The organism is Streptomyces sp. NPDC001714, assembly GCF_042892755.1.
Lineage (GTDB): Bacteria > Actinomycetota > Actinomycetes > Streptomycetales > Streptomycetaceae > Streptomyces.
In genome coordinates, this window is sequence record NZ_JBIAUL010000016.1 from 169628 (window position 1) to 227298 (window position 57671).

Consider the following 57671-nt stretch of genomic DNA (forward strand, 5'->3'; position numbering starts at 1 on the left):
CTGACGTTCTCGACATTGACCAGGTTGACGGCCATTTCACTCCTGCGCACGGGGGATGGATCGCCCATCCAGGGTAGTCGCAGGTCGGCCGTCGTCCTTCTGCTGCTCCTTCGGCTCCTCCTCCTTCTGCTCCCCCTGACGCCGCTGGTACCACCACACCGCGGTCAGCGGCAGGGTGTCGGGGTCGATGCCGGGCTCCAGGGGTCCGATGCGGTGCTCGGCCGCCACGCAGCGCGGGTCGTCGCGGACGGCGAGCGCCGCGACCGCCTCCGCGCGCGTGCGCTGCCGCTCGTCGTACGTGAGCTCGACCAGCACGTCCCCGATCTCCGGCTCGGGACCTCGGTAGTGCGACAACCAGAAGCAGGTGCGCTCGCGTACTTCGGGGTCCGGGTCGCGGGCCAGGGTGAGAACGGCGGCCAGGCCCTCCGGGCGCAGCCCGCCCCCGGCGCAGTCCAGCAGGTCGGGCACCAAACCGCGGATCCGGGGATCGGGGTGCGTGACGTGCGCCAGGCCGAGGGCGCCGGTCTCCGGGCCGCTCGTCCACGTCAACGCGTTGAGCAGGACGGAGAGCACGTCCGTGTCCCGCTCCCGCCCGGCCCAGGGAACGAGGGCGAGGGCCCGGTCCTGAAGGGCGGGCTCGCGGCGCTGGGCGTCCGCGATGATCGTGCTCAGCAGCACGTCCGCGGCGAAGAGCCGGTGCAGCGGGTCGGGGTCGTGGCCGAGCCGGGCGGCCTCGGCCCAGGTGTCGTCGTCCAGCCGCGCGCCCAGCACCAACGTCGATTCCGCCCACACCGCGTGGTCGCGGTCCGGGCGGGTCAGGGCGCGCGCGAGCAGTTCGGCGAAGGGCGTGCGCAGCCGCAGCCTCGCCTCCAGGGCGGTGAGGAAGGCCGCGTGCGCGTCGCCCAGCGTCAGCCCGCCGAGCGTGAGCCGCTCGTGCCCGCAGCCGCTCTCGTCCTCCTGCCGGGTCCGCGCGGCGGGGCCCGGCAGGCCGGTGCGGCGCCGCAGTTCGGCCTCCGGGTCGATCACCGCCAGCCGGCGGGCGTGGTCCAGCAGTTCCTCGCGCGGCGGCCCGGGGTGGAGGGCCACCTCGGGGAGGACGGCCCAGGCCAGTGCCGGTGATCCGGCTTCCATCGCGCGCAGCAGCGGGGTGGTGCCGTCGGGCAGCCGCCGCAGCGGGTCGGCTCCGCCCTGCACCAGGGCCTCGGCGACCGGCTGGTCGTGCGCCGAGATCGCCCGGCACAGCACGGGCAGGGCCGTGCTCCCGTCGAGGGCGTCCGGATCGGCGTCGGCGTCCAGCAGTTCCCGGACCTGTTCGACGTCCCCGCGCCGTACGGCCGCGACGAGTCGGGCCGCGTCCGTGTCCCCCGTGCCCATGTGTGCGCTCCCTCGCCGCTCGCCCACGTCGGAAGCGGAGCCTATGCGCTCCGCTGCGAGTGCCGCGATATGCCGTGTGCCGGCTGCTGCGCCGTCGTGACTGGTCGCGCAGTTCCTCCCCCCTAGCCCTCAACCGGGGGGTACCCCCAGCGGCCCTTCGGGGCGCTGCCGAGCCGTAGCTTCGACGGACCGGCCGAGAGTGTCCTCGCCGGGCACGCAGCCCGACTGCGCCGTCGTGGCCATGGCCCTGCGCAGCCCTGTCACGGCGCTGTGGCGGGGCGGGTCACCGTCGCGCCCGGCGCGGGGGCCGTCGCCGTGCGGACCGTGCGGCAGGTGCCGGAGGCCCGCAGGGCGTCGGCGATCTTCGTGGCCGCCTCCGGATCGCGTGCGAGGAAGGCCGTCGTGGGCCCCGAGCCCGAGACGAGCGCGGCGAGCGCTCCGGCCCCGCGCCCCGCGTCCAGCGTGTCGGCGAGCTCCGGGAAGAGCGACAGGGCCGCGGGCTGGAGGTCGTTGGAGACGGCGGCGGCCAGCGCGTCTGCGTCGCCCTTCGCCAGCGCCTGCAGCAGCTCCGCCGAGGCCACCGGCTCCGGAATGTCCCGCCCCTGCGCCAGCCGGTCGAACTCGCGGAAGACGGCCGGCGTCGACAGCCCCCGCTCGGCCATCGCGAACACCCAGTGGAAGGTGCCGCCGGTCTCCAGCACGGTCAGCTGCTCGCCCCGCCCGATACCGAGAGCCGCCCCGCCGACCAGGCTGAACGGCACGTCGCTGCCCAGCTCGGCGCAGATCGCGAGGAGTTCGGCGCGGGAGGCGCCCGCGCGCCAGAGCTCGTTGCACGCGAGCAGCGCGCCCGCACCGTCCGCGCTCCCCCCGGCCATGCCGCCGGCGACCGGGATGTCCTTGGCGATGTGGATGTGCACCGCGGGTTCGATGCCCCGGCGCTCGGCGAGCGCGAGCGCGGCGCGCGCCGCGAGGTTGGTGCGGTCGAGGGGGACCTCGGCGGCGTCCGGACCCTCGCAGGTCACGCTCAGCTCGTCGGCGGGCCTGACCGTGACCTCGTCGTAGAGGCCGACGGCGAGGAAGACGTTGGCCAGGTCGTGGAAGCCGTCGGGGCGCGCGGCGCCCACCGCGAGCTGCACGTTGACCTTGGCGGGGACGCGTACCGTGACGCTCACTTACCGGACTCCTCCGTCGGGGGTGCGGGGGTCGTCCCCCGCATGGACGCGGCTTCGGCGATCCTCGCGAACTCCTCCACGGTCAGCGCCTCGCCGCGGGCCTGCGGGGAGACCCCGGCCGCGACCAGCGCCGCCTCGGCGGCCGCCGCGGACCCGGCCCAGCCGGCGAGCGCCGCCCGCAGGGTCTTGCGGCGCTGCGCGAACGCCGCGTCGACGACCGCGAAGACCTCGCGCCTGGAGGCCGTCGTCTTCAGCGGCTCCGCGCGCCGGACGAGGGAGACGAGTCCGCTGTCGACATTGGGCGCGGGCCAGAAGACGTTGCGCCCGATGGCACCGGCACGCTTTACCTCGGCGTACCAGTTGGCCTTGACGGACGGCACGCCATACACCTTGTTGCCGGGTCCGGCGGCGAGCCGGTCGGCGACCTCGGACTGCACCATCACCAGCGTCCGCTCGATGCTCGGGAAGGTGTCGAGCATGTGGAGGAGGACGGGGACGGCGACGTTGTAGGGGAGGTTCGCGACGAGTGCGGTCGGCGGCGGTCCCGGCAGCTCGGTGACGTGCATCGCGTCGGAGTGGACCAGCGCGAACCGGTCCGCGCGCGCCGGCATGCGCGCCGTGACCGTCGCGGGCAGGGCGCCGGCCAGCACGTCGTCGATCTCGACGGCGGTGACCCGGTCGGCGACCTCCAGGAGCGCGAGCGTGAGGGACCCGAGCCCCGGGCCGACCTCCACGACGACGTCGTCCGGGCGGACCTCGGCGGTGCGGACGATACGGCGGACCGTGTTGGCGTCGATCACGAAGTTCTGGCCGCGCTGCTTGGTGGGGCGTACACCGAGCGCTGCCGCCAGTTCACGGATGTCGGCGGGACCGAGGAGGGAGTCGGGGGTGGGGCTGCTCACGGGACAAGGGTACGGGCCGCCGGGGACGCCTCCGGCCGGTCGCCCGTGCGGCCGCTTCGCCGGTCACTTGTGCAGCCGCGCCCCGCAGTGCGGCCAGGGCGTGGAGCCGCGGCTCACGTAGAGCTTCTTCGCGCGGAACGTCTGTTCCTCGGCGGAGGCGTCCTGCGGGCGCCCGTCGCCGCCGAGGCTGTGCCAGGTGCGGGTGTCGAACTGGTACAGCCCGCCGTACGTCCCGGAGGGGTCCACCGCGTGCGGGCGGCCGCCGGACTCGCAGGCGGCGAGACCGTGCCAGTCCAGGCCGTCGGCGCCGGTCACGGAGTCGGGGTGCGGCTTGGTCCCCACCTTGACGAGCTGGGTGCGCGGTGGGCGGACCACCTCGGAGGTCTCGCGGCGCGGCTTCTGCCGGACCCCGTTGACGGACCGCAGGTAGTACGTCACACGGCGCAACCCCGGCCGCCCGGCCCGCTCCACCACCTCGGTGCCCTTGAACAGGGTCGGGTCCGTCGTCCGCCGCACCTGGAACGGGATGGTCTCCTCGCGCACCTCCTTGCTGCCCGTGACGCGCAGCACGGTCACCGTCTGCCCGTCGCGCGGGAAGCCGGACTGGGACACGGAGGTGGTGTCCTGGCCGTGCAGGGTGATCCCGGCCTCCTCGACGGCCTCGCCGACGGTCGCGGCGTTGGTGCGGATGGTCCGGGTCCGGCCGTCCGCGAGGACCGTGACCGTGCGCTCGGTGCGTACGTCGAGCGCGAGCCCGGCGCGTCCGATGCTCTGGGAGCGCGAGGCCGAGAGGTACGCGCCCTCGGCACGCACCCCGAGTTGTCTGAGCGCCCCGTCCACCGTGCGCGCCGTCGTCCACACCTCGCGCCGTTCGCCGTCCAGCGTGAGCCGCACGGGGCGGCCGTAGCGCACCGCGACCTCGTCGCCGCTGGCCAGGGCCGTGCCGGGGGCGGGCGCGACCACGTCGTGCGCCCCGACCGGCACGCCCTCCTCGGCCAGCAGGCCGGTCACGTCGTCCGCGAACGTGTGCAGGGTGCGCGGCTTGCCGTCCACGGTCAGCTCGATCGCCTTGTCCTTGGCGAGGAACGCGGTGGTGCCGCCCGCGAGGAACGCGACGACGAGCGCCTGCGGCAGCAACCGTCGCACGGCGGACTCGGGGCGCCGGGAGTTCCGCGCCTTGCGCCGGCGCGCGGCGCGGCGCCCGGCCACGGCACGCACACCCGCCTCGCGCGCCTCCTCCGCCGCCCCACGCTCGCCCTGCCGCGGCAGCTCCTGCTCGGTGACCTGCGACCGCGCCGCCTGCGCCGAGGCCTCGTACGCCGGCTGGTAGGTGTCACCCCCGTACGCCGTGCCGTATCCCAGCGTCTCGGCGTCGTGCACGCCGTACGCCTCCTGCGCGCCGTGCACTCCGGGCGCGCCATAGGGGTCGTACGCCCCAGACGTCTCGTATTGCGATGTGCTCACGCCGACACGCTCCAGAGGGCCAGAGGGGTCCGGATCGGGCCCCCAGAACCTAGCGGAGCGGTCGTCACTCTCCAAAGCGGCACGACTACACACGGTCGCGCGCAGACCGAAGCCGCGCCCTCGCGAACGTTATGCGCCAGTTATGATCGATACACCCTCAGTAGTCGAAGGCACGGGCCGTGTTCGCGCCCAGGGCCGTCGCCAGCGCGTCCTCGTCGATGCCGCGCACGGCGGCCATCGCGCGCACCGTGACCGGAATGAGATACGGGGCGTTGGGCCGTCCGCGGTACGGCGCCGGGGTCAGGAAGGGCGCGTCGGTCTCCACGAGGAGCAGTTCCAGGGGAGCCACCGCCACCGCGTCCCGCAGGTTCTGGGCGTTCTTGAAGGTGACGTTGCCGGCGAAGGACATGAAGTAGCCCTCGCGGGCGCACTCCTCGGCCATCTCGGCGTCCCCGGAGTAGCAGTGGAACACGGTCCGCCCGGGGGCGCCCTCCTCCTTGAGGACACGCAGGACGTCGGCGTGGGCGTCGCGGTCGTGGATGACGAGGGCCTTGCCGTGCCGCTTGGCGATCTCGATGTGGGCGCGGAAGGAGCGCTCCTGGGCCGACTTGCCCTCGGGCCCGGTCCGGAAGTAGTCGAGCCCGGTCTCGCCGACGCCCTTCACCTGGGGCAGTCCGGCCAGCCGGTCGATCTCGGCGAGCGCCTCGTCCAGCGCCGCGTCCCCGCCCCCGGCCCGGGCCCCCTGCCTGGACCAGCCTCCCCCAGCCCCAGGGGGCTGGGAGGTGCCCCCAGGATCCCCGTGCACGATGCGCGGGGCCTCGTTGGGGTGCAGGGCGACGGTCGCGTGGACGTTCGCGTGCGCGGCTGCGGTGTCGGCCGCCCACCGCGAGCCCTTGATGTCGCAGCCGACCTGGACGACGGTCGTCACACCCACCGACGCGGCCTTCGCGAGGCCCTCCTCGACCGTGCCGGACTGCATGTCGAGGTGGGTGTGGGAGTCGGCGACGGGCACCCGGAGGGGTTCCGGGAGCGGCGGCGCCGCGTTCTTGTCGGCCGTACGGGAGGCCGTACCGGGGGCGTTCGAAGGCATGCCCCGATCCTACGAAAGGGGCATGCCGGCCGGATCGGCGCCCGGGTCAGCTCGCCTTGCGCTGGAAGGGATGCAGGAGATCCGACAGATGCCAGTGGTGCGGCTCCTTGACCTCTGCGGACGCCTCCGTCACCTCGGCCGGCCCGGCCGGACGGCCCTGCGCCGACGGCTGATGCGACCGCTGCGCCGCGTTCCGCACCGACGAGACCTGTCCCGCGCGCATGATCCGCAGGACCTGGCCGTCGCAGTTCTGGCACGCGGGCCTGCTCAGCGGAGACGGAACGACCCGGCCGTTCGCCACGTACTTGACGAACTCGTGGTTGTCGGCGTCGGTGTGGTGCTCTATCTCGTACGACTGCTCCCAGCCGTGCCCGCATCGCATGCAGGCGAAGGAATACGACTCGTGGACGACGGCTGTGGCCGCACCGCGGAGGCCGGTCTGCCCTGCGATCTCACTCATGCCAGCTCCTCTTGTCCGCTTGGACAAGCACGCACCCCCGGCGCGGGGATTCCCCCCGGAATCCCATGGGGGTGAGGGACGGGTGCGTCCCTGCTGACCAGTGGACGCCTTCACCGACGCGAATGCGACAGGCCTGCCGAGTGTTGGAGGCGATTTGGATTCTGCTTGCCAAATCGGCCTCGCCGCAGAGGGCTGGGCTTTGCGTTTCCCGCCCCCGCTTTACCGTCCCGTGGGGCGCGCGCTCAGAGGAGAAGCACCCCGCTCAGAGGACATATCGCCGCAGGTCAGGGGCGCACGCTCAGAGGAGGAGCGACCCGCTCAAGGATCAAGGAGCGCCCCCTTGGAACCCCGGGACCCGAGCGCCCCTTTCAGGGGCGCGGGGAACTGCGCGACCAGCCTCCACCGCCCCGCACACAACTACACAGAAGCAACCAGGACGGCGCGCCCGAAACCTCCCTCACCCATCCGCACGCTTGGCGGCGACCACGGCGTCGAAAACAACTCGCTTCGCAATCCCCGCCTCCACCGCCACCGCCGCGATCGCCTCCTTGCGGCGCTCGCCGGCCTCCTCCCGCACCCGCACCCGCCGCACCAGTTCCGCCGCGTCGAGTTCCTCCGGCCCTCGCTCGGGCGCGCCCTCGACGACGACGGTGATCTCGCCGCGCACCCCGTCGGCGGCCCACACCGCCAGCTCGGCCAGCGGTCCGCGCCGCACCTCCTCGTACGTCTTGGTCAGCTCACGGCAGACGGCGGCCCGCCGCTCGGCGCCGAAGACCTCGGCCATGGCGGCGAGGGTGTCGTCGAGGCGGTGCGGTGCCTCGAAGTAGACGAGGGTGCGGCGCTCCTCGGCGACCTCCTGGAGGCGGGAGCGGCGCTCGCCCGCCTTGCGGGGCAGGAACCCCTCGAAGCAGAACCGGTCGACGGGCAGCCCGGACAGCGCGAGCGCGGTGAGCACGGCGGACGGCCCCGGGACGGCCGTGACCCTGATCTCCTTCTCCACGGCGGCCGCGACCAGCCGGTAGCCGGGGTCGGAGACGGACGGCATCCCGGCGTCGGTCACGAGCAGCACGCGCGCGCCGCCGACGAGCTCCTCGACCAGCTCCGGTGTGCGGGCGGCCTCGTTGCCCTCGAAGTACGACACCACGCGCCCCTTGGGCGTCACACCGAGCGCCTGGGTGAGCCACCGCAGCCGCCGCGTGTCCTCGGCCGCGATCACGTCGGCGCCGGTCAGTTCCGCGGCGAGCCGGGGCGGCGCGTCCGCGACGTCGCCGATGGGGGTGCCTGCGAGGACAAGGGTTCCAGTCACGCCTCCATCCTCGCAGCCGCCACCGACAGCGCCGTCCCCCCGCGGACGCCCGGGGCGGTGAACGCAAAGGAACCCACCGTGAAGCCCCATTGCACGGGACTCACACAGAACGGTTCCCTACGATGGCGCGGTGACCAGTACCGCGTCCTCCACGGACACCCGGCAGGGCCAGGCAGCGCTCGACGAGCGGCCGACGTGGCAGCAGCGGCTGCGCCGGTTCGGCTACCCGGCGAGCCCGGCGCACACGGCGCAGACCCCCGGTGACAGAGGCGCCACGGGCTCCGGCACGCACACCGACGTCATCGACCGCCTGGTGCCGCCGTACGCGGAGCCCAGCTCCCGGCTGTGGCTCGCCCTGGGAGTGCCGCCGGTGCTCGCCGAGCGGATCACGCGCTGGTCGGGCTGGGTCGGTCCGCTGCTGGTGACGCTGGTGGCGGGCCTGCTGCGGTTCTGGAACCTGGGCAGCCCGAAGGCGGTGATATTCGACGAGACGTACTACGCGAAGGACGCGTGGGCGCTGGTCCACCGCGGTTTCGAGGTCAACTGGGACAAGAACGCCAACGACCTGATCCTGCAGAAGGCCGGTCACGTCGGCATCCCGGTGGACGCCGCGTACGTCGTGCACCCGCCGGTGGGCAAGTACGTCATCGGACTCGGGGAGCTGATCTTCGGCTTCAATCCGTTCGGCTGGCGGTTCATGACGGCGCTGCTCGGCACGCTGAGCGTGCTGCTGCTGTGCCGGATCGGGCGCCGGATGTTCCGGTCCACCTTCCTGGGCTGCCTGGCGGGCGGGCTGATGGCGGTGGACGGACTGCACTTCGTGATGAGCCGCACCTCGCTGCTCGACGGAGTGCTGATGTTCTTCGTGCTGGCCGCGTTCGGCTGCCTGGTCATCGACCGGGACAGGGCGCGGGCGAAGCTGGCGGCCGCGCTGCCGCCGGACGCGGACGGCCGGGTCCGCCCGGACGCGCGCGTGGCCGACGGTTTCCGCTTCGGGTGGCGTCCCTGGCGCTGGGCCGCGGGCCTGCTGCTGGGCCTCGCGCTCGGCACCAAGTGGAACGCCCTCTACATCCTGGCCGCGTTCTGCGTGATGGCCCTGCTGTGGGACGTGGGCGCACGCAAGGTGGGCGGTGCCCGGCACCCGTACAAGGCGGTCCTGGCGCACGACACGGGGATCACGTTCCTGGCGACGGTCCCGGTGGCGATCGCCGTCTACCTGACGTCCTGGATCGGCTGGATCCTCTCCCCCACCGACGGCACCGGCGGCTACTTCCGCAGCTGGGCGGCCACCGACGGCAAGGGCGGAAGCTGGACGTTCCTGCCGGACTGGCTGCGCAGTCTGTGGCACTACGAGCACGAGGTGTACCTCTTCCACGTCGGCCTGTCGTCGCCGCACACGTACATGTCGAACCCGTGGTCCTGGCTGGTGCTGGGCCGCCCGGTGTCGTACTACTACGAGTCGCCGTCCCCGGGTGTGGACGGCTGCCCGTCGGACGCCGGCCAGAAGTGCGCCCGCGAGGTGCTCGCGATCGGCACCCCGCTGCTGTGGTGGGCGGCCTGCTTCGCGATCGCCTACATCCTGTGGCGGTGGGCGTTCCGCCGCGACTGGCGGGCGGGCGCGATCGCGTGCGGCATCGCGGCCGGTTACCTGCCCTGGTTCATGTACCAGGAGCGCACGATCTTCCTCTTCTACGCCGTCGTCTTCGTGCCGTTCCTGTGTCTCGCGGTGGCGATGATGATCGGCGCGATCATCGGCCCGCCGGGCTCCGGCGACACCCGCCGGCTGGTCGGCGCGTCGAGTGCGGGCGTCCTGGTGCTGCTGATCGTCTGGAACTTCATCTACTTCTGGCCGCTGTACACGGGCACGGCGATTCCCATCGACCAGTGGCGGTCGAGGATGTGGCTCGATACCTGGGTGTGAGCCACATCCCTGCTCTCCGTTCGGCCAACAGTTCGGCCAACAATCGGTCAACCCCTGCCACAGGGTCCCCACAACGACCTAGAGTGCGACTCACGACCAGCTTTTGAACGCGTTCACAAAATGCGGCAAAAGCTCACGGGGAGGGATTTTCGCACCATGCGCAAGGGGGTCAAGGGTGCCCTGATCGGCGGCGTCTGCGCAGCCGTACTGGGCGGGGGCGGGTACGGCGCCTACAACGTGCTGTCGGCGCTCCACGGTGACAGCACACCGGCCGTGCGGACCGGGCCGCCGACGCAGGACGAGATCAAGGACACCACGCAGAAGTTCTTCGCGGCCTGGGAGAAGGGCCAGTCGGCCACCGCGGCGTCGTACACGAACGACTCCGCCGACGCCGAACCGGTGCTCACCTCCTTCAGCGACGTGGCGCACATCAAGGACGTGCACATCACGCCCGGCAAGGCGACCGGCGCCACCGTGCCGTACAGCGTGAAGGCGACCGTGTCGTACGGCGGGAAGTCGAAGCCGCTCGCCTACAAGAGCCGTCTGACCGTCGTGCGCGGCGAGACCACGCACCGCGCGCTGGTCGACTGGGCCCCGTCCGTGATCCACCCGGAACTGAAGCGCGGCGACACCCTGTCCACCGGCGAGGCGGCGAGCCCGCCCATCGAGGCCGTGGACCGCAACGGCCAGGTCCTCACCAAGGACAAGTACCCGTCCCTGGGCCCGATCCTGGACGAGCTGCGCAGCCGGTACGGCGACAGGACGGGCGGCACCCCGGGCGTGGAGCTGGTCATCCAGCACGCGTCCGAGGAGTCCGCCGACACCACGCTGCTGACCCTCGCGGAGGGGAAGGCGGGCAAGCTGCGGACGACGCTCGACGCGCGCGTGCAGGCCGCCGCCGAGACCGCGGTGACGAAGTACGCCGAGTCGTCGGTGGTGGCCGTCAAGCCCAGCACCGGCGAGGTGCTGGCGGTCGCCAACCACCGCGAGGACGGCTTCAACGCGGCCTTCCTCGGCGAGCTGGCGCCCGGCTCCACCATGAAGATCATCAGCGCGGCCACCCTCATCGACACCGGCCTGACGACGGCGTACGGCCCGGCGCCCTGTCCGCCGACCGCGACCTGGCAGAGCCAGACCTTCAGCAACCTCAAGGGACTTGAGCCGGACGAGAAGGCCACCCTCTCGGACAGCTTCGCGCGCTCCTGCAACACGGCGTTCGTGAAGTACGCCGACTCGGTCCAGGTCGACTCGCTCACCAAGGAGGCCGAGGACCGGTTCGGGCTCGGGAAGAACAACTGGAAGGTCGGCATCCCGAGCTTCGACGGCCGGGTCCCCGCCTCCGGCGGCCCGGACACCGCGGCCAACCTGATCGGCCAGGGCCAGGTGCAGATGTCCCCGCTGAACATGGCGTCGGTGGCGGCGACCGCGATGACCGGGACCTTCCGGCAGCCGGTGCTCGTCCCGCAGAAGCTGGACGGCCGTGAACTGGCGACCGCCAAGGGTCTGTCGGCCGGCACGGTCGCGCAGCTGCGCGCCATGATGAACCGCACCGCGACCAGCGGCACCGCGGCCGGGGTCATGCGCGGGCTGAGCGGCAGCATCGGCGCCAAGACGGGTTCGGCGGAGGTCGACGGCCAGTCCAAGTCGAACAGCTGGTTCGCCGGCTACCGCAACGACGTGGCGGCCGCGGCCATGACCCAGGACGGCGGCCACGGCATCGACGCGGCCGGTCCGATTGTCGCAAGCGTGCTACGGATCGGTGGCTGACGTCACCCCCACAGGCCGGGACTCTAGGCTGGTGCCGTCGTTGGGGAGCGTGAGGGCTACGGGGCGGCGGGGACCCTGGGGAATGCGCGGAGGAACTGACCAGTGGGCAAGAGAAGGCGCGTCGCCGAGCGACGGAAGCACAGACCCGCCGTCGTCGGCGGGGTGATCGCCGTCGTCGTCGGCGGCGTGGGCTTCGGCCTCTACGCGCTGTACGACGGCGGGGCCGCCGACGCGGCGTCGACGGCGAGGACGGCCGACCACAAGCCCGTCAAGACCGGCCCGCTGTCCGCCACCGAGGTGCAGACGACGGCGCGCACCTTCCTGTCGTCCTGGCAGCAGGGCAAGGTCACCCAGGCCGCCGCCGTCACGGACGACAGCAAGGCCTGCATCAAGCTCCTCACCGGCTACACCAAGGACGCCCACGTCACGGGCGTCACCCTCACCGAGGGCACCCGCACCGACGGCAAGGTCCCGTTCTCCGTGAAGGCGACGGTGTCGTACAAGGGCATCAGCAAGCCGCTGGCGTACGACTCCGCGTTCACCGTCATCCGCCGGACCAGCGACGGCAAGCCGGTGGTGAACTGGCACGCCGCGGTCGTCCACCCGGACCTCTCGGACGGCGACACCCTGGTCACCGGCGAGTCCGGCACCCCGCCCATCAAGGCCCTGGACCGCGACGGCGGGGAGATCACCACCGCCAAGTACCCGTCGCTGGGCTCGGTCCTCGACGGGCTGCGGGAGAAGTTCGGCAAGAAGGCCGGCGGCAAGGCGGGCGTCGAGCTGCGCGTGGTGCGCGGCGCGGCGTCGGAGAAGGCGAAGCTGTCCGACAAGACGCTCCTGGAGCTCAGCAAGGGCACGCCGGGCACCGTGAAGACCACGCTCAGCCCGACCCTGCAGGCGGCCGCCGAGAAGCAGGTCACCACGCAGAAGAACGCCTCGGTCGTGATGATGCGCCCGTCGACCGGCGAGGTCCTCGCCGTCGCCAACTCCAGCCACGGCTTCAACGTGGCCTTCCAGGGCTCGCTGGCGCCCGGCTCCACGATGAAGATCGTCACGTCGACGATGCTGTTCGAGAAGGGGCTCATCACCCCGGACGCGTCGCACCCCTGCCCGAAGACCTACAAGCTCGCCGGGTGGACGTTCCACAACGACGACGACTCCGAGATCAAGCAGGGCACGTTCAAGGTGAGCTTCGGCGCGTCCTGCAACAACGCCTTCATCAACTTCGCCCCCAAGCTCTCCAACAGCGATCTGACCACCGAGGCCCAGCAGGTCTACGGCCTCGGCATGAACAACTGGGCCATCGGCGTCCCGACCTTCGACGGCTCGGTCCCGGTGCAGAGCGGCGCGCAGATGGGCGCCTCGCTGATCGGGCAGGGCGGGGTGCGCATGAACCCGCTGAACATGGCGTCGGTGTCGGCCACGGTGGACACCGGCTCCTTCCACCAGCCCTACCTGGTCGCCCCGAGCGTCGACAACCGGACGATCGCGAAGGCCTCGCGGACGATGTCGTCGAAGACGCAGTCGCAGCTGAAGGAGGTCATGCAGTACACGGCGGCGTACGGTACGGCGGCCAAGGCGATGTCGGGCCTGAGTTCGAGCTGCGGCGCCAAGACGGGCTCGGCCGAGGTCGACGGCCAGAAGAAGCCCAACGGCTGGTTCACCGCCTACTGCGGGGACTTCGCCGCGGCGGGCGTGGTCCAGGCGGGCGGGCACGGCGGCGACACGGCCGGCCCGATCGTGGCGGCACTGCTGAAGCTCGGCTCCTCGCTGTAGCGGGAGGGGCGTCAGCCGGCCACGGGGGTGGCCATGTAGGTCCGCCGCAGGAAGCGCAGCAGCGCCTTCGACTCGAACTGCACCACCGACGTGCCGTGGTCGGAGTGGAACTCCACCACGGCCTGGACCCGCCCGAGCGGCCACACGCGTACGTCGCCGCTCTCGGCGGGCGCCCTGAGGCCTTGCTCCAGCAGCGAGCGCGAGAACGTCCACTCGTCCGTGCCGGGGAGGCCCACCCGCACCGTCCTCGGATCGGCGTCAGGGTCGTAGCGCAGAACGACGGGCACCGCGGGCGGCTCGTCCCGCGCGTCCTCGTCCGTGACGATGTGGGCTCGCGCATACTGCTCGACTACAGACATCGGACTGCCCTTTACGCTCCGTGTTCTGTGCGAAAGCTGTGCATCCGCTTTCTTATCCAATGTCGCACATTTTCCGGAATACGCTTTCGGAAGCCCCGCCCTCGCACCCGATTCCAGATGTGACGACCTTCCCGCTCTTGCAAAATTTCGTCATAGGCCGCTGCCGCGAACTAGCCCGCGCGCTCCCCGGCCGCGCACATCATCGATCAGCATCACCCGTCCGGGTGATCTCTCCCGGCCCGTCACCCTCGCCCGGCCACCGGTCCCTCGACTCCGAGTCGCCGCACCTGCTTGACGTAAGCCCCAGTGCCGTCCCCTCCCGAGACGCCGGCTCGCCCCGGCGGCCATCCGGCTTCCCCTGCCCGGAAAGAAGGGTGGGCAGGCGGCACATGGCGTGCCGACGGTCCGCGAGGACGTGGCGTTCGGACCGGCGGCGGCCGGCCTGAAGGGCGCCGAGCTGGAGGCACGCGTGCGTGCCGGCCTGGAACACGTCGGCATGAGCGACTTCGCCGAACGCCCGCCGCACCACCTGTCCTCCGGGCAGCGCCGCCGGCGGGCCCACCGCCGAACTCCTCGCCGACGAGGACCTGATGCGCGCCCACCGCCTGGAACTGCCCTTCGGGTTCGTCCCGCGTCCGTGACAATGGGCGCGTGACGCATCAAGAGGACGCCGGGCCCCCCACAGGGCCGCCGCGGCTGGACGACCAGCTGTGCTTCGCGCTGTACGCCGCGCAGCGCGCCGTGACCGCCGCCTACCGCCCGCTCCTCGACGAACTCGGGCTCACCTACCCGCAGTACCTCGTCCTGCTCGTTCTGTGGGAGCGGGGCGAGACCACGGTGAAGGAGCTGGCGGAGGCGCTCCGGCTCGACTACGGCACGGTGTCGCCGCTGCTGAAGCGGCTGGAGGGGGCGGGTCTGGTGCGCAGGGAGCGCTCGGAGCGGGACGAGCGCTCGGTGCTCGTCGCGTGCACCGGGCGCGCGGAGGAACTGCGGGAGCGCGCGGCGCGCATCCCCGGCGCCCTGCTCACCACGACCGGGCTCGACGGGGCCGACGTGGCGCGGCTGCGTGAGGAGTTGCGGGAGCTCGCGGACCGGGCGGGCCGGGCGGCGGCGCCCAGGCTCACGTAGCCCTCTTCTGTTACCCACGGTTTCCACCCCCCTGGTAGTCAAAGGGCTTCCTACCGGTCGGTACCTTGTGCACGATGTGCTTGCACACTTCTGTGTTGCCCACCACCGTTTCCGCCCTGGGGGAGGTCCCGCCGTGATCGAAGGCGCCACCGTCGACTCTCGTCCGACGAAGATCATGTACGTCGCCGAGGCGACCGCGCACGGCGGCCGGGACGGGTATGTCAGCAGTCAGGACGGCCAGATCGACCTCAAGGTCGCGATGCCGCCGGAGCTGGGCGGGGACGGCAACGGCACCAACCCGGAGCAGCTGTTCGCGGCGGGCTACAGCGCCTGCTTCCACAACGCGCTGATCCTCGTCGGCAACCGCGCGGGCTACGACCTGACCGGCTCCACGGTCGCCGCGAAGGTCGGCATCGGCCCCAACAAGCAACGCGGCTACGGCCTCGCGGTCGCCCTCAGCGTCTCGCTCCCGGTGCTGGACGCGGACATCGCGGCGAAGCTGGTGGACGCCGCCCACGAGGTGTGCCCGTACTCGAACGCGACGCGCGGGAACATCGAGGTGACGATCGTGCTCGGCTGACCCCGGGCACGTGCCGCAGACCACGTCGTACCGAGGAATCCGGGACCCCGCGGCCATGTTCCACTCACTGTCACCAGCGAGTGGGTGGAGGGATCCGGACGTGGACGTGCACGGCACTGTGGCGGCGGGCTTCGAGCCGGTCAGGGACGCGTTCGCGAGCAACTTCGAGCTGCTCGGGGACCGGGGTGCGGCGGTGGCCGTGTACCGGGACGGGCACCGGGTCGTCGACCTGTGGGGCGGCGCCCGGGACTTCGACGGAGACGCCGGCGACACGCCCTGGGAGCACCGCACCGCCCAGATCGTGCGCTCGGCGACCAAGGGCGTCGCCGCCGCCGTCCTGCTGCTCCTGAACCAGCGCGGCGAGCTGGACCTGGACGCGCCGGTGGGCGACCTCTGGCCGGAGTACAAGGCGGCCGGCAAGGAGCGGACGCTGGTACGGCACCTGCTCGCGCACCGCGCGGGCGTACCGGTGCTGGACCGGCCGCTCACACCCGCGGAGGCCGCCGACCCCGACCTCGGCGCGGCGGCCGTGGCGGCGCAGGCGCCGGTGTGGGAGCCGGGCACCGACCACGGCTACCACGCGCAGACGTACAGCTGGCTGACCTGCGAGCTGGTGCGGCGGGTGACCGGGCGGACCGTCGGCGAGTGGATCGCGGCGGAGATCGCCGGTCCGGCCGGTGCCGAGCTGTGGCTCGGGCTGCCGGAGGCGGAGCAGGCGCGCGTGGGGCGCGTGGGGCCCGTCGAGGGGCCCGCGACCGCGGGCGCGCTGCGGACCCGGCCCAAGCGGGCCGTCTCCGAGGCGTACGCGGACCCCGGCTCGCTGACCCGCCGGGCGTTCGGCGCGATCAGCCCGCTCCCGGACGAGAACGACCCCGCCTACCGCGCGGCCGCCCTCCCCGCCTCCAACGGCGTCGCCACCGCCGACGGCCTGGCCCGCTTCTACGCGTCTCTGATCGGCGAGGTCGACGGCGGCAGGCGGCTGTTCACGCCGGAGACCGTGGAGCTGGCCCGTGCCGAGCAGTCCGCAGGTCCCGACCGGGTGCTGGTCGTCTCCACCCGCTTCGGCCTCGGCTACATGCTGCACGGCAGCGCGTCCCCGCTGCTCTCTCCCGCCTCCTTCGGCCACCCGGGCCGCGGCGGCGCGCTCGCCTTCGCGGACCCCGAGTCGGGGATCGCCTTCGGCTATGTCACCAACGGCTTCCGCAAGAGCGTGACGGCGGACCCGCGGGCGCAGGCGCTGGTGCGCGCGGTGCGCACGGCGCTGTCGTAACCACCGTGCGCGCTCCCGCGCGCGCCTTCGCCTCCGCGTCTCTCACACGTTGATCGGGTGCGAGTGCCGCCCCGACAACGCGTCGATCTCACCGTGCGCCTTGGACAGCAACTGCATGGCCAGTTCGTTCAGGGCGCGGGCGCCGGCGATCTCCTCGCCGACTCTGGGCTGGTTGCTGTCGGACTCGTGCCGGCTCGCGTGGCCGTGCGCCCGTACCTCGGTGCCGTCGGGCAGGCGTACCAGGGCCACCGCGCGCGTGTGCGTGTCGTCCTCCAGGAACTCCATCTCGACATGCCATCCCACAGCGGTTTTCATCATGTTCATCACGGGACCACCTCCGGAATCGCTGCTTCCAGGGTGCTCCTCCGGGGCCCGGCCCGTCACGTCGACCGGGCCCGCTTCACCGCTCTCCCCCGCGCGGCCCCCTACTTGTCGTCGAAGCTGGCGAAGTACGCGGCGGCCATGTCCTCGTCGGCGTGCCCCTGGGCGGCGGCGCGGGCGAAGCGTTCGGCGGCCGCCTGGGCGACGTCGAGGCGCACGCCGTGGCTGGCGCCGGCCGCGACGATCAGCCGGGCGTCCTTCCCGGCAGTGTCCACCGCGAACGACGGCGGGGTCAGCCCTCCGTCCAGGATCAGGCCGGCCTTGGCCCGCAGGTAGCCCATGTCGAGGGGGCCGCCCGCGATCAGGTCGAAGAAGCGCTGCGGGTCCACGCCGAGGCCCTGGGCCAGGGCGAGGACCTCGCCGGTCGCCGCGGTGGCCGCGAGGACCCAGCTGTTGGCGACCAGCTTGAGCCGGGTCGCGGCGGCCGAGGACCCGTCGTCGCCGGTCCACACCGTGCGGGCGCCGACGGCGTCGAAGACGGGCGTGACCTTCTCCCGGCCCTGCTCGGGCCCCGCGGCCAGGACGGTGAGCTGTCCGGCCTCGGCGGGCTGGCGGGTGCCGAGGACCGGGGCGTCGTAGAAGACCAGGTCGTGCTCCGCGGCGAACGCGGCCAGTGCGGGGACCTGGTCGAGGCCCGCGGTGGTCGACTGGACCCAGACGGCCCCGGGACGCAGCGACCCGGCCGCCTCGCGCAGGGCCTCCAGGGCGGTGGCTCCGTCGTACAGCATGGTCAGGACGACGTCGGCGCCCTCGACGGCCTCGGCCGGCGTGCCGGTGACCTGCGCGCCGTCGGCCGCGAGGGGCTCGGCCTTGGCACGGGTGCGGTTCCACGCGCGGACGGTGTGCCCGGCCTTCAGGAGGTTGCGGGCCATCGCGGCGCCCATGATGCCGGTGCCCAGCACGCCCACGGTCGGCTTGTCGGTCATGACCTCTCCCTGTCCTCGTACGTTCCGCAGCCAGCTTGACGTACCTCGGGCCGCCCGGCGCGCGGCATCCAGGTATCCCGGCGAAGCGCCGGAAAACGCAGGGGACCCCGGTCCGCCGACCGGGGTCCCCTGGCGCGGGCGGCTGGGTCAGCCGTCGTTCTCCGCCGAGGGGAGGTAGGCGCCCGGTACGTCGTTCGGTGCGTAGACCTTCTTGTCGCCGGGGTAGGGCTTGGTCCAGTTGTGGGTCTGGTACCAGGTGTAACGGTTCATCTGGGTGGGGTTCGCGTAGTCCGGCACCGCGTTCTTGCCGGTCAGCCGCTGGTGCGAGGCCCACGTCCGCCACTGCGCCGCGACCTTGGCCTCGGCCGCCGGGACGGCGACCGACGTCGGCGCGGCCGCCGCGTGGGCGTCCTGGGCCGCCGGGGTGTCCGAGCCGCAGGCCGGCTGCGGGTTCACGCCGAGGGTCAGCGAGGTCCGGTTCGGGACCGCCGTGAACGGCGTGTCGTCCGCCTTGCCCGTGAATGCCCCGTACATCGGGGTGGCCGCGCTGTCGAGCTGGTTCATCGGGTGCACCCCGAGGATCTGCTCGATGGTGCGGACCATGGTGATCTGCGAGTAGTAGTGGTCGTCGACCGTGCCGTGCTGGGCGTACGGGCTGATGACCTGGACCGGGGCGCGGTGGCCGTCGACGTGGTCGAGGCCGGCCTGGGAGTCGTCCTCGACGACGAAGATCGCCGAGTCCTTCCAGTACTTGCTGTGGGTGATCTCGTCGACCATGCGGCCGACCGCGAGGTCGTTGTCGGCGACCTCGGCGGCGGCGTTCGCGGGGCCGCCGGTGTGGTCGTTGGAGAACCAGAACATGTTCAGGTTCGCCGGGCCGTTCTTCTCGAAGTCCTGCTTCCAGATCTGCTCTTTGTAGATGTCCGGGACGTTGAGGTCGAACAGCGGGAAGCCCTGCACCGACACGTCGTTGAGCGAGGGGATCGCCGAGCCCGTCTTGATCGGGTAGGCGGTCTGGGCCCCCGTCGCGGCCATGTTCTTGCTGTCGCAGTACAGGTTCTGCCAGGTCGCCCCGGCGGGCTTGCTCTCGTACGACTGGAACTCGCCGAAGTCCTTCACGGACTTACCGGCCGCCTGCGCTCCGGTCCAGATGAACCCGGTCTTCTGGTGGCCGAGGACGTCGTCCTCGGTGTCGTAGCTGCGCGTGTACTCGCCGGCCGACGACTCGGTGTACTCCGGGTTGTCCGACTGCATCAGCCAGTTGTGGCCCTCGGCGGAGTTCGTGCCGATGTCGTAGAAGTTGTCGTACAGGCCGAACTGCTGGGCCAGCGCGTGCTGGTTCGGCGTGACGTTCTCGCCGAACTGGGTGAGCGAGGAGTTTCCGTTGCCCTGCGGCAGGTCGCCGAAGACCTGGTCGTAGGTGCGGTTCTCCTTGACGAGCAGGAAGACGTGCTTGATCGTCGACGGGTCGCCGATCCGCTTCGGGACCGGAACGGCCTTCTTGTGGCTGTTGCTCTTCGCGGTCTTGACCGAGTTGGACGTCCAGCCGTTCTGCTTGAACACCTTGTTCGTCTCGGCCCTGACGACCTGGTCGCTCGGCATCGTGAACTGGGTGACGCTCGACGTGGTGTCGTGCGTGTTGTGCCCGGCGGCGTCGGGACGGAGTGCGTCGACGCCGCGGGTGTTGGCGACGACGATCTTCTTGCCGAGAGCGGTGATCCCCGACGGGAAGTAGTCGGTGGGGAGCAGGCCGACGTAGCGGGCGGGCTGCTGCGCGGAGGTGTAGCGGTAGACGGCGACGGCGTTGGCGCGGCCGAGCGTCACCAGGAGGCGGCCGTCGTCGGTCAGGGTGACCGCGTTGGGCTCGTAGCCGACGGACGCCTCGGGCCACGGCTGGGCGGAGATGGTCTGGACGACCTTGTCCTTGCGGCTGTCGATGACCGACACGCTGTTGTCGGCGGTGTTGGTGACGAACACCGCGCCCTTGCTCGCGTACACGGCGGTCGGGTGCAGGCCGACGTCGATGGTGCCGACGGCGGCGGACGGGTCCGCGGTGTCGATGACGCTGACCGTGCCGGTGGTGCTGGCGCCGGTCTCGGGGTCGGCGACCACGTTGGTGCCGTAGGAGTTGACGGTGGTGTCGCCGGCCTTGGCCGGGCGCCCGCCCTCGTTGCTGACGTAGAGCTTGCCGTCGACCAGCGCGAGGCCGCGCGGGGCGTTGCCGACCGCCCAGGTCTGCTTGATCGTGCCGGTCGCCGCGTCTATGGCGACCACCTTGTTCTGGCCGTTGACCGCCGAGTACACGGTGGAGCCGTCGGCGGAGAACACGGCGGCGCCCACCAGCGCCTGCTTGGAGCCGTCGGCCGCGATGTTGACGGCCGTCGGGTTGGCGAGGGTGCCGTCGGCGTTGACGGTGAACTTGGTGTAGCCGTTCGCCTGGCCCAGCCACAGCTGCTTGCCGTCGGGCGAGTAGGTCGGGCCTTCCTGGCCGACCGCGCCGCTGCTGATGCGCAGGTTGTCGGCCGCGTTGGTGCCGATCTTCTGCTTGACCTGACCGGTCGCCAGATCCACGACGACCAGGGAGGCGTCGCCGTCGGCGATCGAGGCGGCGAGCTGGGTGCCGTCCGGGCTGACCGTCGACGACATGATCTTGCCGTCGTTGATGACGCCGCGGGTGCCGTAGGGGTTGATGTACTGGTCGGCGGAGACGACCTGGCCGTTGGCGGTGGTCTGGCCGACCTGCTGGGTGCCGAACTGGTAGGTCGAGGCGACCGCGGTGCCCGTGACCCCGAGGGCGACGGCGATACCCGCCGTCACCAGCAGGGTGCGGCGGCCGACGTGCCTGCCGAAGAGGTGGATCTGCTTCTTCTCGTTGATCCGGCGCTGGCGGGTTACCTGCACGGAACTGTTTCCCTTCAGTGGGTTTCGAGCAGGTCGACGTTGCCGTCGAACTGCCACAGCGGATTCGGGGCGTCGCCGGTCGAGGTCCGTACCAGGAAGTAGCCGTTGACTTCCTTGGGACCGTCGCCGTCGGCCACGAACCGCCCGTCCGAGGTGATGTCGAGCTGGTAGACCGCCGTCCCCGTGACGGCCGTGACGCCGGGGAGGTGCCAGCTGACGACGCAACGCCAGTCGTTGCCCGCGCCCTCCTGGGCGGACTGGCCGTCGCTCTTGGTGCATGCCGCCGTGGCCTTCAGCTGGGCCTCGGTGACGGCGGGCCGGTGCAGCTGCTCGGTCTGCAACCGGTAGAGGTGGCCGAAGACCGTGGCGAGCGACTTCTGCACCTTGTCCTGTTCGATCCCGGAGCCCGCCGACGGGCCGGCCACGGCGACCGCGCCGACGGTGACGGCGGTCAGCGCGGCCAGCGGCAGCACGCCGAGGGTGAGCGCGCGGCGCCCGGAGCCGTCGTAGGCCGGGTTGGTGAAGTCCCGCCGTACGAACAGCACATGGGCGAGGACCGTGGCGAGCACCGCCCACGCCAGGCTCACCGCGACGCCGATCAGCAGCGGGGCGAGCTGCGCGGGGCTGGTGAACAGGCCGTTCCAGGAGATGAAGGCGTAGCCGGGCAGGGCGAGGCGCACGGCGACGGGCAGCGGCAGCATCTGGGCGACGGACATCGCGAGCGCGATGATCGGGGGCAGCAGCAGGCCCATCGGGGAGCGGCCGAGGGCGACCGAGCCGAGCAGCCCGATCGCGGCGAGGGAGAGGGTCGGGGCGAGGGCCGCGAGCCAGGCGAGCAGGACCCGTCCTGCCGCGTCACCGGGCGACAGCAGGTGGCCGTCGAGGCCGACCAGCGGCTGGTTGCCGACCGACGCAAGACCGCCCACCGTGCTGGAGGCGGCCAGTCCGGCCACCAGCAGCAGGATGACGGTGAGGCTGGCCAGCGACTTCGCCGCGAAGATCCGCGCGGGTGAGCGGACCGCCACCAGCAGGTGGCGCCAGGTGCCGAGCCGGTCCTCGGCGGCGAACACGTCGCCGGCGACCACCGACGTCAGCAGCGGCAGCGCCCAGGTGCCCGCGAAGCCCAGCATCACCAGCGGCCCGGCCCAGCCGGTCGCGTGCATCCAGCGTCCGAAGAGCGTGTCGGCGGGCAGTGTGCTCTGCCGGCTGACCCCCGCGACGAACAGCCCCGGCGCGATCCAGCAGGCGAGCACCAGCAGCCGGATCCGCCACTGCGAGACCAGCTTCACCAGCTCGAAGCGGTAACCGCGCGACACCGGGACGCGACGGGTGCCGACGGGTTCCGTGCCGGTGGGGGCGGTGGCGGTGGTCGCGGTCATCGTCCGGTCTCCTGGTGCTCGGTGAGGGCGAGGAACGCGGCTTCGAGGGGCGATACGACGGGGGCGAGTTCGCGCACCGCGACGCCCGACCGCACGACCTCCGCGACGAGTTCGTCGAGGGCGGGCACCAGGGCGCGTACGACGAGCACGTCGGGGTCCTTGCGCAGGCCGAGGCCGGTGTCGTCGACGATCCGGACGCCGGCCACGTCGGCGGCGAGCCGGCGTGCGGCCTCGGCGTCGGAGGTGCGCAGCCGGTAGTCGAGTTCACGGTTCTCGGCGGCCAGCTTGGTCAGCGGGCCGGAGAAGACGACGCGGCCGGTGGCGAGGATGGTGACCTCGGAGCACAGCGCTTCCAGGTCGTCCATCCGGTGGCTGGAGAGCACCACGGCGGTGCCGTCGGCGGCGAGCCGGGTGAGGACGCCGTGCACGTGCCTCTTGCCGGCCGGGTCGAGGCCGTTGGAGGGCTCGTCGAGGACGAGCAGCCGGGGCCGGGTGAGCAGGGCGGCGGCGAGCCCGAGCCGCTGGCGCATGCCGAGGGAGAAGCCGCGGGTCTTGTCGTCGGCGACGTCCGTGAGCCCGACTTCGGCGAGTACGTCGTCGATCCCCCCGGTCCCCGAGGCCTCCGCGGTTCGCGCGGTCCTCGTGTCGAGACCGCGCAGCGTGGCCAGCGCGGCGAGGTTCTGCCGGGCGGTGAGCGAGGGGTAGAGACCGGGCGCGTCCACGAACCCGGCGACGCCGTCGGGAGCCGTGAGCGCCCGTTCGACCGGCGCGCCCAGGATCTCCAGCCGGCCGGCGTCGGCGACGGCCAGCCCCAGCAGCAGGCCGAGCAGCGTCGTCTTGCCGGCGCCGTTCGGCCCGACCAGGCCATGGATCTGACCCTGTGTCACGTCCAGGTCCACGGCGTCCAGCGCGACGACGTCACCGAAGCACTTGCTGATCCCGCGTGCCCGGACTGCGTGAGGTGTGTCCATCAGTCCCATGCGTCCCTTCTTCCGCAATCCGCAGGGACTTTATGGAGAACACACATCCCAGGCACAGACGGTCGTCTGAACGGCCGAGGAACGGTTCGTCAAGGCAACGGCAAGTCCGCTTGACCTGCACCTGACTTGGCGCCGATGCGACCAACAGGCGCATGGTTCACCCATGTTCGCCGCGCTTTGTCCCACCGGCTACCCGGCGTGCAGCATCAGCCCGATCCCGACCACCACCAGACCCGCCGCCGCGATCCTGGGCGCCCCGAACCGCTCCTTGAAGAAGACCGCTCCGATGGCGGCGCCGACGATGATCGACGACTCGCGCAGTGCGGCGACCGGTGCGAGTTCGGCGCGGGTCTGTGCCCACAGGACCAGGCCGTAGGCGAAGACGGACAGCAGGGCGCCGAAGAGCCCCAGGGCCGCGAACGGACGGGCCGCGGTGAGCAGTCCGCCGCGTCTGCGGTACAGGGCGTAGGCCGGGATCGCGAGGCCCTGGAGGGCGATCAGCCAGGCGATGTAGCCCACGGAGGATCCCGAGGCGCGTACCCCGAGGCCGTCCAGGACGGTGTACGCGGCGATCGTCAGGCCGGTGGCGAGGGCGGCGCCGATCGCCGTCCAGTCGGGGCGGCTGCCGCGCAGGCCCCACAGGGCGACCCCGGTGAGCCCCGCGCAGGAGACGGCGATGCCCGCGGCCGCCGGGGCGTCGGGCACCTCGTGCGCGAACACGGCGGCGAACAGCGTGACAAGGAGCGGTGCGGTGCCGCGCGCGATCGGGTACGCCTGCCCGAAGTCCCCGAGCCGGAAGGAGAGCATCAGCAGCGCGAAGTAGGCGACGTGCACGACCGCGGAGGCGATCAGGTACGGCCATGCGCCGGCCGCCGGTATCGCGGCGAACGGCATCAGCAGCGACCCGATCAGCACGCTCCCGGCGGCGATCAGCGAGGAGCCGACGAGTTTGTCGCTGATCCGGTGGGCGATGGCGTTCCAACTGGCGTGCGTGACCGCGGCGAGCAGGACGGCCGCGGTGACCGCCGGGGTCACGTGGTGGGCTCGCGCACGTCCACGACGGTGGCGCCGGCGTGCTCCACCAGGGCGGTGGGCGCGATCGGGAAGACGGCGTGGGGGTTGCCGGCGGCGGCCCACACCACGTCGTGCCGCAGGAGGGCCCGGTCGGCGAGCACCCGCGTGCGCGTACGGTGCCCGAAGGGCGGCACGCCGCCGATGGCGTACCCGGTCGTCTCGCGTACGACGTCCGCCTTGGCCCGGGTCACCTTGCCGGCGCCGAGTTCCTTGCGGACCAGGTCCACGTCGACCCGGGAGGCGCCGTCCATCAGCACCAGCACCGGCACCCCGTCGGCCGCGAAGATCAGCGACTTGCAGATCTCGCTCAGCTCGCACCCGACCGCGGCGGCGGCCTCGGCCGCGGTACGGGTCGCGTCCGGGAACCGCCGGATCCGCGAGGTCAGTGCTCCGAGGCCGAGTTCCTGCAGGGCGGCGGCAAAACGAGGATGGGCACCGGAGTCCCCGGCGTCGGCGTCAGTGGCGGCTGTCGTCGTCATGGGGGCACGCTAGCCAAGCCGGGGAAGTGACGGCGAGTGGTTAAGAGCGGTCGACCGTGGTCGAGGCCCGGCACCTCGACCGTGATCGAGGTGCCGGGCACGAGGAAGCCGGTGAGGGCGCCCCGTCCCCACGGACCCTCACCGGCGGTCTGTCACGAGCCGTACGTCAGACGCGTACGAGCTCCCGGTCCTCGTCGTCCTTGCCGGTCCCGGCGTCCTCGTCGGACAGGGCGCGCAGGCCCTCGCCCTCGACGTCGACGTTGGGCAGCGCCCGGTCCAGCCACTTCGGCAGCCACCAGGCGCGCTTGCCGAGCAGGGCGAGCACCGCCGGGACGATCGCCATGCGGACGACGAACGCGTCGAAGAAGACGGCGATGGCGAGACCGAAGCCGATCATCTTGATCATGGACTCGCTGGAGGTGATGAAGCCGCTGAAGACCGAGATCATGATGATCGCGGCGGCGGCCACGACCCGCGCGCTGTGCCGGAAGCCGGTCACCACGGCCTGGCCGGGCGTCTCGCCGTGGACGTACGCCTCCCGCATCCGGGTCACGAGGAACACCTCGTAGTCCATGGCGAGACCGAAGACCACGCCCACCATGAAGATCGGCATCATCGACATGATCGGGCCGGTCTGCTCGACGCCGAGCAGGCCGCCGAGCCAGCCCCACTGGAAGACCGCGACGACGGCGCCGAGCGCGGCGAGCACGCTGAGCAGGAAGCCGAGGGCCGCCTTGAGCGGGACCAGGACGGAGCGGAAGACCGCGATCAGGAGGAGGAAGGCGAGGCCGACCACCAGCGCCAGGTACGGGATCAGCGCGTCGTTGAGCTTCTGCGAGAAGTCGATGTTCATCGCGGTGGTGCCGGTGACCAGGACCCGCGCGCCGGTGTCGGCCTCGACGTCGGCGCCCTGGCCGCGGATGGCGTGCACCAGGTCCTCGGTCTGCACCGAGGACGGCTTGGAGTCCGGGATCACCGTGATCGTCGCGGTGTCGCCGGCCTTGTTGAACGCCGCCGGGGTCACCGTCACGACGTCCTTGAGGCCCTTGATGTCGTGGGCCACCTTGGTGGCCGCGGCCTTGGGGGCGTCGCTGTCCTTGGCGTCGACCACGATCATGAGGGGCCCGTTGAAGCCGGGACCGAAGCCCTCCGACAGCAGGTCGTACGCCCGGCGCTGGGTCGTGGACGTGGGCTGCGAGCCGTCGTCGGGCAGGCCCAGTTCGAGCTGGGTGGCCGGGAGGGCGATCGCGCCCAGTCCGACCACGCCGAGCAGCAGTACGGCCGCCGGACGGCGGACCACGAAGCTCGCCCAGCGGGCGCCCAGGCCGGGCTTGTCCTGCCGGACGGCATGGGCGTGCGGCTTGCGCTTCTCGCCCGCGGCCCTGACCCGCCGGCCCGCGTAACCGAGCATCGCCGGGATCATCGTCAGCGCGATGAGGACGGAGACCACGACCGTGCCCGCCGCCGCGAGGCCCATCTTCGTCAGCATCGGCACGCCGACGACGGAGAGACCCGCGAGCGCGATCACGACCGTGAGGCCCGCGAAGACCACCGCCGAGCCCGCCGTACCGGCGGCGCGGCCGACCGCCTCCTCGCGGTCGCGGCCCTCGGCCAGCTCGCCGCGGTAGCGGGAGACGATGAACAGCGCGTAGTCGATGCCGACCGCGAGACCGATCATCAGCGCCAGGGTGGACGTGGTGTCACCGAGGTCGAGCGCCTTGGCGAGGGCGGTGATGGTGGAGACGCCGATGCCGACGCCGATGATCGCCGTCAGCAGCGGGAGTCCGGCCGCGACCAGTGAGCCCAGGGTGATGACGAGGACGACGGCGGCGATGGCGAGACCGATGGCCTCTCCGGCGCCTCCCGCGTCGGCCCCGGACTGGAGGGCGTCACCGCCGAGCTCGACGGTCAGCCCGGCCTTCTGGGCGTCGTGCGCGGCGGTCTGCAGCGCGTCGCGGGAGGAGTCCTTGAGCTCCGTGCCGGAGACGTCGTAGCGCACCGAGGCGTAGGCGACCGTGCCGTCCTTGCTGACGGCGTGCTGCTTGTAGGGGTCGCTGACGGAGGTGACCTCCGAGCCGTCGGCCAGTTCCTTCACGGTCTTCTTGACGGTGGCCTTGTTGAGCTTGTCCGTCATCTTCTCGCCGGCCGGCGCCTTGAAGACGACCCGCGCGGTGGCGCCGTCGGAGCTGGAGCCGGGGAAGCGCTGGTCCAGCAGGTCGAAGGCCTTCTGGGCCTCGGTGCCGGGGATCGAGAAGGAGCTGGAGCCCGCGGCGGGGGCGGAGGCGGCGGCGACCCCGGCGAGGGTCAGCAGCGCCACCCATATGAGGGCGACGAAGTGCCGTCGCCTGAAGGCGAGCCGGCCCAGTTTGTAGAGGAACGTGGCCACGAGGGCGTACTCCCGGTCAGGTCGTGGGGTTTTCAGGGCAGGGGTGATCAGCCCGGTGGGTGGCAGGGCTGATCGGCCCGACGACGTGAGCGGAGACGTCAGGTGGGCTGGCTGCGGGGATGGGTCAGCAGGTGGGTGCGCCGAGGGCGGGAAGCACCACGGCGTCGATGTACGACAGCAGGAAGGCCTGGGTGGGCGGCTGCTCGTCGATCAGCGAGCGGGCGGCGAATCCACCGATCATCATGTGCATCACGAAGTCGATCGCCGGGTTGTCGGCACGGACCTCGCCCCGGTCGATCGCCCGCTGCAGCACGGTCCGGAAACCGGCCATCTCGGGCTCGATCAGGTGCTCCTTGAAGGCCTCCAGGAGATCCGGGTTGCCGTGGATCGCCATCGCGAGGCCCCGCATCAGCGCGGAGCTCTGCTCCATCTCGCAGTCGTCCGAGCGCAGCGTGAGGGCGTGCAGGTCGGTACGGAGCGACCCGGTGTCGATCTCGTCGATCGCGGCCCCCGGCTTCTGGTACCGCACCGCCTTGGCCACCAGCTCGGCCTTCCCGCCCCACTGGCGGTAGAGGGTGGCCTTGCTGGACTTGGTGCGGGCGGCGACGGCGTCCATGGTGAGGGCGTCGTAGCCGACCTCGCGGAGCAGGTCGAGCACGGCCTCGTACAGCTCGGCCTCGCGCTCGGGCGTGATGCGACTGCGACGCGCCGTTGCGACCTCAGTCATGCCACTCACCCTTCACTGCTCCATCGTCACCTTCGTGCTTACACCTCGAAGATACCCTGCGATCTACAGAAACGAAACCGTTTCGTACGTGTGCTGTCTCACGCGGGTGAGAAATCCGTGAGTTCCCACGAGTTGCTGGCCCTCCGCGCCCGGAAAAGCATGGGGAGGTGAGCTATCTGCGCCTGCCGCATCTGAGCGGCGACCTGCTGTGCTTCGTGGCCGAGGACGACCTCTGGCTGACCTCGCTGGACGCCCCGGGCCGCGCCTGGCGGCTCACCGTCGACCGCACCAAGGTCGGCCACCCGCGGTTCTCCCCTGACGGCCGCCGGATCGCGTACACGAGCTGGCGGAGCCTGGTGCCCGAGATCCACCTGGTCGACGTCGACGGCGGCCCCGGCCGGCAGCTGACGTACTGGGGCAGCGCCGACACCCAGGTGTGCGGCTGGACTCCGGACGGGGACATCCTGGCGGTCGCCTCGCACGGGCAGCCCTTCTCCTATTTCACCTGGGCCTACAAGGTCACCCCCGACGGCGACCCGGGCCGCAAACTGCCCTGGGGGCCGGTCGCCGACATCCAGGTCGCCGACATCGCCGACGAACGCAGGACCCTGCTGCTCACCGGCACCCCGCCGCACGAACCGGCCGGCTGGAAGCGCTACCGGGGCGGCGCCATGGGCCGGCTGTGGCTGCACGGGCAGCGGCTGCTCGACGGCATCGGCGGCCATCTGCACTCCCCGATGTTCGTCGGCGGCCGGATCGCCTTCCTCTCCGACCACGAGGGCGTCGGCAACCTCTACTCCTGCGCGTACGACGGCTCCGACCTGCGCCGGCACACCGACCACGACGCCTTCTACGCCCGGCACGCGTCCAGCGACGGCACCCGGGTCGTGTACCAGTGCGCGGGCGACCTCTGGCTCGTCGACGACCTCGGCCCGGACGCGACACCGCGCAGGCTCGGCGTACGCCTCTCCGGGCCCCGGGCCGGGCGCCGCCCGTACCAGGTGCCGGCCGCCCAGCACGTCGACGGCGTCTCCGTCGACGAGACGGGCCGGGCCAGCGCCGTCGTCGTACGCGGCAGCCTGTACTGGCTCACCCACCGCGACGGCCCGGCCCGCACCATCGCCGACACCCCGGGGGTACGGGTACGGCTCCCGGAGATGCTCGGCTCGACCGGACAGATCGCCTACGTCACCGACGCGGGCGGCGAGGACGCCGTCGAGATCGCCCACCTGCCCCGGGCGACCGGCGCCCGCCCACCGCGCCGCCTGGCCTGCGGGAAGCTGGGCCGGGTGCTCGAACTGGTCTCCGACCCGCTGGGCGAACGGCTGGCGGTGGCGGCACACGACGGACGGCTGCTGCTCATCGACGTGACCGAGGAGGTCGAGGTCGTCGAAGGCCCCGTTGATCCTGCTGGTCCTGCTGGTCCTGCTGGTCCCGTTGATTCTGTTGATTCAGTTGATCCCGTTGATCGAGTTGATCGTGTCGACGACATTGACCAGGTTGATGCCGCCGAGCCCGCCGACATTGACTCCGTTGACGGTGCGGGCTCCGCCGAGGTGGTCACCGAGTTGATCCAGTCGGTCAACGGACCGGTCCGTGATCTGGCCTTCTCACCGGACGGGTCATGGTTGACCTGGTCGCATCCGGGCATCGGCCGTTCGCTGCGGCAGATCAAGATGGCCCGCATCAGCGACCGGCTCGTCATCGACGTCACCAACGGCCGCTTCGAGGACGAGAACCCGGTCTTCACCCGCGACGGCCGCTACCTCGCGTTCCTGTCCTGGCGCGGCTTCGACCCGGTGTACGACGTGCACACCGGCGACCTGTCGTTCCCGCTGGGCTGCCGCCCCTACCTGGTCCCGCTCTCCTCGGCGACCCCCTCGCCGTTCGCGCTCAACCCGGACGGGCGGCCGGCCGCCGGAGGCCTGGACCCCGTCGAGGACGAGGAGCCCGGCGAGGGCGGCGCGGTGACCGTCGAGGTGGAGGGGCTGGAGAGCCGCGTGACCCCGTTCCCCGTCACCGCCTCCAAGTACTCGGCGCTGTACCCGGTCGCGGGCGGCGGCCTGGTCTGGCTGCGCTGGCCGATCTCGGGCGCCCTGGGCGAGACCTTCGTCAACCCGGCCGACACCAGCGGGCGGCCGACCCTGGAGTACTTCAACATCAGCAAGGCGAAAAAGTCCGAACTCGTGGACCACCTCGACTGGTTCACGGTCAGCGGCGACGGCAGCCGGCTGGTCGTGGTCGACGAGGGCGAGCTGCGGGCCGTGCCGTCGACCGAGTCCGGCGACGGCGACACGACCGTCTGGATCGACCTGCGCCGCATCCTGCACGAGGTCGACCCGCCCGCCGAGTGGCGCCAGGCCTACGCCGAGGCCGGCCGCCTCATCCGCGACTACTTCTGGGACCCCGGGATGTGCGGCATCGACTGGGACGGCGTGCTCGACCAGTACCGCCCGCTGGTCGAACGGGTCGCCTCCCCCGACGACTTCGCCGACCTGCTCCGCGAGGTCCTCGGCGAGCTGGGCACCTCGCACGCCTACGTCACCCCGGCCCGCCGCAACGAGGGCCCGCCGCACTACCAGCGCTTCCAGGGCCTGCTCGGCGCCAACTTCGTACACCGGGAAGGCGGCTGGACGGTCAAGCGGATCCTGCCCGGCGACTCCTCCGACTCCAAGGCGCGTTCCCCGCTCGCCGGCACCGGCATCCGGGAGGGCGCGGTGCTCACCCACGTCGACGGCAGACCGGTGGACCCGCTGACCGGGCCGTTCCCGCTGCTCGCGGGGGCGGGGGCCACGACGGTGGAGCTGACGTTCGCCCCGGGCGAGGGCGAGTCGGGGCCGCCGCGCCGCATCGCCGTCCTCCCGCTGATCGACGAACGGCCGCTGCGCTACCAGGACTGGGTGGCCAAACGCCGTGAGGTGGTACGGGAGGTGAGCGGCGGCAAGTGCGGCTACCTGCACATCCCGGACATGGGCGGCTCGGGCTGGGCCCAGTTCAACCGCGATCTGCGCGGGGAGGTCTCCCGGCCCGCGCTCATCGTCGACGTGCGCGGCAACGCGGGCGGCCACATCAGCGAACTCGTCGTGGAGAAGCTCACCCGGACCATCCTCGGCTGGGACCTGACGAGGAACGCCCAGCCGGTGTCGTACGCCTCCAACGCCCCGCGCGGCCCGATCGTCGCGCTCACCGACGAGGCCACCTCCTCCGACGGCGACATGATCACGGCCGCCATCAAGCTGCTGAGGCTCGGCCCGGTCGTCGGCCAGCGCACCTGGGGCGGAGTGGTCGGCATGACCGGGCGGCACCAGCTCGGCGACGGCACGGTGATCACGGTGCCGATGAACGCGGCCTGGTTCGAGGACTACGGCTGGTCCGTCGAGAACCACGGCGTCGCCCCGGACGTGGAGGTCCTGCGCACCCCCCTGGACTGGGCGGAGGGCCGCCACGTCGAGATGGACGACGCCATCCAACTGGCCCTGGACCTCCTCGCCGACCACCCGGCGGCGGTCCCGCCGGACTACACCGACACCCCGGACAGATCCCGCCCAAAGCTCCCCCCGAGACCGACGACCCCTTGAACACCCATCACCCCGTCAGCATGAGCGCCCCGTCAGGGGCGCTGGGGGTACCCCCGGCCGGAGGCTGGGGGAGGAACCGCGCGATCAGCCCCCACGCACCCGCACCCGCCACCTCACCGCGACCCCCTCCCCCTTGGGCGCACAAAACGCAGGGCACCCTCCACGAAGAAGGGCGCCCCACGCAATTCGGCCAAGCCAAGTGCAACGACTAGGCGTCGTAGTCCTGGTCGAACCGGTCCTGCATCTCCTGCTCGGTGTCGTCCAGGTTCTGGCGACCGCGCTCAGGCACCTGCCGGCCACGCTCCTGCGCCTGCTGGCCACGCTGCTGAGCCTGCTGGGCGGCCTGCTGGCCACGCTGCTGCGTCTGCTGGCCACGCTGCTGGGCCTGCTGCTGGCCTTCGTGCATCTTCTGCTTGGCCTGTCCCTGCATCTTGCCGGCCTTGTCCTTCATACCCATGTGGGTTCACTCCTGTGGAGGGTGAGGGGATCGGCCCTCGGTGGGGCCTCGACCAGATTCACACGGGCCGACTACGCGCGCATTTCGATCAATGACGGTGCGTAGCGCGCGCCTCCTCGTCGGCCGCCCCACCTGCACCGACGAGCCCCGTACGCATGCCCTGCAACCGGGGCGCGAACCGCCTCATCTCCCGCTGCCCGACCGTGCCGATCAGCGCCGGCAGGTACCCGCGCACGCCCTGCATCCCCCGCAGCCACCGCTGCCCGTACACGTGCGCCGAGCGCCGCTCGATGCCGGCCACGATCCGGTCCACGGCCGGACCCAGCGGGTACGTCTTGTTCGCCGGCCACGGCAGCCGCTGCCGCAACTCCCGCATCACCTCGTCCTGGTCGGCGCCGCGCACCATGTCGGTGTCCGTCCAGGACAGGTATCCGACCCCGACCCGCACACCCTGGTGGCCGACCTCGGCGCGCAGGCAGTGCGCGTACGCCTCCACACCCGCCTTGGACGCGCAGTACGCCGTCATCATCGGCGCCGGTGTGATCGCGGCCAGCGACGCGATCTGCAGCAGATAGCCGCGGCTCTCCGTGAGCACCGGCAGGAACGCGCGCGCCGTCACCGCCGAGCCGATCAGGTTGACCTCGACCACCCGCCGCCAGGCATCGGGATCGGAGTCGGCGAACGGACCGCCGTTCGCCACCCCGGCGTTGGCCACCACGATGTCGACCTTCCCGAACCGCTCCTTGACCTCCCGCGCGACGCGGCTCATCGCCTCGTGGTCGGTGACGTCGGCGTACCAGTACGCGCTGTCGCTGTGCAGCCTGCCGGAGACCTCCTTGAGGGCTTCCTCCTCCAGCCCGACCAGCGCGACCTTCGCCCCGCGCGCGGAGAGCTTGCGGGCGAGCAACTCGCCGACGCCGCGCGCCGCTCCGGTGACGACGGCGACCTGTCCTTCGAGACCGACCCTGCTCATGAGCCCTCCTTGATCCGCTCGGGCCCGTCGGCGCCGGCTTCCTCAGGGGCGCCGGTCACATACGCGGTGACCAGTTCCCGGATCTTTCCGTTGACCAGCTCCGGTGCCTCGACCGGAGTCATGTGACCCATGCCCGGCAGTTCGGTGAGGCCGAGGGGGTGCGGCAGCGCGGCGATCAGCGCGCGGGCGTGCACCGGGGGCGTGAGCCGGTCGGCCGTGCCGGTGACGACCGCGGTGGGCGCGCGCAACTCCCGTACGCCGTGGTCGAGGTCGAGCCGCGCGAGGACGCGCGCCCAGGTGTGGCGCACGGCGCGCGGGCAGGCGTGCACGATCCGTGCGCACGCCTCGACCATGTGCGGGGCGGAACCCGGGCCCATGGTCGCGTACTTGAGGATGCGCCGCGCGAGGGGCGTGACGGGGCCGAGCGGGGCGCGCGAGGCGAGGACACGCGCAGTCAGCCAGGTGCGCAGGCCGCCGGCGCGCAACGGCAGCACGTGCGCCTCCGCGACCAGCCGTGAACTGCCGGTGCTGCACAGCAGGACGGCGGCGGCGTGCTCGCGGAAGCGGGGGCGGGTGGCGGCCGCCATGACGGTCATGCCGCCCATGGAGTGGCCGACGATCACGGCGCGTTCCCCGCGGGTGAGGGTCTGCGCGAGCACCGCTTCGAGGTCGTCCGCCAGCGTGTCGGTGGTGCACGCGGGGCTCGCGGGACTGCGCCCGTGCCCCCTCTGGTCGTACACGATCACCCGGTGGTCGACGGCCAGTTCCCGGGTCTGCGCCGCCCAGAAGGCGGTCGAGCAGGTCCAGCCGTGGGCGAGGACGACGGGGGGCGCGTCCTCGGGGCCGTGCACCTCGACATGCAGGCGAGCGCCGTCGGCGGAGACGACGGTCAGTTCGCGCGTGGCGGCGGGCGGCGCGTACGGCCCGGTGGTCACGTGGGTGAGCCGGCTCACGCGCCCACCTCCGCGCCGGCCATGTCACTGCCACTGCCACTCGGCAGGGGCGCACGGATCACGTCGTACTCCGCGAGGTCCACCCGCTGGGTCGCACGCCGGAACTCCGTGGTCGTACCGGGCCAGATGGTGGTGTTGCGGCCGCTCGCGTCGAGGTACCAGCTGGTGCAGCCGCCGGTGTTCCAGACGGTGCGCTTCATGCGCTCCTGGACCTTGTGGTTCCAGGCGGCCACGGCACCGGGGCGCGCGTCCAGGGCCGCCCGCCCCCCGAGGACGCGGAGCTGGCGCAGATAGTCGGCCATGTAGTTCAGCTGGGACTCGATCATGAGGATCATGGAGGAGTTCCCGAGGCCGGTGTTGGGCCCGATGATCGTCATCCAGTTGGGGAACCCGGCGGCCGAGGCACCGCGCAGCGCCTCCATGCCGCCCTTCCAGGACTCCGCGAGGGTCCGCCCGTGGGCGCCGACGACCCGCTCGGCGATGGGCATGTCGGTGACGTGGAAGCCGGTGCCGAAGATGATCGCGTCGACCTCGGCGGAGGTGCCGTCGGCGGCGACGACCGTCGACCCACGCACCTCGCTGAGCCCGCTCGCCACCACGTCCACGTTCGGCTGGGCCAGCGCCGGATAGTAGGTGCTGGAGAGCAGGATCCGCTTGCAGCCGATGCGGTAGTCCGGGGTGAGTTTGGCGCGCAGCGCGGGGTCCTTGATCGCGCGGGCCATGTTGCGCCTGGCGAGGCTCTCCACCAGGCCGAGTTCGTCGGGCCGCTTGGTGAACGCCTGGACCTGCAGTTCCCGGATGCCCCACAGGAGGCCGCGCCGGGCCTGGGTGGTGAAGGGCAGCGCCCGGTGCAGCCGGCGCTCGGCGGCGCTGATGGCCCGGTCGACGCGGGGCATCACCCAGGGCGGGGTGCGCTGGAAGAGGGTGAGGTGGGCGACCTCGGGCTGGACGGCGGGCACGATCTGGATCGCGGAGGCGCCGGTGCCGACCATGGCGACCCGCTTGCCGCGCAGGTCGTAGTCGTGGTCCCAGCGGGCCGAGTGGAAGACCTTGCCGGGGAACGAGTCCAGCCCCGGGATCCCGGGGATCTTCGGGTCGGACAGCGGCCCGGTGGCGGAGACGACGACGTCGGCGGAGAAGGTGCCGACGGCGGTCTCGATCTCCCAGCGCAGCGCCTCCGCGTCCCAGGCCATCCGCTTGACCTCGGCGTCGAAGCGGAGGTGGGGCCGGAGCCCGAACACGTCGGTGACGTGCTCCAGATAGGCGCGGATGTGCTCCTGCCCGGAGAAGGTGCGCGGCCAGTCGGGGTTGGGCGCGAAGGAGAAGGAGTACAGGTGGGAGGGCACGTCGCAGGCGCACCCCGGATAGCTGTTGTCCCGCCAGGTACCGCCGACGCTGCCGGCCCGTTCCAGGACGACGAAGTCGGTGATCCCCTCCCTGCGCAACCGCACGGCCGCGCCCAGCCCGCCGAACCCGGACCCGATCACCGCCACCCGTACATGCTCGTGCTGGGCCATCCCGGAGCCTCCACACCTCGCCCGTGATTACGCCAGTGAACACTGGCACGGTTGGACTGTAGAGCAGCTCCGTACCGATGGGTAGGCCCCGGACGGAGGAAAGTTACCCGCGGTACAACATAGGCTGCGCACGTGACGGACGACGGCGGACGAACCATCTCCACGGCCTCCGCCCAGGGCGGCGGGCGCGAGTACCGCATGGACGAACTGGCCGCACTGGCCGGCATCACCGTGCGCACCCTGCGCTTCTACCGCGAGCGCAAGCTGCTCCGGCCACCCCGCCGCGAGGGCCGCATCGCCTGGTACGACGACCACCACCTGGCCCGGCTGCGCACGATCTCGGCGCTCCTGGAACGCGGCCACACCCTGAACGGCATCGCCGAGCTGGCGGAAGCCCTCGACCACGGCAAGGACGTCGCCGAACTGCTCGGCGTCGACACCCCCACCGAGGAGGAGCCGGTCCGCCTCACCCCCGAGGAGCTCGCCGCCCGCTTCGAGGGCGAGGTCACCCCGGAGAACCTCGCCGCCGCCATGGACCTCGGCTACCTCGGCACCGACGGCGACGACATCGTCCACATCAGCCGCCGCCTGCTGGACGCCTCCTCGGCCCTGGTCCGCGAGGGCTTCCCGCTCGCCGAGGTCCTGGCGGCCGGCCGCAGCGTCCGCGAACACGCCGACGCCCTCGCCGAACTCTTCGCCGACCTCGTCCTGCGCCACGGCCCCGAGGAGGACATGGAACGCCTGCGCCCGCTGGCCCGCAGCGTGGTGGAGGCGGAGGTGTCACTCGCACTGGACCGCAGGCTGCGGAAGAACCCGTAGAAAGGGCCGGTCAGAGGTCGTACACGACAGTGACCGGCGCGTGGTCGGACCACCGCTCGGCATGCGTGGCCGCCCGCTCCACGAACCCCTTCACCGCCTTGGCCGCGAGTCCGGCCGTGGCCAGCTGATAGTCGATGCGCCATCCCGAATCGTTGTCGAAAGCCCGCCCCCGGTAGGACCACCAGGTGTACGGCCCCTCGACCTCAGGATGCAGGGCGCGTACGACGTCGACGTATCCGCCGTCGGCCGGGTCCAGGACGTTGCCGAGCCACTCGCGCTCCTCCGGGAGGAAGCCGGAGTTCTTGGTGTTGCCACGCCAGTTCTTCAGGTCGGCCTGCCGGTGGGCGATGTTCCAGTCGCCGCAGACGACGACCTCGCGCCCGTCGGCGGCGGCCCGTTCGCGCAGGTCCTTCAGGTGGGCGAGGAACTCACCCATGAACCGGTACTTCTCGTCCTGCCGCTCGGTGCCCACCTCCCCGGAGGGGAGATAGAGGGAGGCGACGGTGACGCCGGGCAGGTCGGCCTCGACGTAGCGCCCGCTCGCGTCGAACTCGTCGGACCCGAATCCGACGCGCACGCGGTCCGGCTCACGCCGGGTGTACAGGGAGACGCCCGCGCGCCCCTTGGCGGCCGCGGGGGCGTGCACCACGTGCCAGCCGCCGGGCGCGCGCACCTCTTCCGGGAGCTGCTGCGGCTCGGCGCGCACCTCCTGGAGGCAGAGCACGTCCGCGGAGGTCTCCGCCAGCCACTCCACGAAGCCCTTCTTGGCGGCGGCCCGCAGTCCGTTCACATTCACCGAGGTCACAGTCAGCACCAGGGCACGATACCGGCACACTGGACGGAGTCCCGATGTCCACCGCGTTCACCGCCTGCACGAATATACGATGCCTTACATGAATATACGCCCGGTTGCCTTCGACCACCCCGACGCCGTGAAGCTGAACGACGAGGTCCAGGCCGAGTACCAGCTGCGCTACGGCGACGGCGGCGACGCCACCGTCCTCGACACGGCCGACTTCGAACCGCCGAACGGCGTGTACCTGATCGCGTACGACGAGTCCGACCGCCCCGTGGCCACCGGCGGCTGGCGCAGCCAGGACGCGAACGGCGAAGGCAACGAGGACGGCGACGCCGAGCTCAAGCGCATGTTCGTCATCGAGGCGATGCGCGGCCGGGGCCTCGCCCGCCGCATGCTCGCGGCCCTGGAGGAGGACGCCCGCGCGGCCGGCCGCCTCCGCATGGTCCTGGAGACCGGCACCAAGCAGCCGGAGGCCATCGCCCTGTACACCTCCAGCGGCTACGAACCGTGCGTCAAGTTCGGTTACTACCGCCACTACGAGTCGAGCCGCTGCTTCGCGAAGGCCCTGCGGGCGGACGTACCGGCGGGTCTGTAGGCCCCAACCGCCGTGGCGCACCTGCCGGGTGGCGGCCGAGCCGTCACCCGGCGGTCCGGCATCCCCGAGAACGACGAAGACCCCGCACGATCCTGACGATCGTGCGGGGTCTCACCGTGCAGTGGACCTGAGGGGATTTGAACCCCTGGCCCCCTCGATGCGAACGAGGTGCGCTACCGGACTGCGCCACAGGCCCTTGCAACGAGTGAAACTCTAGCATCCCCGTCGGGGTGCTTGGAAATCCGTTCCCTGACTGGTCAGGAGCGGGGTGCCGAGGCGCCCCGCGCTCCCTCCCTCAGGTCATTCGTTGGCCGCGCGGGGGCGGTCGCCGTCCTCGTACTGGTCGAACAGGGGGGTGCGGCCGCGTTCGCGTGCCCGGCGGGCGGAGGCCGCGGAGGCGGTCCCGCCGCGCGGGCGCCGCCGAGCGTGCGGGAGGGCGTCGGTCCGGCCGTCCGCAGGCTTGTCCCCGTCGCCGGGCTCCGCCTCCTCCGCCTCGGCCTGAGGCGCCGCCGGCCTGGTCTCCTGCTCCGGCGCGACGGCACTGGACCGCGCCGAGCTCCACGCGTCCGGCGCCCCCAGGTCCACGTCGGAGGTGGCACGCGGCGCGACCGGTGCGGTCACGTACGTCGGCAGGGGCACCGGTACGGGATCCCAGCTGTCCCCGTGCCCGGGCCGCCGCTGCCGCTCGCGCTGCTGGTCGACCCACTCGGCGTGGTCGGTCTGCTCGACGAGGGCGCGGCGGTCGGCGGCGAGCGCGGACAGGCCGGGGTCGGTCCCGGTCTCTGGTCCCTCCTCCGGTTCGTCCGCACCGACGCCCGCCGGGTCGACGGGAGCACGCCGGCGTGGCTGGCGCTCCCGCAACCGCTGCGCCGCGGCCTCGGCCTGACGCCGGTCCATCTGGTAGGCGAAGCGCCGGCGCTCCTGTGCGCGCAGGTAGGCGATGTAGGCGCTGAGCATGACGGCGGGCACGCCCGGTGCCCACAGGAAGGCGAGTCCTCCGACGGCGGCGACGATCGCGCCCAGCGTGAAGGCGACGAAGAGCAGGACGGTGGTGCGCCGACGGCGGGCGAGCGCCTTCGAGCGCCGGGCGCGCTCCGCGGCCGCCTGTGCGGAGGGCGCGCGCCGAGGGGTCGGAATCTGCTTGCGGGCGGACGTGGGGCCCGACTTGGGCGCGGACGTGGCGGCGGATGCCGGGGCCGGTACGGATGCGGCGCCTGCCTGACGGGGCGGCGCGGACGCGGACCTGGCCGCCGGCGCGGACGCCTGGTCGCGCGCCGGTTCCTGACGCCCGGGTGCCTCCGGCGCCACCTCCGCCCGGACCTGACGGCGGGTCGGCGGCATGGCGAAGGCCCGGACGTCCACCGAGTCGGTGGCGGCGTCCGGTTCGCCGGCGTCCTGCTCCCCCTCCGAGGCGGAGCGCGCCCGCAGGTCCCTGGCGTACCGGCGCTCCATCCCCGCCCGTCCGGACAGCAGCCGGATGGCGGTGCTGAAGCGTTCCGTCGGACGGGCCTCGTTCAGCTCGTCCTGCCTACGGAGCCACATCGGCACCAAGTAGGCGGCCCAGGCCCCGACAATGACTGCGTAGATGAGGCCGCTGCTGCTCACGTCTCACACGGTAGAGGGGTTTGCGTGGGGCCATCTGCCAATTGCGCCGGTGTGTCGCACGATCTGGCTGATATTTCGAGCTTTTTTTGTGTCCGATGCGATCAGTAGGCCGTCGGAGCCGCGAATTCAACGCCCCGAGACGGTCAAGAACCGATCAATTTCGAACACGTATTCAATTTGTTCGGCTAGCCGGGATTCCCTGGAGTGTTCTGCGGATTGCGGGGCACCTGGGGAGTGCCCGCCGGGCCAGGTGCCTTCGCGGACGCGCCCTGGGAGCGTGCCCGCTGCCAGCGGCCGAGCAACCCCTCGGGCACCTCTTCCGCGGTGAGGGCGAAGACGAGATGGTCGCGCCAGGCGCCGTCGATGTGGAGATAACGCGGCCGCAGCCCCTCCTCACGGAATCCGAGTTTCTCCACGACCCGGCGGCTGGGCCGGTTCTCGGGGCGAATGCAGACCTCGATGCGGTGCAGACCAACGGAGCGGAAACAGTGGTCCACCACGAGCGCGACGGCCGTCGGCATCACCCCGCGGCCGGCCACCGACTGGTCCACCCAGTAGCCGACGTGTCCCGAGCACATCGACCCCCAGGTGATCCCGGCGACGGTCAACTGCCCGACCAGGCGCCCCTGGTACTCGATGACGAACGGCAGCATGCGCCCCGCGTTCGCCTCGGACCGCAGATGCCGGACCATCTGCCGGTAGGTCGGCCGGTGCGCTATCGGCCCGCTGGGCGTGGGCGGCGGGATGGTCGCCTCCCAGGGGCGCAGCCAGTCCCGGTTGCGCCGGTTGACCTCACGCCAGGCCCGCTGGTCACGCACCCTTATGGGCCGGAGGACGACGTCGCCGTCCACCAGCACGACGGGCCACGACAGGCTGTTCAGCTCGCACCCCCACTGCTCGGTCTGGGGTGGTCGCCGCCGCGGATCTGGTCGACGGCGTGCGCCAGCAGCGGTTCCAGGACGGCGAGGCCGTCCCGCACTCCGCCGGTGGACCCCGGAAGGTTGACGATCAGTGTCCGGCCCGCCACCCCGGCCAGACCCCGGGAGAGCGCGGCGGTGGGCACCTTCTCCCGTCCGAACGCCCTGACGGCCTCGGCGATGCCCGGCACCTCGTAGTCGAGCACCGCGCGGGTCGCCTCCGGCGTCCGGTCGGTGGGCGAGATGCCGGTGCCGCCGGTGGTGACGACGACGTCGTACCCCGCCTCGACCCCCGCGCGCAGCGCGGCCGCCACGGGATCCCCGTCGGGCACGACCCGCGGCCCGTCCACGCTGAACCCGAAGCCCGCCAAGCCCGCCGCGACCAACGGCCCGCCCTTGTCCTCGTAGACTCCGGCGGCGGCCCGGTTGGAGGCGGTCACGACCAGCGCGCGATACGGCGCGCGCGGCGCACCGTCGGCGGACGGCCCGGCGTTCACGCCCGGCTCCAGTCGCCCGACTTCCCGCCCGTCTTCTCCTCCACGCGTACGTCCGTGATGACCGCTCCCTTGTCGACCGCCTTGACCATGTCGATCACGGTGAGCGCCGCGACGGAGACCGCCGTGAGCGCCTCCATCTCGACACCCGTGCGGTCCGTCGTCCGCACCGTGGCCAGGATCTCCACCGCGTCGTCCGCGACCGACAGATCCAGTTTCACACCGGAGAGGGCCAAGGGGTGACACAGCGGGATCAGGTCCGGGGTGCGTTTGGCCCCCATGATCCCCGCGATGCGCGCGGCGGCGAGGGCGTCGCCCTTCGGAACGCCCTCGCCGCGCAGCAGCTCGACCACGCGGGGCGAGACGAGGACACGTCCGCTGGCGCGGGCGGTGCGCGCGGTCACGTCCTTGCCGGACACGTCGACCATGCGGGCGGCGCCCGCGTCGTCGACATGCGTCAGTCGGTCTGGCACAGAGGGTCCGGGGGTGTCTCCCCGGAAGGGCTCAGTCATGCTGTGTGGCGCTCCCGGTCCTGGCCCGTCGCGGTGCGGCGCTCGGGCCTGCTGTGCGCGACACGGTACCGCCAAGACGGCACACACCAGCGGGCAGGACCGCGCGGCGGACGGGTACGCGGGCGTGGCCGGACGTCCGGCGGACGCCCGCCGGCCGGACCGGACACCCGTCAGCCGAGCAGGACGACCTCGACGTCGGTGCCGGGCTCGACGGACTCCACGTCCTCGGGTACGACGATCAGCGCGTCGGCGTGGGCCAGGGCCGCGACCAGGTGCGAACCGGCGCCGCCCACGGGGGTCACCTCGCCGTCGGCGTACACCCCACGGAGGAACTGCCTGCGCCCCTTGGGCGAGCTCAGCGCCTTGCCGGCCCTGAGGGTCGCCGTGGTGCGGGGCCGGTGGACGTCGCCGAGGCCCATCAGGGCGCGGATGGCGGGGCGCACGAACAGCTCGAAGGAGACGTACGACGACACGGGGTTGCCCGGCAGCGCCAGCAGAGGCGTGTGGTCGGGGCCGATGGAGCCGAAGCCCTGGGGCTTGCCGGGCTGCATGGCGAGCTTGCGGAAGTCGATGCCGCTGCCCGGCTCGTCCTCGTCACCGACGTGGGCCAGGGCCTCCTTGACGACGTCGTACGCCCCCACGCTGACACCGCCGGTGGTGACCAGCAGGTCGGCGCGGACGAGTTGGTCCTCGATGGTGGCGCGCAGCGTCTCGGCGTCGTCGACGACGGCACCCACCCGGTAGGCGATGGCACCCGCGTCCCGGGCGGCGGCGGTCAGGGCGAAGCTGTTGGAGTCGTAGATCTGGCCGCTGCCGAGCGCCTCGTCGGGCTGGACGAGTTCGCTGCCGGTGGAGACGACGACCACGCGCGGGCGCGGGCGCACGCGTGCCGTGCCGCGGCCGATCGCGGCGAGCAGCGCGATCTGCGGCGGACCGAGGACGGTGCCGGCCTCCAGGGCGAGGTCGCCGGCCTTCACGTCGCTGCCCCGCGCGCGTACGTGCGCGCGTGCCTCGGCCGGCCGGTGCACGCGCACGTGTCCCTCGGCGCCCTCGGGCGCGAGGCTGCGCGCCCGCATCCCGGCGACCGGCCCCTCGCCGAGTCCGCCGTCGGTCCACTCCACGGGGACGACGGCCTCGGCGCCGGGCGGCAGCGGGGCGCCGGTCATGATGCGGACCGCCTGGCCGGGGCGCACGGGGGTCAGCTCGGCCGCGCCCGCCGCGACGTCCCCGACGACCTCGAGGACGGCCGGGAACTCCTCGCTCGCGCCCGCCACATCCGCGACCCGTACCGCGTACCCGTCCATGGAGCTGTTGTCGAACGGCGGCAGCGACAGAGGCACCGTGACGTCGTCGACCAGGACGCAGCCCTGGGCGTCGAGGAGTTGCAGCTCGATGGGGTCCAGGGGGCGGACGGTGGTGAGGATGTCCTCCAGGTGCTCGTCCACCGACCACAGGTGGTCCGGGCCGGCGGGGCGGGTCGCGGTGCTGCTCAACTCTGTTGCATCTCCTCGGCTACGTAACTGCGAAGCCAGGTCCGGAAGTCCGGGCCCAGGTCTTCACGTTCGCACGCGAGCCGGACAATGGCACGCAGATAGTCGCCGCGGTCGCCGGTGTCATAGCGGCGGCCCTTGAAGACGACACCGTGCACGGGGCCGCCCACCTTCTCGTCCTGGGCGAGCTGCTGGAGGGCGTCGGTGAGCTGGATCTCGCCGCCGCGGCCCGGCTCGGTGCGCCGCAGTATGTCGAAGACGTGCGGGTCGAGGACGTAGCGGCCGATCACCGCGTAGCTGGACGGGGCGTCCGCCGGGTCCGGCTTCTCGACCAGGCCGGTCACCCTGACGACGTCGCTGTCGGCGGTGGTCTCGACGGCCGCGGAACCGTAGAGGTGGATCTGCTCGGGGTCGACCTCCATGAGCGCGATCACGCTGCCGCCGTGCTGCTCCTGGATCTCGATCATGCGCTGCAGCAGGGGGTCGCGCGGGTCGATCAGGTCGTCGCCGAGCAGGACGGCGAAGGGCTCGTGGCCCACGTGCGGGGCGGCGCACAGCACCGCGTGGCCGAGGCCCCTCGGGTCGCCCTGACGGACGTAGTGCATCGTCGCCAGGTCGCTGGACTCCTGCACCTTCGCGAGCCGGCCGGCGTCGCCCTTCTTCTGGAGCGCCGATTCCAGCTCGTAGTTGCGGTCGAAGTGGTCCTCCAGGGGACGCTTGTTGCGTCCGGTGATCATGAGGACGTCGTCGAGCCCCGCCGACACGGCCTCCTCGACCACGTACTGGATCGCCGGCTTGTCGACGACCGGCAGCATCTCCTTGGGAGTGGCCTTGGTGGCCGGCAGGAACCGGGTGCCGAGGCCTGCTGCGGGGATGACAGCCTTGCTGATCCTGGGGTGCGACTGAGTCATGTCCGCAACCTTATCCGGTGCCTTTGCGGAGAATCTGAGGCTCCGGTTAATTGGCACTCATATGAACGGATTAGAGAAGGGTGCGGGAACGACCTGTGGAGCACGGTGGACCTGAGGCCGAGGGTGACAAGCGAACGTTGCGCCGAGAATTCGTCGGGGTGAGGAACAGGTTGACGACGGATGTCGTCAGGGAGGCGGCCGACGCGCTGGCCGGGCACGCGCTGGAACTGCCCGAGCTGGCGCGTGCGCGCACCGTGGCGGCGTACGTCTCGGTCGGGAACGAGCCCGGCACGCTCACGCTGCTGGACGCCCTGCTCACGCGGGGGGTGCGCGTCCTGCTCCCCGCGCTCCTGCCGGACCACGACCTGGACTGGGGCGCGTACGCCGGGGAGGGCTCCCTGGTCCGCGTCCAACACGGCGGCAAGATGGCGCTGTTCGAACCCTCCGGTGAACGCCTCGGGCCGGACGCCGTGCTCGGCGCGGACGCCGTGCTGCTGCCGGGGCTCGCGGTGGACGAGCGCGGGATGCGCCTGGGGCGCGGCGGAGGGTCGTACGACCGGGTGCTGGCGCGCCTGGAGCACGCCGGCGCGCACCCGGCGCTCGTGATGCTGCTGTACGACACGGAGGTCGTCGAGCGGGTGCCCGCCCAGGCGCACGACCGGCCGGTGCAGGCGGTGGTGACACCGTCGGGCGTACGCCGGTTCGCGAATCCCTGAGCCGGTCTCATGGGAACAGCCCTCCACGCGTGCGTGGAGGGCCGTCTCACCGGCGGGTGCCCGTCGGTGTCAGGGCTTGAGGACGAGGGTGTCGCTGGTGCTCTTGTCGACCGCCTCGTCCGAGAACGACCACGAGAGCAGTTCGCCGTCGGCCCACTTGCCCGTCTGGTCGGTGTAGTGGGCGCTGAAGGCGTGGCCGGAGGCTCCGGTGAGGTTGATCCACTTGGATTTGTCGAGGTCGTCGAGGTTGACGACCATCCGCATGGAGGGCACCCAGACGACCCCGTAGCCGCCGGCGGCGTTCCAGCCGGTCGCGTCGACGGTGGCCTCGCCGCCGCCGAGCTTCCAGGGGCCGCGGTTGAGGATGTACTGGACGATGGCCGGGCCGTCGGTGCCCAGGGTCTGGTTCTTCAGGAACAGGCGGTGCAGCCGGCCCCAGCTCCAGGTGTCGATGTCCTTGCCGAGCTTGGCGGTCAGCTCCCAGCGGGCGTCGATCATGGCGCGCTTGAAGAGCTCGTCCATGTTGTCGGCCTTGGGGCGGTCACCCGCGCCGGCCGGCGTCTTCCACCAGTCGCTGTTCGGCTTGTCCATGAGGTTGCGGACCACCTCGAACCAGCGGTCGCCGCCGTCCGGCTGGGCCTGGTCGGCGTCGCGCTCGCCGCACTCGCGCACCTTGGCGTCGTCGTCGACCGGACCGGTGCTGTCGACCTTGTCGACCCACAGGCACTGGCCCTTGACCCGCAGCTCCTTGGGCAGCTTGTTGCCGAAGGCGAGCTTGAGGATGTTGCGCCAGACCGCGTTGAAGTAGGCCGCGGCGGCGGAGTCGGCGTCCTGGGTGTAGTCCCAGCCCTCGAGGAGTTTCTGCGCCTCGCGGACGTCCTTGTCGTCGAGGTTGATCTTCAGCAGCTTGGGCACCAGCAGCTTGGCGATCTCACTGCTGTTGTCCGTCTGCATCTGGCGCATGTCGTCGGTGGAGATCTTGCCGCCGTCCTTGATCTTCGACTCGATCAGGTCGGTGATGCGCTGGCTGCGGGTGCCGTAGCCCCAGTCCGTGGTGAGCGTGTAGGGGTACTTGTCCTTGTCGATCACGGCCTGGTTGGCGGTGACGATGTAGCCGCGCTTCGGGTTGTACTCGTAGGGCAGTTCGTCCTGCTTGATGAAGCCGGTCCACTTGTACTTGGAGTCCCAGCCCGGTGCCGGGATGGAGCCGTCGTCAGCCGAGGAGCGCGTGGGGATCTTGCCGGGCAGCGTGTAGCCGATGTTGTTCTTGGTGTCGGCGTAGATCAGGTTCTGCGAGGGCACGTCGAACTGGGCGGCCGCGTCCCGGAAGGAGTTCCAGTCGGACGCCTTGTCGAGGGCGAAGACGGCGTCCATGGTGGAGCCCGGGTCCAGGGCGGTCCATCTCAGGGCGATGCCGTAGCCGTCGCCGCGGTCGGGTGCGGCGGTGTCGACGCCGGCCTTCTTGCCGACCTGGACGAGTTCGTCGTCGCGGTCGGACAGCAGTGGCATGCCGTCGGCGGTCTGGCGTACGACGATCTTCTTGGAGGCGCCGCCGGCGACCTTGATGGTCTCCGTACGGGTCGTGAAGGGCTTGGTCCTGCCGTCGTACAGGTAGCCGTCGCCGGAGAGCTTCTCCAGGTAGAGGTCGGTGACGTCGACCCCGGAGTTGGTCATGCCCCAGGCGATGTCGGCGTTGTGGCCGATGATCACGCCGGGCATGCCGGCGAAGGTGTAGCCGGTGACGTCGTACTGGCACTTGCTGGAGATCGTGGTGCAGTGCAGGCCCATCTGGTACCAGACGGACGGCAGTGACGCGGACAGGTGCGGGTCGTTGGCGAGCAGCGGCTTGCCGGTGATGGTGTACTGGCCTCCGACGACCCAGGAGTTGGAGCCGATGCCCTGGCCGTTCACGCCGACGGCGGTGGGGACGTCGTCCAGGACGTTGTAGAGGCTCTCCAGCTGGCTCGTGAGCGCCGAACCGGTCGACGACGAGGTCGAGGAGCCACTCGTGCCCGTCGAGGTCCCGGAGCCGCTCGTGGAGTCGCTCTGCTCGAACGTCTTGGTGACCTCGTCGTACTGGCCCTGCTGGACGATCGGCTGGTTGCGGCTGTACGGGTAGTCCGGGTACAGGTCCTTGATCTGCTGCTGGCCGAGGCGGCTGGTCATCAGGGCGCGGTCGATCTCGTCGTCCATGTTGCCGCGCAGGTCCCAGGCCATAGCCTTCAGCCAGGAGACCGAGTCGACCGGGGTCCACTGCTCGGGCTTGTAGTCGTTGACGAACCCGAGGGCCGCGTACTCCAGGGAGATGTCCTTGCCGCTCTTGCCCTGGAGGTAGGCGTTGACTCCCTTGGAGTAGGCCTGGAGGTACTTCTTCGTGGAGTCCGACAGCTTGGTGTCGTACTCCTCCTTCGCGACCCGGTCCCAGCCCATGGTGCGCAGGAACTCGTCGTTCTTCACCTGGCCCTTGCCGAACATCTCCGACAGGCGCCCGGACGTCATGTGACGGCGCACGTCCATCTCGTAGAACCGGTCCTGCGCCTGGACGTAGCCCTGCGCCATGAACAGGTCCTCGTCGGTCGAGGCGTAGATCTGCGGGATGCCGTAGCCGTCCCGCTTCACGGTCACAGGCCCGGAGAGGCCTTCGAGCGTGATCGAACCCTTGGTCTGCGGGAAGGACGCACGGACCGTGCTGACCGACCAGTACGCCCCGTAGAAGACGCCACCGATGACGGCAAGGACGAGCACGAGCACGATCAGTCGGGCTCTGCGCCCCTTCTTCCTGCCGGACTTGCCAGGCTTGTCACCCGTTGTGGCGGTGGTGTTGGGGGGCATCGCTGTCCTTGCTGTCCTAACGCGAGCGGCAGGCGGTCCTGGAGTGCTGGAGCAACCATAGGCGCAGGGCCCTACGCCACTTGACGCGGAGTAGGGATCCGGCGGGCACGGGCGTTCGATCTTGCCTGGGGAAGCGTCAAGAAAGCGTCAAGAGTTAGGTAAGGTAACGAAGTACTTGGGTGCGGAGTGCCGCACTCTCGGTCCTGTGTACGTGTGCTTCCGCGTCGCCCGCGCGCGAGCCAAGGAAGGGAACCGCCACTGACTGTCCACCACCTCAACCAGCTTCTGCTCGTCTGCTCCCTGGTCCTGCTCGTCGCCGTCGCGGCCGTCCGGATCTCCTCGCGCAGCGGGCTCCCCAGCCTGCTCGTGTACCTGGGGATCGGCGTCCTCATGGGCCAGGACGGCATCGGCGGCATCCACTTCACCAACGCCGAACTGACCCAGGTCATCGGATACGCGGCCCTGGTCGTGATCCTGGCCGAGGGCGGACTCGGCACGAAGTGGAAGGAGGTCGAACCCGTCCTGGTGTCCGCCTCCATGCTGGCCCTGGTCGGGGTCGGGGTGAGCGTCGGCGTCACCGCCGCGGGCGCGCACTACCTGGTCGGACTGGAGTGGCGGCAGGCGCTCATCATCGGTGCGGTGGTGTCCTCCACGGACGCGGCGGCGGTCTTCTCCGTGCTCCGGCGCATTCCGCTGCCCGCACGCGTGACGGGCACCCTGGAGGCGGAGTCCGGCTTCAACGACGCCCCGGTGGTCATCCTGGTCGTCGCCCTCTCCACCGCGGGCCCGGTCGAGCACTGGTACGTCCTGGTGGGCGAGATAGCCATGGAGCTGGCCATCGGCGCGGGCATAGGCCTCGCGGTCGGCTGGCTCGGTTCCTGGGGCCTCAGGCACGTCGCCCTGCCCGCCTCCGGCCTCTACCCGATCGCCGTGATGGCCATCGCGGTCACCGCGTACGCGGCCGGCGCACTGGCGCACGGCAGCGGCTTCCTGGCCGTCTACCTGGCCTCCATGGTGCTCGGCAACGCCAAGCTGCCGCACTGGCCGGCCACCCGCGGATTCGCCGAGGGGCTCGGCTGGATCGCCCAGATCGGCATGTTCGTGCTGCTCGGCCTGCTGGTCACCCCGCACGAGCTCGGCGACGACATCGTGCCCGCCCTCGTCATCGGGCTGGTGCTCACCATGGTGGCGCGGCCGGTGAGCGTGGTCGTCAGCCTCGCGCCGTTCCGGGTGCCCTGGGCGGAGCAGACCCTGATGTCCTGGGCCGGGCTGCGCGGCGCGGTGCCCATCATCCTGGCGACGATCCCCATGGTGAACGGCGTCGACACCAGCCACCGGATCTTCAACATCGTCTTCGTCCTGGTCGTCGTCTACACCCTCGTCCAGGGGCCGACCCTGCCCTGGCTGGCCGGGAAGCTGCGGCTCGGCGAGGGCCCGGAGGCCGCCGACCTCGGCATCGAGTCCGCGCCCCTGGAGCGGCTGCGCGGGCATCTGCTGTCCGTCTCGATCCCCGAGGGCTCGCTGATGCACGGCGTGGAGATCAACGAGCTGCGGCTGCCCGCCGGGGCCGCCGTCACCCTGGTAGTCCGCGAAGGAAAATCGTTTGTTCCGCTACCCGCGACGGTGCTGCGGCGCGGGGACGAACTCCTCGTGGTGGCCACCGACCCGGTGCGGGACGCCGCGGAACGGCGGCTGCGCGCGGTCGGCCACGGGGGCAAGCTGGCGGGCTGGCTGGGCACGAACGGGACGGCGGGCGCGGGGTCGGGCACGGGGCGGTGAGCGCCGAGGCGCACAGCGTGCGTTAAGGGCGTGTTTCAGACAGTTCACACCCCCGCCAATCCCAGGTGAACGGGGTTCACGGTGCTCGTTTTCACAGGTGTACCGGGCCTTCACCCCTGTACGATGAAAGCACCCTGATCGAACCAACTCTGCCTGACGCAGAGCTGGCGCGACCGTATGGCGGCCGGATCACTCCTCGCAGTGGGCGCCGGTATCTACCGCAGTTCCGCGCAAGAGGACAGCTCTCGGCGCCCCCGCACGGGCGCGCTACCAGGCGGCAGAAAGGCACGGGCCGTGGCATCCACGGTCACCACCGAGCCGTCGGAGAACCCGGCGGCGCCGTCCCGCCCGGGATACGGACAGCTGCTGCGCACCCGCGGCGCCTGGACGTTCCTGCTCCCCGGTTTCGCGGCGCGCCAGCCGTTCGCCATGCTCACCATCTCCATCGTGCTGCTCGTGCAGCACACCACCGGCTCGTACGGCGCAGCGGGCGCCGCCGCGGCCGTCACCGGCGTCTCCATGGCGCTGTTCGCGCCCTACAGCGGCCGCCTGGCCGACCGCTACGGGCAGCGTGCGGTGCTGGTCCCCGGCGTGCTCGTGCACACGCTGTCGGGTCTCGCCCTGACCGCGCTCGCGCTGGCGCACGCGCCCCTGTGGGCCCTGTTCGCGGCGGCCGTGCCGACCGGCGCCTCGGTGCCGCAGATCGGACCCATGGTGCGCGCCCGCTGGGGCGTGCAGCTCCAGGACTCCCCTCTGATGTCCACCGCGGCCGCCTTCGAGTCCGTCACCGACGAGCTCACCTTCGTGTTCGGCCCGCTGCTCGCGACCGCCCTGTGCACCACCGTGGCCCCGGCCGCCGGCCTGGTCACGGAAGCCGCGCTGACCCTGGCCGGCGGTCTGCTGTTCGCCGCGCGGAAGAGCACCCAGCCGCAGGTGACCGGCACCGGCCACGCGCGCGTGCGGCACGCCTCCGCGCTCCGCGTCCCCGGCGTACGCGTGCTGGTCGCCGCCTTCCTGGGCATCGGCTCCGTCTTCGGCGGCATGCAGGTCTCCCTCGCCGCCTTCACCGAGTCGATCGGCGAGCCCGGCCTGAACGGCGTCCTGTACGGCACCTTCGCCGCGGGGAACATGCTCTCCGGCATCGTCTGCGGCGCGCTCGCCTGGAAGACCGCCCCGCACCGGCGCCTGGTCGTCGGCTACGCGGCGCTCGCGCTGACCGCCTCGGCGCTGTGGACGTCCCACTCGGTGCTGGTCCTGGCAGGTCTCGGCCTGCTGGTCGGCATGTGCATCGCGCCCGCCCTGATCACCGGCTACACGCTGGTCGAGGGCCTGGTCCCGGCCGGCGCCCGCACGGAGGCGTTCACCTGGCTGACCGGCGCGGTGGCCCTCGGCCAGGCGGCCGCGGTCACGGTCGCCGGACAGCTGGAGGACCGCCTGTGGGGCGGCGCCGGGTTCCTGGTGCCGATGGCGGGCACCCTGCTCGCCCTGGCGACCCTCCTGGCACTGCGTTCACGGCTCGTCACCCGGCCCCGGAACCGTACCGTCGCACGTGGCGTCGGTCACCGCGTACCGCTGACGGTGGACTGATCCTCAGGAATACGTCACTATGGACCGTCGTTAGCACTCACTGAGTGAGAGTGCCAGGAGGAAGACAGTGCCGACCTACCAGTACCAGTGCACCGAGTGCGGCGAGGGCCTCGAGGCGGTGCAGAAGTTCACCGACGACGCCCTGACCGAGTGCCCCAACTGCGGTGGCCGCCTGAAGAAGGTGTTCTCCGCGGTCGGCATTGTCTTCAAGGGCTCGGGCTTCTACCGCAACGACAGCCGCGGCTCCTCGTCGAGCAGCAGCCCCGCGTCGAAGTCGTCCGGCTCCACCTCGTCGAGCACGTCGTCCGAGTCGAAGGCGTCCGACTCCAAGTCGTCGTCCTCGTCCTCGACGACATCGTCCTCGTCGGGCTCGGCCAGCAGCTCGGCCGCCTGAGACCTCATCCCTCGGACCCCGCGTCGAACGACAGCGGGGCCCGAGGCGTTCCCGGACACCGGCTCCTGCCCGCTCGGGCGGCCAGCTAGTGTGCTGCGCATGGTGAACGCAGAGATCGGCGTAATCGGCGGTTCCGGCTTCTACTCGTTCCTCGACGACGTGACCGAGATCCAGGTCGACACGCCCTACGGGCCGCCCAGCGACTCCCTCTTCCTCGGCGAGATCGCCGGCCGCCGGGTCGCCTTCCTGCCCCGCCACGGACGCGGCCACCACCTGCCGCCGCACCGCATCAACTACCGGGCCAACCTCTGGGCGCTGCGCTCCGTCGGCGTGCGCCAGGTGCTCGGCCCGTGCGCGGTGGGCGGGCTGCGCCCCGAGTACGGCCCGGGCACGCTGCTCGTACCGGACCAGCTGGTGGACCGCACGAAGTCCCGGGCACAGTCGTACTTCGACGGGCTGCCGCTGCCCGACGGCGCCGTGCCGAACGTGGTGCACGTCTCACTGGCCGACCCCTACTGCCCCACCGGGCGGGCGGCCGCCCTGAAGGCGGCGCGCGGCCGGGACTGGGAGCCGGTGGACGGGGGCACGCTGGTGGTGGTCGAGGGTCCGCGCTTCTCGACCCGCGCCGAATCGCTGTGGCACCGGGCGCAGGGCTGGTCGGTGGTGGGCATGACCGGTCACCCCGAGGCGGCACTCGCCCGTGAACTGGAGCTCTGCTACGCCTCGTTGACGCTGGTCACCGACCTGGACGCGGGTGCCGAGACCGGCGAGGGCGTCTCGCACGACGAGGTGCTGCAGGTGTTCGCGGCCAACGTGGACCGGCTGCGGGGCGTGCTGTTCGACGCCGTGGCGGCCCTGCCGGAGAACACGGCGCGGGACTGCCTGTGCACGACCGCGCTCGGCGGCATGGACCCAGGGTTCGAGCTGCCGTAGGGCGTGCCCTGACGCGGGGGCTCTCCACAAGGCAGATACGGGCGGAACTCCTCGTTCGGGTGGCCGAGTTGTCCACAACCGGTCGGTAGCCCACCGGCTCCGGCGGGTTTCGGCGCGAGACCTCATCGTGGTCTCGCAAGCCGATTCCTCGTCGCCGGTGGTGATCCCCGTGTCCGTCGTTCCCCCGTCCCCCTACTCCTCCGCCCTTCCGCCCCTTCGCGTCCCGCGCCCGCTGGGCACGGACGCCCCCGCCACCTGCGAGGTCCCGTACTTCGAACCGGTGCGGGTACGCGGCGGGCGGTACCTGCTGGACCGGCTGCTGCGGCACCGCAGGCGGGCCCTCGCGGCCGGCCTCGCCGTCACGGCGGCGGCGCTCGTCGCGGCGGGCCCCCGTACCGCCCTCGACCCCCTGCGCGCCGAGCGGACCCGGGGACACCCGGTCGCCACCCAGCCGGTACGAGGGCACGCCCCGCCCGTGGACATGGTGACGGCACCGGTGCGGATCGCCGACGCGGCCACCGTCCGGCTGCTGCGCCCCGGCGACCGGGTGGACGTCATCGCCGCCGGGGATCCCTCGGCGGGCGGCCAGGTCCGGGTGATCGCGCGCGGGGTGCGCGTGACGAGGCTGCCGGAGCCGGTCGACGCGGCCGCGGAGAGCGGGGCACTGGTCGTGCTCTCGGTCCCGCGGGACACCGCGGCACGGCTGGTCGGCGCGAGCGCCACCGCGCGGCTGGCGGTGACCCTGTGTTGAACAGCCTGCGGCGATTTTCGGGACGCTCTGTGTCAAGTCGCTCATCCGAGCGGCGGGATTGGGCCCAATGGCCGCACGGTGGCGTAGGTTGCGGAGCGTTTTGTTCCACACCCTGTGCATGCGAGGAGAGTCCCCGAGGTGAGCGCGAAGAAGGAACCGAGTATCTGGCATGGCTTCAAGGCCTTCCTGATGCGCGGAAACGTCGTCGATCTGGCGGTCGCGGTGGTCATCGGCGCCGCATTCACGAACATCGTCAACTCGGTGGTGAAGGGGCTCATCAACCCGCTGGTCGGAGCGATCGGCACGAAGAACCTCGACAGCTACAGCTCGTGCCTGAAGGACCCGTGCGTGCTCAACGCCGACGGCACGGTGAAGAGCGGCATCCCGATCATGTGGGGCTCGGTGCTGGGCGCCACGCTCTCCTTCGTGATCACCGCGGCGGTCGTGTACTTCCTGATGGTCCTGCCGATGGCGAAGTACCTGGCCCGGGTGGAGGCCCGCCGGAAGGCGCGGGAGGGCACGCACGAGGTGGTCGAGGTGACCGAGCTGGAGGTGCTGAAGGAGATCCGCGACGCCCTGGTCGCGCAGCGCGGGAACGGTCACATCCAGCGCTAGCGGCGCTCCGGGCGGTCGCGCGGGCGGCTCAGAGGTGGTGGGGCGGCTTCTCGTCGAGGAAGCGCTTGAGGTCGGCCGCGGAGTCGCCCGCCGGGCGGTCGCCCCAGCCGCGGTCCGTGTCGTCCGAGGACTGGCGGTCCAGGGGGTCGTCGAAGATCAGCGCGGCTTTCGGGTCGCGCGGCGCGGGCTCGGGGGCGGATGTCATGCCTCCAGACTACGGCGCGCACGGCTCGGGTCCGCCGGGGCCGCCCGGCGGCCCCGGCGGCGGTCCTGCCGCCCGCCGCGTCACCGGCGGCCCGTCTGCGGCTCCGTTCGCAAGCCGGTGCCCTTTTCTGCTCTGCTGGACGCATGACGTCGAGTTCTCCTCCGGCTCCCGCCCCTCAGCACACACCCCAGCCCCTGCGGCCGCTGCGCCGCCTCACCGCACGCGGACGCGAGGAGTCCCACCGGGTCTCCTCACCACTCGAGCTCTTCTTCGACCTGTGCTTCGTGGTGGCCATCGCCCAGGCGGGCGCGGGACTGGTGCACGCGGTCGCCACGGGCCACGCGGGCGAGGGCGTCCTGAACTACGCGATGCTGTTCTTCGCCATCTGGTGGGCCTGGATGAACTTCACCTGGTTCGCTTCGGCCTACGACAACGACGACGCCCTCTACCGGGTCGTCACCCTGGTCCAGATCGCGGGTGTGCTGGTGCTGGCGGCCGGTGTCTCGCGGGCCTTCGCGGACCACGACTTCGCACTGGTCCTGATCGGTTACGTGATCATGCGGCTGGCGCTGGCCTCGCAGTGGCTGCGCGCCGCGCGGGAGGCAGAGGGGACGGAGCGGACCATGGCGCTCCGGTACGCGGGCGGGGTGCTGCTGTGCCAGGTCGGCTGGGTCGGTCTCGTGGTGCTGCCGCCGCACGCGCGCCCCTGGGTGTTCCTGGTGATGGCGATCGCCGAGCTGTGCGTGCCCGTGTACGCCGAGAAGGAGCACAGCACCTCCTGGCACCCGCACCACATCGCCGAGCGCTTCGGGCTGTTCACGATCATCGTGCTCGGCGAGACGATCTCGGCGGCGACGGTCGCCGTGAAGTCGGCCGTGGCCGAACACGACGCGCTCGCGGAGCTGCTGCCGATCGCGGCGGGCGGCCTGCTGATCGTCTTCTCGGCGTGGTGGATCTACTTCGTGGTGCCGATCCACGGCCATCTGCGCTCCAACAGACAGTCCTTCCTGTGGGGTTACGGCCACTACCTGATCTTCGCGTCGGCGGCCTCGATCGGCGCCGGCATCGAGGTGGCCGTCGAGGAGGCGGTCGGCAAGGCGCACATCTCCACGACGTCCGCGTCGACGGCCGTGACCGTGCCGACGGCGCTGTACCTGCTGACCGTGTGGGCGCTGCACTCGCGGCACTTCAAGGTGGGTCTCGCCCAGCAGCTGGTGCTGCCGGTGACGGCGCTGCTGGTGGTCTGCTGCACGTTCCTCGGCGACTGGGCGGTGCCGGCGGCGGGCGTCGTGTCCGCGCTGGCGGTGGCGACCGGCACGACCCTGACGGCGCGCGCGGCCGCCGAGCGCCCGATGAACGCCACCGCGGACGCCTCCTGACCGGCCCGGAAGGGCGTGGGGCTGGGCCAGACTTGCCGTCATGACAGTTGACGCATTGACGGACGTGGCCGGACTGCGGGTGGGACATGCGACCCGCGCCGGTGACGGCTGGCTCACCGGCACCACGGTGGTCCTCGCTCCCGAGGGCGGCGCGGTCGCCGCCGTCGACGTACGCGGCGGCGGTCCGGGCACCAAGGAGACAGACGCGCTCGATCCGCGCAACGTGGTGCAGCGCGCCGAGGCGATCGTGCTCACGGGCGGCAGCGCATACGGGCTCGACGCGGCGTCCGGGGTGATGGCCTGGCTGGAGGAGCGGGGGCGCGGGGTGCGGGTGGGGCCGGATCCGGCGCACGTCGTGCCGGTGGTGCCCGCCGCCTGCGTCTTCGATCTGGGGCGCGGCGGGAGCTTCGGGGCGCGGCCGGACGCGGCGCTGGGGCGTGCGGCGGCGGAGGCGGCCGGGACGAGCATGCCGGGGGCCCCGGTGCGGGAGGGGTGTGTGGGGGCCGGTACGGGCGCCGTGGCCGGGGGGCTGAAGGGCGGGATCGGCAGCGCGAGCGTCGTGCTGGACTCCGGGATCACGGTGGGCGCGCTGGTGGTCGCCAACCCGGCCGGAGCGGTGGTGCAGCCGGAGACCGGTGCGTTGTACGGGGAGTTGTTCCAGGGGCGGGTGGAGTATCCCGAGGCCGGTGTGCACGAGGCCGCGCGCAGCCGGCTCGCGGAGGCCGCCGCCAAGAACGCGCCCCCGCTGCTCAACACCACGCTCGCGGTGGTCGCGACCGATGCCGGACTCTCCAAGGCGCAGGCGCAGAAGCTGGCCGGGACGGCGCACGACGGGATCGCGCGCGCCGTCCGGCCGGTGCACCTGCTCAATGACGGGGACACGGTGTTCGCGCTGGCGACGGGGGGGCGGCCGCTGGACGAGCACCCGCTCGCGCTCAACGAGATCCTCGCGGCCGGCGCGGACCTGGTGACCCGCGCGATCGTGCGGGCGGTAAAGGCCGCCGAGTCGGTGGACGGGCCGGGCGGGGTGTGGCCGTCGTACGGGGAGTTGTACGGGGCGCGCTGACCACGGCCGGGGCGCGCCCGGAACCTTGCGCGTACCTGTCGATTGTCCTGGTTCTGTCACGTGATGGCGTTCGCGGGCGCCGGAGGGAACCCCGAGGGGGGCCGCCGGCCTCTTTCTCCACGCACTGGAGCGGATCACGCACATCACAAGAACTCACAAGAACCTGGAGCAGCCCGTGACATCGCCGGACATTGCAGCGCGGCGCGCACTGGGGGCCTGTGCCGCCCTGATGGTCGGCGCCCTCACCCTCACCGCCTGCGGCGGCAACGCCAATGCCGACGACAAGAGCGACGGCGGCAAGGGCGGGCAGGACACCGCCGCGAAGACGTCGGCCGCGAAGATCGTGATCTCGGCGAAGGACGGTTCGACCGGCGCGTCCATCAACACGACCGGCGTGCAGGTCAGCGGCGGGAAGCTGACCGACGTCAAGATGACCGTGGCGGGGTCGGGGCAGACCGTGGACGGCACCCTCTCGGCGGACGGCAGCGGCTGGAAGCCGAAGGAGCAGCTGGAGCGCGGCACGAAGTACGAGATATCGGCGACCGCCAAGGACTCCAAGGGGCTCACGGCGGCGGCCAACTCCATCTTCACCACGGTCAACTCGGCGAACAGCTACATCGGCACGTACACGCCGGACAACGGGACGACGGTCGGCGTGGGGATGCCGGTGTCGTTCACCTTCGACAAGGTCATCACCGACAAGAAGGCCGTGCAGTCGCACATCACGGTCACGTCCAGCAGCGGCCAGCAGGTGGTGGGGCACTGGTTCGGGGCGCAGCGGCTGGACTTCCGGCCGCAGGACTACTGGAAGGCCGGCTCCAAGGTCACGATGAAGATCGACCTGGACGGGGTCGAGGGCGCGAACGGCGTCTACGGGGTGCAGAAGAAGACGGTGAGCTTCACCGTCGGCCGTTCGCAGGTCTCCACGGTGGACGCGAACACGCAGACCATGACCGTGATGCGGGACGGCAAGCTCCTCAAGTCGGTGCCGGTGTCCACGGGCAGCCCGGAGCACACGACGTACAACGGGCAGATGGTGATCTCCGAGAAGTTCACCCAGACCCGGATGAACAGCCAGACGGTCGGCCTGGGCGGGGAGTACGACATCCCGGACGTGCCGCACGCGATGCGGCTGACGACGTCGGGGACGTTCATCCACGGCAACTACTGGTACAACAAGTCCAACCCGCCGTTCGGGCAGCAGGGCACCAGCCACGGCTGCGTGGGGCTCGCGGACGTCCAGGGCGCGCAGGGCGACACGACGGCCAAGTGGTTCTACGACAACTCGCTCATCGGGGACGTCGTGATCGTGAAGAACTCCCCCGACAAGACCGTGCAGCCGGACAACGGGCTCAACGGGTGGAACCTGTCGTGGAGCGAGTGGACCGCGGGAAGTGCCGTCTGACCGGCACCTTTTGACTGATCGTCGGGCCGCGCGGGAACTTTTCGCGCGGCCCGCGCGTTTTCCCGGCGTACGTTTTCTCGGTTCCCGGACATGATGTCCGACCGAGGGGCTACGGTATGCACCCACAAGGTGACATGCAGCAACGCCGGGAGAAACCTTGAGCGTTCCGTACGAGACGGCAGCGTACGAACCAGCCGAGTCGCCCGAGTCTCCGGAGGAGCACCTCGCGCGGCTCCTCGGCCGTGCCCTGAACTCCTTCGAGCTGCCCGACGAGGCCATAAGGCAACTGGACTGCGCGCTGGCGCACGACAGTTCGCTGCACTCGGCGCACCACAGCGCGGGGCTGCACCGGGAGACGTACCGGCACACCTGGCTGCTGGCCGACGGCTCCGCGGTCACGCTGTGGGAGCTCGTGCACAACACCGTGCCGGGCAGCGACCCGCAGCACGAGGTGTACGTCGACGAGGAGGAGCTGCGGGCCGCGACCGCGCGGCTGCCGTTGCCGCCGGACGCCCCGGACTTCGAGCTGCCGGTGCTGGTGACGCTGGCGCCGGTCCCGGAGCCCCGGCACGTCTACGTGCCGGACG

Annotated in this window: 51 protein-coding genes, 1 tRNA gene and 1 pseudogene (2 of these 53 running past the window's edge); 21 read left to right on the plus strand and 32 right to left on the minus strand. The window is 71.7% G+C overall.

All coding sequences use genetic code 11. The features are described 5' to 3' along the window. From ACFY0P_RS35755 to rsmI, 8 genes are all read right to left on the minus strand, one after another. A protein-coding gene (locus ACFY0P_RS35755) for an ABC-F family ATP-binding cassette domain-containing protein (protein WP_388922834.1) crosses the window boundary here: on the minus strand, positions 1–35 show its start. 1774 nt of this gene lie to the left of the window's left edge; only the first 35 of its 1809 coding nucleotides appear in the window; the start codon lies at positions 33–35; the stop codon falls past the left edge of the window. Between the two features lies 1 nt (position 36). After that, positions 37–1374: a hypothetical protein gene (locus ACFY0P_RS35760; RefSeq protein ID WP_388922837.1), complete on the minus strand. Its 1338-nt coding sequence runs from the start codon at positions 1372–1374 to the stop codon at positions 37–39. 260 nt (positions 1375–1634) lie between these two features. Then, positions 1635–2546 carry a 4-(cytidine 5'-diphospho)-2-C-methyl-D-erythritol kinase gene (locus ACFY0P_RS35765; RefSeq protein WP_388922840.1) on the minus strand — a complete coding sequence of 304 codons (912 nt, stop codon included), beginning with the start codon at positions 2544–2546 and terminating at the stop codon, positions 1635–1637. Beyond that, positions 2543–3448, minus strand: a complete 906-nt coding sequence (gene rsmA / locus ACFY0P_RS35770; protein ID WP_388922843.1) for a 16S rRNA (adenine(1518)-N(6)/adenine(1519)-N(6))-dimethyltransferase RsmA — start codon at positions 3446–3448, stop codon at positions 2543–2545. Before rsmA ends, ACFY0P_RS35765 begins: the two co-directional genes overlap by 4 nt. A 63-nt stretch (positions 3449–3511) precedes the next feature. After that, complete coding sequence (locus ACFY0P_RS35775) at positions 3512–4912, minus strand: ubiquitin-like domain-containing protein (protein WP_388922846.1); 1401 nt, start codon at positions 4910–4912, stop codon at positions 3512–3514. 157 nt (positions 4913–5069) lie between these two features. Next, on the minus strand, positions 5070–6002 hold the full coding sequence (locus ACFY0P_RS35780) for a TatD family hydrolase (protein WP_388922849.1): 933 nt from the start codon (positions 6000–6002) through the stop codon (positions 5070–5072). Positions 6003–6048: 46 nt separating this feature from the next. Continuing rightward, on the minus strand, positions 6049–6462 hold the full coding sequence (locus ACFY0P_RS35785) for a hypothetical protein (protein WP_388922852.1): 414 nt from the start codon (positions 6460–6462) through the stop codon (positions 6049–6051). A 457-nt stretch (positions 6463–6919) separates the two neighbouring features. Then, entirely contained in the window at positions 6920–7768 is an 849-nt protein-coding gene (rsmI, locus tag ACFY0P_RS35790; RefSeq protein ID WP_388922855.1) for a 16S rRNA (cytidine(1402)-2'-O)-methyltransferase, read from the minus strand. A 130-nt stretch (positions 7769–7898) separates the two neighbouring features. Here rsmI and ACFY0P_RS35795 point away from each other — a divergent pair, with 130 nt between their 5' ends. The 3 genes from ACFY0P_RS35795 (at position 7899) to ACFY0P_RS35805 (ending at position 13232) form a co-directional block, all read left to right on the plus strand. Further along, positions 7899–9689 carry a dolichyl-phosphate-mannose--protein mannosyltransferase gene (locus ACFY0P_RS35795; RefSeq protein WP_388922858.1) on the plus strand — a complete coding sequence of 597 codons (1791 nt, stop codon included), beginning with the start codon at positions 7899–7901 and terminating at the stop codon, positions 9687–9689. 156 nt (positions 9690–9845) lie between these two features. Then, positions 9846–11456, plus strand: coding sequence for a penicillin-binding transpeptidase domain-containing protein (locus tag ACFY0P_RS35800; RefSeq protein WP_388922860.1), 1611 nt, complete (start codon positions 9846–9848; stop codon positions 11454–11456). A gap of 102 nt (positions 11457–11558) precedes the next feature. Continuing rightward, the gene (locus ACFY0P_RS35805; RefSeq protein WP_388922863.1) at positions 11559–13232 is read left to right on the plus strand and encodes a penicillin-binding transpeptidase domain-containing protein; all 1674 of its coding nucleotides are present in this window, start codon (positions 11559–11561) and stop codon (positions 13230–13232) included. An 11-nt stretch (positions 13233–13243) separates the two neighbouring features. Here ACFY0P_RS35805 and ACFY0P_RS35810 read toward each other — a convergent pair whose 3' ends face one another. After that, entirely contained in the window at positions 13244–13591 is a 348-nt protein-coding gene (locus ACFY0P_RS35810; protein ID WP_388922866.1) for an SsgA family sporulation/cell division regulator, read from the minus strand. A gap of 394 nt (positions 13592–13985) precedes the next feature. Between ACFY0P_RS35810 and ACFY0P_RS35815 the strand changes: the two are divergent. From ACFY0P_RS35815 to ACFY0P_RS35830, 4 genes and pseudogenes are all read left to right on the plus strand, one after another. Further along, positions 13986–14232, plus strand: a pseudogene (locus tag ACFY0P_RS35815) (hypothetical protein); the annotation flags it as partial. A gap of 10 nt (positions 14233–14242) precedes the next feature. Next, positions 14243–14719 carry a MarR family winged helix-turn-helix transcriptional regulator gene (locus tag ACFY0P_RS35820; RefSeq protein ID WP_388922869.1) on the plus strand — a complete coding sequence of 159 codons (477 nt, stop codon included), beginning with the start codon at positions 14243–14245 and terminating at the stop codon, positions 14717–14719. Between the two features lie 175 nt (positions 14720–14894). Further along, the gene (locus ACFY0P_RS35825; protein ID WP_352365832.1) at positions 14895–15299 is read left to right on the plus strand and encodes an organic hydroperoxide resistance protein; all 405 of its coding nucleotides are present in this window, start codon (positions 14895–14897) and stop codon (positions 15297–15299) included. Positions 15300–15399: 100 nt separating this feature from the next. After that, the gene (locus ACFY0P_RS35830; RefSeq protein WP_388922872.1) at positions 15400–16569 is read left to right on the plus strand and encodes a serine hydrolase domain-containing protein; all 1170 of its coding nucleotides are present in this window, start codon (positions 15400–15402) and stop codon (positions 16567–16569) included. Positions 16570–16611: 42 nt separating this feature from the next. Here the strand turns inward: ACFY0P_RS35830 and ACFY0P_RS35835 are convergent, their stop codons facing one another. The 9 genes from ACFY0P_RS35835 to ACFY0P_RS35875 form a co-directional block, all read right to left on the minus strand. Beyond that, positions 16612–16887 (minus strand): DUF1876 domain-containing protein, encoded by a 276-nt coding sequence (locus ACFY0P_RS35835; protein ID WP_089102439.1) that lies wholly within the window; start codon positions 16885–16887, stop codon positions 16612–16614. Positions 16888–16994: 107 nt separating this feature from the next. Continuing rightward, positions 16995–17876: an NAD(P)-dependent oxidoreductase gene (locus ACFY0P_RS35840; protein ID WP_388922875.1), complete on the minus strand. Its 882-nt coding sequence runs from the start codon at positions 17874–17876 to the stop codon at positions 16995–16997. Between the two features lie 147 nt (positions 17877–18023). Then, entirely contained in the window at positions 18024–20777 is a 2754-nt protein-coding gene (locus ACFY0P_RS35845) for an alkaline phosphatase family protein (RefSeq protein ID WP_388922877.1), read from the minus strand. Between the two features lie 14 nt (positions 20778–20791). Then, a complete protein-coding gene (locus ACFY0P_RS35850; protein ID WP_388922880.1) occupies positions 20792–22156 on the minus strand; it encodes an ABC transporter permease in 1365 nt (454 codons plus the stop codon). Next, complete coding sequence (locus ACFY0P_RS35855) at positions 22153–23127, minus strand: ABC transporter ATP-binding protein (RefSeq protein ID WP_388923208.1); 975 nt, start codon at positions 23125–23127, stop codon at positions 22153–22155. Before ACFY0P_RS35855 ends, ACFY0P_RS35850 begins: the two co-directional genes overlap by 4 nt. Before the next feature lie 198 nt (positions 23128–23325). Then, on the minus strand, positions 23326–24171 hold the full coding sequence (locus ACFY0P_RS35860; protein ID WP_388922883.1) for an EamA family transporter: 846 nt from the start codon (positions 24169–24171) through the stop codon (positions 23326–23328). Further along, positions 24168–24689 (minus strand): YbaK/EbsC family protein, encoded by a 522-nt coding sequence (locus tag ACFY0P_RS35865; protein ID WP_388922886.1) that lies wholly within the window; start codon positions 24687–24689, stop codon positions 24168–24170. Before ACFY0P_RS35865 ends, ACFY0P_RS35860 begins: the two co-directional genes overlap by 4 nt. A 166-nt stretch (positions 24690–24855) precedes the next feature. Then, complete coding sequence (locus ACFY0P_RS35870) at positions 24856–27075, minus strand: MMPL family transporter (RefSeq protein ID WP_388922889.1); 2220 nt, start codon at positions 27073–27075, stop codon at positions 24856–24858. A gap of 124 nt (positions 27076–27199) precedes the next feature. Next, a complete protein-coding gene (locus ACFY0P_RS35875; protein ID WP_388922892.1) occupies positions 27200–27802 on the minus strand; it encodes a TetR/AcrR family transcriptional regulator in 603 nt (200 codons plus the stop codon). 167 nt (positions 27803–27969) lie between these two features. Between ACFY0P_RS35875 and ACFY0P_RS35880 the strand changes: the two genes are divergently transcribed. Continuing rightward, positions 27970–31380, plus strand: a complete 3411-nt coding sequence (locus ACFY0P_RS35880; protein WP_388922895.1) for a S41 family peptidase — start codon at positions 27970–27972, stop codon at positions 31378–31380. 208 nt (positions 31381–31588) lie between these two features. Here the strand turns inward: ACFY0P_RS35880 and ACFY0P_RS35885 are convergent, their stop codons facing one another. The 4 genes from ACFY0P_RS35885 to ACFY0P_RS35900 all read right to left on the minus strand — a co-directional run bounded on the left by ACFY0P_RS35885 (position 31589) and on the right by ACFY0P_RS35900 (position 35280). Beyond that, positions 31589–31837 carry a hypothetical protein gene (locus ACFY0P_RS35885; RefSeq protein WP_388922898.1) on the minus strand — a complete coding sequence of 83 codons (249 nt, stop codon included), beginning with the start codon at positions 31835–31837 and terminating at the stop codon, positions 31589–31591. Between the two features lie 88 nt (positions 31838–31925). Then, on the minus strand, positions 31926–32810 hold the full coding sequence (locus ACFY0P_RS35890) for an SDR family oxidoreductase (protein WP_388922901.1): 885 nt from the start codon (positions 32808–32810) through the stop codon (positions 31926–31928). Then, the gene (locus ACFY0P_RS35895) at positions 32807–33763 is read right to left on the minus strand and encodes an alpha/beta fold hydrolase (protein ID WP_388922904.1); all 957 of its coding nucleotides are present in this window, start codon (positions 33761–33763) and stop codon (positions 32807–32809) included. The genes ACFY0P_RS35890 and ACFY0P_RS35895 overlap by 4 nt, the downstream gene beginning before the upstream one ends. Further along, entirely contained in the window at positions 33760–35280 is a 1521-nt protein-coding gene (locus tag ACFY0P_RS35900) for a flavin-containing monooxygenase (protein ID WP_388922907.1), read from the minus strand. Before ACFY0P_RS35900 ends, ACFY0P_RS35895 begins: the two co-directional genes overlap by 4 nt. Positions 35281–35478: 198 nt before the next feature. On the opposite strand from ACFY0P_RS35900, the gene ACFY0P_RS35905 reads away from it, so the two are divergent. Next, positions 35479–36099: a MerR family transcriptional regulator gene (locus ACFY0P_RS35905; RefSeq protein ID WP_388923211.1), complete on the plus strand. Its 621-nt coding sequence runs from the start codon at positions 35479–35481 to the stop codon at positions 36097–36099. A 10-nt stretch (positions 36100–36109) separates the two neighbouring features. On the opposite strand, the gene ACFY0P_RS35910 is transcribed toward ACFY0P_RS35905, so the two are convergent. Continuing rightward, positions 36110–36913 (minus strand): exodeoxyribonuclease III, encoded by an 804-nt coding sequence (locus tag ACFY0P_RS35910; RefSeq protein WP_388922910.1) that lies wholly within the window; start codon positions 36911–36913, stop codon positions 36110–36112. A 79-nt stretch (positions 36914–36992) separates the two neighbouring features. Between ACFY0P_RS35910 and ACFY0P_RS35915 the strand changes: the two genes are divergently transcribed. Further along, positions 36993–37493 (plus strand): GNAT family N-acetyltransferase, encoded by a 501-nt coding sequence (locus tag ACFY0P_RS35915; RefSeq protein WP_388922913.1) that lies wholly within the window; start codon positions 36993–36995, stop codon positions 37491–37493. Positions 37494–37615: 122 nt separating this feature from the next. Here ACFY0P_RS35915 and ACFY0P_RS35920 read toward each other — a convergent pair. From ACFY0P_RS35920 to galU, 7 genes are all read right to left on the minus strand, one after another. After that, positions 37616–37689 (minus strand) — tRNA-Ala (locus tag ACFY0P_RS35920). Between the two features lie 104 nt (positions 37690–37793). Next, positions 37794–39098 (minus strand): gephyrin-like molybdotransferase receptor GlpR, encoded by a 1305-nt coding sequence (glpR, locus tag ACFY0P_RS35925; RefSeq protein WP_388922916.1) that lies wholly within the window; start codon positions 39096–39098, stop codon positions 37794–37796. Positions 39099–39283: 185 nt separating this feature from the next. After that, positions 39284–39955, minus strand: coding sequence for a GNAT family N-acetyltransferase (locus ACFY0P_RS35930; RefSeq protein WP_388922919.1), 672 nt, complete (start codon positions 39953–39955; stop codon positions 39284–39286). Positions 39956–39975: 20 nt separating this feature from the next. Further along, positions 39976–40512: a molybdenum cofactor biosynthesis protein B gene (locus ACFY0P_RS35935; RefSeq protein ID WP_388922922.1), complete on the minus strand. Its 537-nt coding sequence runs from the start codon at positions 40510–40512 to the stop codon at positions 39976–39978. Further along, positions 40509–41021 carry a cyclic pyranopterin monophosphate synthase MoaC gene (gene moaC, locus ACFY0P_RS35940; protein WP_388922925.1) on the minus strand — a complete coding sequence of 171 codons (513 nt, stop codon included), beginning with the start codon at positions 41019–41021 and terminating at the stop codon, positions 40509–40511. Before moaC ends, ACFY0P_RS35935 begins: the two co-directional genes overlap by 4 nt. 170 nt (positions 41022–41191) lie before the next feature. Then, positions 41192–42514 (minus strand): gephyrin-like molybdotransferase Glp, encoded by a 1323-nt coding sequence (gene glp / locus ACFY0P_RS35945; RefSeq protein WP_388922928.1) that lies wholly within the window; start codon positions 42512–42514, stop codon positions 41192–41194. Further along, a complete protein-coding gene (galU, locus tag ACFY0P_RS35950) occupies positions 42511–43422 on the minus strand; it encodes a UTP--glucose-1-phosphate uridylyltransferase GalU (protein ID WP_388922931.1) in 912 nt (303 codons plus the stop codon). The genes glp and galU overlap by 4 nt, the downstream gene beginning before the upstream one ends. Positions 43423–43592: 170 nt before the next feature. On the opposite strand from galU, the gene ACFY0P_RS35955 reads away from it, so the two are divergent. Beyond that, positions 43593–44138 (plus strand): 5-formyltetrahydrofolate cyclo-ligase, encoded by a 546-nt coding sequence (locus ACFY0P_RS35955; protein ID WP_388922933.1) that lies wholly within the window; start codon positions 43593–43595, stop codon positions 44136–44138. A gap of 69 nt (positions 44139–44207) precedes the next feature. Here the strand turns inward: ACFY0P_RS35955 and ACFY0P_RS35960 are convergent, their stop codons facing one another. Next, positions 44208–46970, minus strand: a complete 2763-nt coding sequence (locus ACFY0P_RS35960; protein ID WP_388922936.1) for a penicillin acylase family protein — start codon at positions 46968–46970, stop codon at positions 44208–44210. 213 nt (positions 46971–47183) lie between these two features. Here ACFY0P_RS35960 and ACFY0P_RS35965 point away from each other — a divergent pair, with 213 nt between their 5' ends. The 6 genes from ACFY0P_RS35965 (at position 47184) to mscL (ending at position 53029) form a co-directional block, all read left to right on the plus strand. Further along, positions 47184–48749, plus strand: coding sequence for a potassium/proton antiporter (locus ACFY0P_RS35965; RefSeq protein WP_388922939.1), 1566 nt, complete (start codon positions 47184–47186; stop codon positions 48747–48749). A gap of 294 nt (positions 48750–49043) precedes the next feature. Continuing rightward, positions 49044–50336, plus strand: coding sequence for an MFS transporter (locus ACFY0P_RS35970; RefSeq protein WP_388922942.1), 1293 nt, complete (start codon positions 49044–49046; stop codon positions 50334–50336). A 67-nt stretch (positions 50337–50403) separates the two neighbouring features. Further along, the gene (locus ACFY0P_RS35975) at positions 50404–50730 is read left to right on the plus strand and encodes an FmdB family zinc ribbon protein (protein WP_388922945.1); all 327 of its coding nucleotides are present in this window, start codon (positions 50404–50406) and stop codon (positions 50728–50730) included. Between the two features lie 99 nt (positions 50731–50829). Beyond that, positions 50830–51663 (plus strand): S-methyl-5'-thioadenosine phosphorylase, encoded by an 834-nt coding sequence (locus ACFY0P_RS35980; RefSeq protein WP_388922948.1) that lies wholly within the window; start codon positions 50830–50832, stop codon positions 51661–51663. Between the two features lie 169 nt (positions 51664–51832). Next, entirely contained in the window at positions 51833–52414 is a 582-nt protein-coding gene (locus tag ACFY0P_RS35985) for a hypothetical protein (protein WP_388922951.1), read from the plus strand. A gap of 138 nt (positions 52415–52552) precedes the next feature. After that, positions 52553–53029, plus strand: a complete 477-nt coding sequence (gene mscL / locus ACFY0P_RS35990; RefSeq protein ID WP_388922954.1) for a large conductance mechanosensitive channel protein MscL — start codon at positions 52553–52555, stop codon at positions 53027–53029. A 28-nt stretch (positions 53030–53057) separates the two neighbouring features. Here the strand turns inward: mscL and ACFY0P_RS35995 are convergent, their stop codons facing one another. Beyond that, on the minus strand, positions 53058–53234 hold the full coding sequence (locus ACFY0P_RS35995) for a hypothetical protein (protein WP_388922957.1): 177 nt from the start codon (positions 53232–53234) through the stop codon (positions 53058–53060). 143 nt (positions 53235–53377) lie between these two features. Between ACFY0P_RS35995 and ACFY0P_RS36000 the strand changes: the two genes are divergently transcribed. From ACFY0P_RS36000 to ACFY0P_RS36015, 4 genes are all read left to right on the plus strand, one after another. Further along, positions 53378–54613 carry a low temperature requirement protein A gene (locus ACFY0P_RS36000; RefSeq protein ID WP_388922960.1) on the plus strand — a complete coding sequence of 412 codons (1236 nt, stop codon included), beginning with the start codon at positions 53378–53380 and terminating at the stop codon, positions 54611–54613. A gap of 40 nt (positions 54614–54653) precedes the next feature. Next, the gene (locus tag ACFY0P_RS36005; protein ID WP_388922963.1) at positions 54654–55679 is read left to right on the plus strand and encodes a P1 family peptidase; all 1026 of its coding nucleotides are present in this window, start codon (positions 54654–54656) and stop codon (positions 55677–55679) included. Positions 55680–55854: 175 nt separating this feature from the next. Continuing rightward, complete coding sequence (locus ACFY0P_RS36010) at positions 55855–57084, plus strand: Ig-like domain-containing protein (protein WP_388922966.1); 1230 nt, start codon at positions 55855–55857, stop codon at positions 57082–57084. Between the two features lie 157 nt (positions 57085–57241). Then, positions 57242–57671: the 5' portion of a DUF6227 family protein gene (locus tag ACFY0P_RS36015; RefSeq protein WP_388922969.1), read on the plus strand. Its footprint extends 314 nt past the window's final position; only the first 430 of its 744 coding nucleotides appear in the window; it begins with the start codon at positions 57242–57244; its stop codon lies off the right edge, out of view.

Bases quoted from the DNA above. Each gene is read 5' to 3' on its own strand.
- ACFY0P_RS35760 (WP_388922837.1), bottom strand. From the start codon at position 1,374: ATGGGCACGGGGGACACGGACGCGGCCCGACTCGTCGCGGCCGTACGG.
- ACFY0P_RS35780 (WP_388922849.1), bottom strand. From the start codon at position 6,002: ATGCCTTCGAACGCCCCCGGTACGGCCTCCCGTACGGCCGACAAGAAC.
- ACFY0P_RS35785 (WP_388922852.1), bottom strand. From the start codon at position 6,462: ATGAGTGAGATCGCAGGGCAGACCGGCCTCCGCGGTGCGGCCACAGCC.
- ACFY0P_RS35800 (WP_388922860.1), top strand. From the start codon at position 9,846: ATGCGCAAGGGGGTCAAGGGTGCCCTGATCGGCGGCGTCTGCGCAGCC.
- ACFY0P_RS35810 (WP_388922866.1), bottom strand. From the start codon at position 13,591: ATGTCTGTAGTCGAGCAGTATGCGCGAGCCCACATCGTCACGGACGAG.
- ACFY0P_RS35825 (WP_352365832.1), top strand. From the start codon at position 14,895: ATGTACGTCGCCGAGGCGACCGCGCACGGCGGCCGGGACGGGTATGTC.
- ACFY0P_RS35835 (WP_089102439.1), bottom strand. From the start codon at position 16,887: ATGATGAAAACCGCTGTGGGATGGCATGTCGAGATGGAGTTCCTGGAG.
- ACFY0P_RS35840 (WP_388922875.1), bottom strand. From the start codon at position 17,876: ATGACCGACAAGCCGACCGTGGGCGTGCTGGGCACCGGCATCATGGGC.
- ACFY0P_RS35850 (WP_388922880.1), bottom strand. From the start codon at position 22,156: ATGACCGCGACCACCGCCACCGCCCCCACCGGCACGGAACCCGTCGGC.
- ACFY0P_RS35855 (WP_388923208.1), bottom strand. From the start codon at position 23,127: ATGGACACACCTCACGCAGTCCGGGCACGCGGGATCAGCAAGTGCTTC.
- ACFY0P_RS35865 (WP_388922886.1), bottom strand. From the start codon at position 24,689: ATGACGACGACAGCCGCCACTGACGCCGACGCCGGGGACTCCGGTGCC.
- ACFY0P_RS35875 (WP_388922892.1), bottom strand. From the start codon at position 27,802: ATGACTGAGGTCGCAACGGCGCGTCGCAGTCGCATCACGCCCGAGCGC.
- ACFY0P_RS35885 (WP_388922898.1), bottom strand. From the start codon at position 31,837: ATGGGTATGAAGGACAAGGCCGGCAAGATGCAGGGACAGGCCAAGCAG.
- ACFY0P_RS35890 (WP_388922901.1), bottom strand. From the start codon at position 32,810: ATGAGCAGGGTCGGTCTCGAAGGACAGGTCGCCGTCGTCACCGGAGCG.
- ACFY0P_RS35900 (WP_388922907.1), bottom strand. From the start codon at position 35,280: ATGGCCCAGCACGAGCATGTACGGGTGGCGGTGATCGGGTCCGGGTTC.
- ACFY0P_RS35905 (WP_388923211.1), top strand. From the start codon at position 35,479: ATGGACGAACTGGCCGCACTGGCCGGCATCACCGTGCGCACCCTGCGC.
- ACFY0P_RS35915 (WP_388922913.1), top strand. From the start codon at position 36,993: ATGAATATACGCCCGGTTGCCTTCGACCACCCCGACGCCGTGAAGCTG.
- moaC (WP_388922925.1), bottom strand. From the start codon at position 41,021: ATGACTGAGCCCTTCCGGGGAGACACCCCCGGACCCTCTGTGCCAGAC.
- galU (WP_388922931.1), bottom strand. From the start codon at position 43,422: ATGACTCAGTCGCACCCCAGGATCAGCAAGGCTGTCATCCCCGCAGCA.
- ACFY0P_RS35960 (WP_388922936.1), bottom strand. From the start codon at position 46,970: ATGCCCCCCAACACCACCGCCACAACGGGTGACAAGCCTGGCAAGTCC.
- ACFY0P_RS35980 (WP_388922948.1), top strand. From the start codon at position 50,830: ATGGTGAACGCAGAGATCGGCGTAATCGGCGGTTCCGGCTTCTACTCG.
- ACFY0P_RS35995 (WP_388922957.1), bottom strand. From the start codon at position 53,234: ATGACATCCGCCCCCGAGCCCGCGCCGCGCGACCCGAAAGCCGCGCTG.
- ACFY0P_RS36000 (WP_388922960.1), top strand. From the start codon at position 53,378: ATGACGTCGAGTTCTCCTCCGGCTCCCGCCCCTCAGCACACACCCCAG.
- ACFY0P_RS36005 (WP_388922963.1), top strand. From the start codon at position 54,654: ATGACAGTTGACGCATTGACGGACGTGGCCGGACTGCGGGTGGGACAT.